A 41,820-nucleotide genomic window follows, 5' to 3' on the forward strand; every position below is an offset into this window, starting at 1 on the left:
AACTCCTAAATAATTTTCCGGATTCTAACACAGCCCGATCCGGCGCTTAACTACCCTGGCCCAAAGCCCTTACGCCTTCCCGCGCCACAACTGCTTAGTGTTTCTTGGTGCCGTCACCGTCCTTCTTCAGCGCCTGCAGCGCTGCGAACGGATTCGGCCGTTTGCCTTCGTCCCCGGCTTCGTCGGACTCCTCGTCCGCTTCTTCCACGGGACCGCTCGCGCCCGACACGAGGCTTTCGTGAACTGCCGGGCAAACCTCGTGCTTGGGCACGAGCGGCAACGAAAGCAGCAACTCCTCTTCGATCAAGTCGACGAGATCGAACTGGCGTGAGCCCACGATCACATCGGCTTCATCGTCGTCGAGCGGAAATTCTTCAGCTTCTTCTTCGGTCGCGACGACCCGGTACGTCATGTCGACGTCGAACGTCTGGTCGTACGGCGTCACGCAGCGCTGGCACGTGAGCCACGCATGGCCGTGCACCGCGAGGCGCAGATACGGCTGCTGCCCGTCGGCGCCGTCGTCCTGCAATTCCTTCTGCGTGAACCCTTCCGCCTGCCACGTGAAGACCGTGTCGCGATCTGGCGCGTCCGTCGGCACTTCGTTTAACATGCGCGGCAGTTGCGAAAGGCGCACCGCCCCGGCTGCCTGCCGCCCGCTGCGGGCGAACTCGAACAGGTCGACCGCGTGCGGATCGAGCGCCGCCGCAGGTTTGCCAGAAGAAGTGTTCATGTGCGCTCCTGCCTACAGGCTGACTTGCGGATCCGGCTTGGCACCGCTCGCGTACGGCTCATCGAAGGATGACGTACTTTACTTCCGAAGACCCGGCAGGCGCCACCAACGAAAGCCTGCCGACGAAAAGCGGGAAAGCATACCTGTTTTACCTTTTGCGGTCAATCACTTAAGCTTGCGTCCGCGCAACGCCGCGCCCCACCTCACGACTCACCGATCCAACCGACCATGCCGGATACCGTTTGCCGCCCGCCGCGGCTGATTCTTGCCTCCAGTTCCCGCTACCGCCGCGCGCTCCTCGAGCGCCTGGGCGTGCCGTTCGACGTCGTGTCGCCCGACCTCGACGAAACCCCGCTCGCCGGCGAAACGCCGGCCGCGACCGCGCTGCGCCTCGCCGGCGCGAAGGCGCGGGCCGTGGCCGCGACGATCGACGCGCCGGACGGCGTGCTCGTGATCGGGTCGGACCAGGTCGCGACCTTCGACGGGCACCAGATCGGCAAGCCCGGCACGCACGAGCGCGCACTCGCGCAACTCGTGTCGATGCAAGGCCGCGACGTCGAATTCCACAGCGCGCTCTGCCTGTACGACAGCCGCACCGACGAAGCGCAGGTCGAGGACGTCGTCACGCACGTGCGCTTCCGTTCGCTGCCCGAGGCCGAACTCGACGCCTACCTGCGCGCGGAAACGCCGTACGACGTGGCCGGCAGCGCGAAGTCCGAAGGGCTCGGCATCGCGCTGCTCGACGCGATCGACTCGGACGACCCGACCGCCCTCGTCGGCCTGCCGCTGATCGCCCTCACGCGGATGCTGCGCGCCGCCGACTACCCGCTGTTCGCCATCCCCCGAGGAGACCGCGCATGACCGCCGGCACGCTTTATCTCGTCCCGAACACGCTCGGCGAAGGCGACGAATCGATGCTCGCCGCCGTGCTGCCCGCCGCCGTGCAGGCGCGCGCCGGCACGCTCGGCTATTACATCGGCGAGAACGCGAAAACGACGCGTGCGTTTCTGAAGAAGATCGGTACGACGCGACCGATCCAGGAAATCGAGATCAGCGAGCTGAACGTCAATACGCCGGCCGGCGCCATCGACCGGCTGCTCGCGCCCGTGCTCGCCGGTGCGGACGCGGGCCTCGTGTCGGAAGCCGGCTGCCCGGCCGTCGCGGACCCCGGCGCGCTGCTGGTGCGCCGCGCGCACGAGCGCGGCGTGAAGGTCGTGCCGCTCGTCGGGCCGAGTTCGATCCTGCTCGCGCTGATGGCGTCGGGCCTGAACGGCCAGAGCTTCGCGTTCAACGGCTATCTGCCGGTCGATGCGGCCGCGCGCGCGAAACGGCTGCGCGAACTCGAGCAACTGTCGCGCAAGGCGCGCCAGACGCAGATCTTCATCGAAACGCCTTACCGGAATCACGCGATGCTCGACACGCTGGTCGCGACCTGCGCGCCGTCGACGCAGATCTGCGTCGCGGCCGACCTGACCCTCGCGACCGAGACGATCGCGAGCCGCACGGCGGCCGACTGGAAAAAAGCGCCTGTGCCGAATCTGCACAAGCGCCCTGCGATCTTCCTGCTGCTCGCCAATTGATGCCGAGAACGGCGACCAGCTGACTCGCCGAAAGGCGGGCCGTCGCGGCCCGCCGGTTGCCGTCAGCGCAGGCTGACCGACGCGCCGCCGGCCGTCAGCGCCTTCATCGCGGCGCCCCCGACGGCCGCGCCGAACTTGCGCGCGACGCGATTCGTCAGGCTTTCCTTCACCGTGTAGTCGACCAGATCCGGCGCCTTCAGCACGTCGCGCGCGACCGTATCGGTCGTGCCGTAGCCGTCGGCGAGACCGAGCTCGACGCTCTTTTCACCCGTCCAGAACAGGCCGGAGAACATGTCGGGCGTCTCGTGCAGCCGCTTGCCGCGGCCATCCTTCACCGCCTTGATGAACTGCGCATGCACCTGGTCGAGCAGTTCCTGCGCATGTGCGTCCATCTTCGGCGTTTCGGGCGAGAACGGATCGTAGAAGCCCTTGTTTTCGCCCGACGTATGCAGCCGCCGCTCGACGCCGAGCTTGCCCATCAGCCCGGTGAAGCCGAACCCGTCCATCAGCACGCCGATCGACCCGACGATACTCGCCTTGTCGACGAAGATCTTGTCGGCCGCGGACGCGATGTAATAGCCGCCCGATGCGCACATGTCGGTCACGACGACGTACAGCGGCTTGTCCGGATACTTGCCGCGCAACCGCCGGATCTCGTCGTAGACCATCCCGGCCTGCACCGGGCTGCCGCCCGGGCTGTTGATCCGCAGCACGACGCCGACCGTGCCGTCGTCGTCGAACGCGGCGTCGAGCGCCGTGTTGATGTCGTCGGCGTTCGCATTGACGCCGGCCGCGATCTCGCCGTCGATCGTCACGAGCGCCGTATGCCGCCCGCTCGACGAGAACTTCGAGTCGCTCGAGAAATCGATCAGCGCGAACGCGAACAGCACGAACACGCCGAGAAACGCGAAGCGGAAGAAGATCTTCCAGCGCCGTGCCGCACGCTGCTCCTTGACGGCCGCGAGCGCGATCCGCTCGAGCGCCGCGCGCTCCCAGCTCGGTTCACGGCTGTCGGGACGGGAGGAGGAATCGGGGGAATTCGGTTGGTCGGCCATGCAGTGGTGTCGTCAGTCGGTCGTGGCGGAAGTGGCAGGATGCAGATCGGCATCGGGCACCCAGAATACCGCACGGCCGTCGGGCGTGTCGCGCTCGTCGACCTCGACCGGCCGCAGGCGGCCGCCGCGGCATGGGCCGCCGACGCACTTGCCGGTATCCGGCGCGTAGATCGCGCCGTGTGTCGCGCACATCAGATAGAGGCCCGACGATTCGAAGAACTGCCCTTCGGCCCAGTCGAGCTCCATCGGCACGTGCGCGCAGCGGTTCAGGTAGCCGTAGGCGCGGCCGTCGTAGCGCACGAAAAACACGACGGCCTGCTCGCCGCGCAGCGTCGCGTCGACCCGCACGCCGGCCCCGCCGTCGGTCAGCGCGCTCGATGCGCACACGCGCACGGCGTCGGGCGCCGCGCTCATGCGTGCTCCCGCAGCCAGGCAGCCAGCGCGCCGACGTCCGGCGCGACGAAGCGCGGCGTGAGCGCCGCCAGCGCATCGGCCGTGTGCGCGCCGTACGCCACGCCGACGCCGGCCGCGCCGGCGCTGGCGGCCATCTGCAGGTCGTGCGTGGTGTCGCCGATCATCACGGTGCGCGACAGGTCCTGCCCCAATTCCCGCGACAACTCGTGCAGCATGGCCGGATGCGGTTTCGAGAACGTCTCGTCCGCGCAGCGCGTCGCGTCGAACCAGCTCGTCAGCTTCGACTGGTCGAGCACGCGGTTCAGCCCGACCCGGCCCTTGCCGGTCGCGACGGCGAGTAGATAGCCCGTGTCGCGCAGCTCGGCGAGCAGCTCGCGCACGCCGGCGAACAGGGCGATGCGCTGGTCGTCGAGCAGATAGTGATAGCGGTAGCGCTCGGCCAGCCGCGCGTAGTCGGACGGATCGAGGGTCGGAGCCGCGATCTGCAGCGCGTCGCGCAGCCCGAGGCCGATCACGTAGCGGGAAGCTTCGTCGGACGGCGTGGGCAGGCCGAGATCGCGGCATGCCGCCTGGATGCTGTGCGCGATGTGCGCGGTCGAATCCATCAGCGTGCCGTCCCAGTCGAAGACGATCAGGTCAAATTGCTGTCGGGCCATGCGGTTCAGGCGGTATCGCGCAATGCGCTGAGTTGATCGAGGAAGCGCCGGCAGTCGGCCGGCAGCGGCGCATCGAACTGCAGCGCCTCGCCGGTCAGCGGGTGCGCGAGCTTGAGGCGGTGCGCATGCAGGAACATCCGTTTCAGCGACGGCTGCGCGTTCGCGCGCGCCAGCGCCTTGTTCAGTGCGAAATCGCCATACTTGGCGTCGCCGGCGATCGGCAGGCCGAGATGCGCGAGGTGCACCCGAATCTGATGGGTCCGACCCGTTTTGAGTTCCGCTTCGACGAGCACGTAGTCCGGCCAGCGGTCGACGAGGTTGAACACCGTATGCGAGGCCAGCCCGTCGTCCTGCACGCGCACGCGGCGCTCGCCTTCCGGGGTCGAATACTTGAACAGCGGCGCCTTCACCGCGCGGCGGCGGCCCCAGTCGGGCTGCCATTCGCCGTGCGCGCACGCGAAGTAGCGCTTGTCCATCCGGTTCTCGCGGATCTGCTCGTGCAGGCCGACGAGCGCCGTGCGCTTCTTCGCGAGCATCAGGATCCCGGACGTCTCGCGGTCGAGCCGGTGCACCAGTTCGAGGAATTTCGCGCGCGGGCGCGCCTGGCGCATCTGCTCGATCACGCCGAACGCGACGCCGCTGCCGCCGTGGACCGCGACGCCGGCCGGCTTGTCGATGACGAGCATCGCGTCGTCCTCGTACAGCACGTCGAAATTCGCGGGCGGCACGACGGGCGTGTCGGCGCGCGCGAGGTCGGCCGCCGCCACGCGCACCGGCGGCACGCGGACGAGGTCGCCCAGTTCGAGGCGGTACTGCGCATCGATCCGGCCCTTGTTGACGCGCACTTCGCCGCTGCGGAGGATCCGGTAAATATGGCTTTTCGGCACGCCTTTACAGACGCGCAACAGGAAGTTGTCGATGCGCTGACCGGCCGAGTTTTCGTCGATCTCGATCATCGATACCTGGCCGCTTGCGACCGAATTCTGGGATATTTTGCCTAACTCATTCATACTGAATATAATTTTGCCCAGCCTGACGTTGTGGGTGGCCTGACCGGCCGGCCCCGGCTGAATCGGGCAAGGCGCAAGCGCAAACCGCTATTTTACTTGCGCCGGGGGTCCGCTGCTCGCCCCTAATCAAAGAGATGCAGCAAGTTGCACGCACGGCGCCGCCCGTCGGCAAGGATCGCGCCCACAGGCGGATTCGGTCGGCAAGGCGCCGCGGTAACGGAAAGTTGGTTGAAAAGAATTTGATCGGCAGCCCGACGGCGCGCAGTGCGTCCGCAGGCTGCCGGTTGCGAAAATTACGGCGTTGCGCCCGATTTGGCCCCGCGAAGCGTGCGGGGCTTGGCGACGTCAAACCAGGGAAGTACACCCCAAGCGGGAAAGTCGGGCTGGATTCGATACTCCCCGCTGCGGCCCAAGCCGCAGCATCTGCCGCCCGTCGGCGCGCGCGACGTATTGCGCGCGCCCGTGGCGATGCCCGGACAGGCTTAGCGCGCTTTTGCAGCGTGCGGTGTGTGAACGCCGTGCTTTGAAGCCGTATTCGCAGGTGCCCTATGGCCGCCGGCCCCGTCTTTCGGGCCCAAGCGCCTCTTCAGGCAATTCTCCCCGCCAGCATTCCCGCTCCAGCGTGCTCGTGACAACACAACAAGGTGCGGCCTGCCGTCGTTCCCGCCCTCGCGCCTGACAACCGCGAGGCGCCGGCAGCGGAGCCGCCTGGAGCCGTTCATGAAACGCATGCTGTTCAATGCGACGCAGCAGGAGGAGCTGCGCGTCGCCATCGTCGATGGGCAAAAGCTCATCGACATCGACATCGAAACCGCCGGGCGCGAACAGCGCAAAGGCAATATCTACAAAGGTGTCATCACCCGCATCGAGCCGTCGCTCGAAGCGTGCTTCGTCAACTACGGTGAAGACCGCCACGGCTTCCTGCCGTTCAAGGAAGTCGCCCGCCAGTACTTCAAGGACGGCATCGACATGCGCTCCGCGCGCATTCAGGATGCACTGCGCGAAGGCCAGGAGCTGATCGTCCAGGTCGAGAAGGAAGAGCGCGGCAACAAGGGCGCGGCCCTGACCACCTTCATCTCGCTCGCCGGCCGCTACCTCGTGCTAATGCCGAACAATCCACGCGGCGGCGGCGTGTCGCGCCGGATCGAAGGCGACGAGCGCCAGGAACTGCGCGAAACGATGGCGCAACTGCAGATTCCGGACGGCATGAGCATGATCGCCCGTACCGCGGGCATCGGCCGCAGCGCCGAGGAACTGCAGTGGGACCTGAACTACCTGCTGCAGCTGTGGCGCGCGATCGAAGCGGCGTCGCAAAGCGGCAACGCCGGCCAGCCGATGCTGATCTATCTGGAATCGAGCCTCGTGATCCGCGCGATCCGGGACTATTTCCAGCCCGATATCGGCGAAATCCTGATCGACACGAACGAAATTCACGATCAGGCCCGTGCGTTCATGGACATCGTGATGCCGGACAACGTCGCGAAGGTGAAGCGCTACCACGACGACGTGCCGCTGTTCTCGCGTTTCCAGATCGAGCACCAGATCGAAACCGCGTACTCGCGCACGGTGCCGCTGCCGTCCGGCGGCGCGATCGTGATCGACCACACCGAAGCGCTCGTCGCGATCGACGTGAACTCGGCCCGCGCGACCAAGGGCGCGGACATCGAGGAAACGGCCACCCGCACGAACCTCGAAGCGGCCGACGAAGTCGCCCGCCAGCTGCGCCTGCGCGACCTCGGCGGCCTGATCGTGATCGATTTCATCGACATGGAATCGGCGAAGAGCCAGCGTGAAGTCGAGCAACGCCTGAAGGATGCGCTCAAGCACGACCGTGCGCGCGTGCAGATGGGCAAGATTTCCCGCTTCGGCCTGATGGAGCTGTCGCGCCAGCGCCTGCGTCCGGCGCTGTCGGAAGGCAGCCACGTGACGTGCCCACGCTGCAACGGCACCGGCCACATCCGCGATACCGAATCGTCCGCGCTGCAGGTCCTGCGGATCATTCAGGAAGAAGCGATGAAGGAAAACACCGCGGCGATCCACTGCCAGGTGCCGGTCGAGGTGACCGCCTTCCTGCTCAACGAAAAGCGTCAGGAAATCAACAAGATCGAGTCGCGCTTCAAGGTCGGCATCGTGCTGATCCCGAACAAGCACCTCGATACGCCGCACTATAAGCTCGAGCGCCTGCGTCACGACGACGCGCGCCTCGACGATCCGCGCGCCTCCTGGAAGATGGCCGAGGAAGCGGCCCGCGAACTCGAGTCGGAAACCGGCTACAGCAAGCGTGCGGCCGAAGTGAAACCGAAGCAGGAAGCCGCCGTCAAGGGCATCACGCCCGAGCGTCCGGCCCCGAGCCCGGCGCCGCAGCGTCCGGTCGAACCGGTTGCGGCCCCCGCCCCGGCGCCCGTCGTCGCCGCAAGCGGCGGCTTCATCGGCTGGCTGAAGGGCCTGTTCGGCGTGTCGCCGGCACCGGCGCCCGCGCCGGTCGCGCCGGCACCGGTGAAGGAGCAGGCAGCCCGTCCGGCTCGTGACCGCACCGAAAAGACCGAGCAGCGCGGCGGCGATCGCAACCGCAACCGCCGCGGCGGCGCCCAGCAGGCGCAAGGCGGCCGCGATCAGGCAGCCGCGGGCCGTGGCCAGCCGCAACGCCAGGAACGCGAAGGCAAGGAAGTGCGCGAACCGCGTGAAGGCCGTGAGCCGCGCGAGGGTCGTGAGCTGCGTGAAGGTCGTGAGGGCCGCGAAGGTCGTGACAACCGTGAGGGTCGCGAAGGCCGCGAGGGCCGTGGCCCGCGCGAAGGTCGCGAGCCGCGTGAAGGCCGTGAGCCGCGCGAACCGCGCGAAAACCGCGAACCGCGCGAGCGCGTCGAACAGCCGGAAGGTGTCGAAGCCGCCGGCCGTGGCGAGCGCCAGGAACGCGGCGAGCGTCGCGAGCGCGGCGAACGCCGCAAGCCGACCCAGCATGCGGCCACGCTCGAAACCGTCACCCGCGGCGAAAACCATCCGGAGACGGAAACCGACAAGGCTGCGGCGGAAGCCCTGCCCGGCGCGGAACTGGCAGCCGATGCGGAAGCCGGCGCACGTGACGGCGAAGAACGCCGCCGTCGCCGTCGCGGCCGCCGCGGCGGTCGTCGCGAGCGCGAAGAAGACGGCTCGGTCGACCAGGCCGAGCAAGGCGCGGAAGGCGAAGTCGCGGCGCAAGCCGTGACGCCGGCCGCACCGGTCGCGGCCGAACCGGCCCACACGGCCGCACCGGCAGTCGTCGCAACCGTGGCGAGCGTGGTCGCCGTGGAAGCCGTCGTCGAGCAGCATGCCGCACCGGCCGCTGTCGAAGCGCAGCCGGCACCGGCACACGTCGAAGCGGCTCCGGCCGCCCCGGCCGAGCCCGTCGTCGCCGCCCAGGCAGCAGAACCTGCACCGGTCGCACCGGCGGTCGCGGAAGCGGGCCCGGCGCCGGTCGCGGTGTCGCCGACCGATGCGTTCGAAGTGCCGGTAGCGGCTCCGGCCGTTGTCGAAGCGCCGCAAGCCGCACCGGTCGAGCAGGCCGCACCGGCCGTCGCGATCGAAGCCGCTCCGGTGGCTGCCGAACCGGCACCGGTCGAAGCAGCGCCTGTCGAGGCAGCACCGGCCCAGGCCGTCGCCGCACCGGCACCCGCTCCCGCACAACCGGCAGCCGCGCCCGCTTCGGCGAGCCTGGATGTCGTGCTGGAGCAGGCCGGCCTCGTCTGGGTGAACACGGACGCCGACAAGTTCGCGGCCGCGCAGGAAGCCGCATCGCGACTCCCGCGCCCGGCCCGCGTGCCGCGCGAACGCAAGGTGCTGCCGCCGGCCGATACGGCCCCGATGCAGCAGGTCGAAACGACGCACCACTGAACGGCGCATCGCCCGACCAGGAAGCCCGCCTCCGGCGGGCTTTTTCACGTCCGCGCTGCGGGTTTCCGCCCACCGGCCCCGCCGGCCGGTTGCAGCTAAAATAGTAGTCTGGTTCGCACTTCTTCCAACATGTCCCGACGCATCATTCCCCTCGCCGACGTCAGCGGGATGCCGGACGTCTCCGGCGTCGCGCATGCCCCCGACGGCACGCTGGCCGACACGTTCGCCCGGCCGCTGCGCGATCTGCGCATTTCGGTGACGGATCGCTGCAACTTCCGTTGCGTGTACTGCATGCCGCGCGCGGTCTTCGACAAGGACTATCCGTTCCTGCCGCACAGCGCGCTGCTCACGCACGAGGAAATCGAGCGCGTGGCGCGGCTCTTCGTCGCGCACGGCGTCGAGAAGATCCGCATCACGGGCGGCGAGCCGCTGCTGCGCAAGAACCTCGAATTCCTGATCGAGCGCCTCGCGCGCCTGACGACGCACGCCGGCCGCCCGCTCGACCTGACGCTGACGACCAACGGCTCGCTGCTCGCGCGCAAGGCGCGCGCGCTGAAGGATGCCGGACTCACGCGCGTCACGGTCAGCCTCGATGCGCTCGACGATACGCTGTTCAAGCGCATGAACGATGCCGAATTCGCGAGCGCCGACGTGCTCGACGGCATCTTCGCCGCGCAGGCCTCGGGCCTCGCGCCGGTCAAGGTCAACATGGTCGTGAAGCGCGGCACCAACGACAGCGAGATCCTGCCGATGGCCGAGCGTTTTCGCGGCACCGGCGTGATCCTGCGCTTCATCGAATACATGGACGTCGGCACGTCGAACGGCTGGAACATGACCGAGGTGCTGCCGTCGGCGGACGTCGTCGCGCGCATCGCCGAACATTTCCCGCTCGTGCCGCTCGAGCCGCACACGGCAGCCGAGACCGCCCAGCGCTGGGGCTACGCAGACGGCAGCGGCGAGATCGGCGTGATCTCGAGCGTCACGCAGGCCTTCTGTGGCGACTGCACGCGCGCGCGGCTGTCGACCGAAGGCAAGCTGTACCTGTGCCTGTTCGCGTCGACGGGGCACGACCTGCGTGCGCTCGTGCGCGGCGGCGCGACCGATGCCGAGATCGCGACCGCGATCGCCCGCATCTGGCACGCGCGCACCGACCGCTATTCGCAACTGCGCGGCAGCGCGCCGGCCGACGCAGCGCCCGATGGCGCAGGCAAGCGCGTCGAAATGTCGTATATCGGCGGCTGACGCCCGCCGCTCTTCCCCCTTCGCGCGATGCCCGCTCCCGCCTCCCCGTCGATCGCCGGCCTGCTGCTCGCGGGCGGGCGCGCCACCCGCATGGACGGCGTCGACAAGGGCCTGCAACTGCTCGACGGTACGCCGCTCGCGCTGCACGTCCTACGCCGGCTGTCGCCGCAGGTCGACGAGACGCTGATCAGCGCGAATCGCCATGCCGATCGCTATGCCGAACTCGGCGCGCCGTTCGACGCGCGCATCGTCGCGGACGAAACGCCCGACTTCCCCGGGCCGCTCGCGGGCCTGCTCGCCGGCATGCGCGCGGCGCGCGCGCCGCTGGTCGTGTGCTCGCCGTGCGATACGCCCTATCTGCCCGCCGACCTCGTCGCGCGGCTGCATGCGGCGCTCGACGCACAACAGGCCGCCATCGCGATGGCGGTCACCGTCGACGCGCAGCAGATGCGCTCGCCGCAGCCGACGTTCGCGCTGCTGCGCACGTCGCTGGCGGACGACCTGGCCGCCCGGCTCGCGGCCGGCGACCGCAAGGTGCGTGCGTGGTACGCACGCCACACGACGGTCGAAGTCGAGTTTCGCGACGAGCGTGCGTTTTACAATGCCAACTCCTGGCAGGAACTCGCCGCGCTGGCCCGCCGCTGACGGCACCGCGCCGTTCCCGCCCGGTGTCCGCCACACGCGAAACCCGCGCCCCGGCACCCTCCTCGCGCCACCGGCCACGAACCCGATACGCCTTGCGGCGCAGTCCGACTGATGATCACGCAATCCTCGCCCGCCTCCCGAACCGCACCCGATCCCGATGCGCCGTTGTCGCTCGCCGACGCACAGGCGCTCGCGTGCCGCTTCGCGGTGCCCGTCGACGCGTGCGACACGGTGACGCTGCGCGATGCGCTCGACCGCGTGCTCGCGGCCGACGTGAATGCGCCGTTCGATATTCCCGCGTACGACAACTCGGCGATGGACGGCTATGCGTTCGACGGCGGCAGCGCCGCCCTTGCGTCGTCGCAGGGTGAGGTCGCGATGACGGTCGCGGGCACCGCGTTCGCCGGCCATCCGTTCGACGGTGCGGTGCCGACCGGCGCATGCGTGCGCATCATGACGGGCGCGCCGATGCCGGCTGGATGCGACACGGTGATTCCGCAGGAACGCGTGCGTGTAGAAGGCGACACGATCCGCTTCGCCGCGCACGACGTCGCGCGCGGCGCGAACTGCCGCAAGGCCGGCGAGGATCTCGCCGAGGGCGCCTGTGCGCTCGCCGCCGGCCGCATCCTGCGGCCGTCCGATCTCGGCCTGCTCGCGTCGTTCGGCATCGCCGACGTCACGGTGCGCCGGCGCGTGCGTGTCGCCGTGTTCTCGACCGGCGACGAGCTGCGCGAGCCCGGCGAACCGCTCGGCCACGGCGCGCTGTACGACAGCAATCGCGGCATGCTGATCGCGATGCTCGAACGGCTGCACGTGGACGCGATGGATCTCGGCATCGTCCGCGACGACCCGGCCGCGCTCGAAGCCGCATTGCGCGACGCCCTCGCCGCGCAGGCCGATGCAATCATCACGTCGGGCGGCGTGTCGGTCGGCGAAGCCGATTTCACGCGCGACGTGATGGCGCGGCTCGGCGACGTGACGTTCGCGAGTCTCGCGCTGCGGCCCGGCCGCCCGCTCGCGTGCGGCACGCTCGCCCGCGCGGCCGACGGCGCCGGTCGCGCGCTGTTCTTCGGCTTGCCCGGCAATCCGGTCGCGTCCGTCGTGACGTTCCATGCGATCGTGCGCCCCGCGCTGCTGACGCTGGCCGGCGCGCTGACGCCGGCGCCGGCCATGTACACGGCGCTCAGCACACAAGCGTTGAAGAAACGCCCCGGCCGCACCGACTATCTGCGCGGCGTCGCGACGCGCGCCGCCGACGGCCAATGGCACGTCGCGCCGGCCGGGTCGCAAAGCTCCGCGTCGCTGAGCGGTCTGGCGGCCGCCAACTGTTTCATCGTCCTGGGCCACGATGCCGCGGCAGTCGACGCGGGCGCCCCGGTCGACATCCTGCCGCTCGACGGCCTGATCTGAATTCCAATCGGTATATCTCTACGGGGGCAATCCGCACATGAAGAAGCAAATCTCGTCGATCGCCGCGGGGCAGACCGCAAAGGCGCTGATCCTCGTCTACCTGACGTTCAGCGTGCCGATCGTGCTGCTCGGCATCCTCGTCGCGTATATCCGTTACGGGATGGTCGAGTTGAGTACGATCCTGAGCGCGCTGCTGCTGAATGCGATCCTCGGTTTCGTGCTGCTGTGGATTGCATGCCTCGCGTACAACTGGGTCGCGTCGCGCTTCGGCGGCATCGAGATCGTGCTGTCCGATCCGCCGGAAGAAGCATGAGCGGCACGCCGCTGATCCGCGCGGCCGACCCGCGCGACGTCGGCGCGATCCTCGCGCTGATGCGCGAGCTGGCCGCGTTCGAAAAGCTCACGGCGCTGTTCGTCGCGACCGAAGCGGATCTCGCCGATGCACTGTTCGGCGAGCACCCGGCTGCCGAAGCGCTGGTGGCCGAGCGCGACGGCGCGATCGTCGCGTACGCGCTGTTCTTCCACAACTATTCGACGTTCCTCGGCCGCCGCGGGCTCTATCTCGAGGATCTGTACGTGCAGCCGTCGCAGCGCGGCACGGGCCTCGGCACCGCGATACTGCGCCAGCTCGCGGCACTCGCCGTCGAGCGCCGTTGCGCGCGCTTCGAATGGTCGGTGCTCGACTGGAACCAGCCGGCGATCGACTTCTACGAGAAGATGGGCGCGACCGTGCTGCCGGAGTGGCGCATCGTGCGCGTGACGGGCGACGCGCTGGACACGCTCGCCGCGCATTGAGCGCGAGCCGGCCGCGCCGGCGATCGCCGCAAAAGAAAACGGGCGCCGCGGCGCCCGTTTTTTCCGTCCGGCGGCGGCCGACAACGTGCGTCACGCGTCGTCCGCGTCGGCGCCTTCGGCCCCGTCCGCGCCGAGCAGCCCGGCCGCCGTGTCGCCCGGCAGCGCCTCGACCTGCTTCAGCTTGCGGCTCATCACACGCGTGCGCTGCTCGGCGGACTCGATCGAGCGCGTGACCGTTTCGAGCTGCGCCTTCGTGCGCGCGAGCACGTCGCCGAACTTGCCGAACTCGGTCTTGACCGCGCCGAGCACCTGCCAGACCTCGCTCGAGCGCTGCTCGATCGCGAGCGTGCGGAACCCCATCTGCAGGCTGTTCAACAGCGCGGTGAGCGTGGTCGGCCCCGCAACCGTCACGCGGTAGTCGCGCTGCAGCAGGTCGGTCAGCCCCGGGCGGCGCAGGATTTCCGCATAGAGCCCCTCGGTCGGCAGGAACAGCAGCGCGAAATCGGTCGTGTGCGGCGGCGCGACGTACTTCTCGGCGATCGTGCGCGCCTCCATCCGCACCCGCGCCTCGAGCGCACGCGCCGCCTCCTCGACGGCCACCGCATCGGCGCGCTCCTGCGCGTCGATCAACCGCTCGTAGTCTTCGCGCGGAAATTTCGCGTCGATCGGCAGCCACACCGGCGACGCGTCGCGCGTGCCGGCGTCGCGCCCCGGCAACCGGATCGCGAATTCGACGCGCTCGGTGCTCTTCGGCACCGTCGCGACGTTCTTCGCGTACTGGTCGGGCGTCAGCATCTGTTCGAGCAGCGCCTCGAGCTGCACTTCGCCCCAGGTGCCGCGCGTCTTCACGTTGGTCAGCACCTTCTTCAGGTCGCCGACGCCGGCCGCGAGCGTCTGCATCTCGCCGAGCCCGCGATGCACCTGTTCGAGCCGGTCCGACACGAGCTTGAACGATTCGCCGAGCCGCTGCTCGAGCGTCGCGTGCAGTTTCTCGTCGACGGTGCGGCGCATCTCCTCGAGCTTCGCCGCGTTGTTCGTCTCGATTTCCTTCAGCCGCTGTTCGAGCGTCGCACGCACTTCGCCGATCCGGCGGTCGTTCGCCTCGGTCAATTGCGTGAGCTGCCGGTTCAGCGTGTCGCCGAACACGCGCAGCGCGCCCGCCTGTTCCTCGCGCGCCTGCTGGGCCTGGCGCTGCACGCTCTCGCGCATCGCGTCGAACTGCTGCGCATTGCCGGCGACGAGCTTGCCGAGCTGCTGCGCGAACCTCTCGATCTGGTTGTTCTGCACGGTCGCCACGCTCGTCAGTTGCGCGGCGAGCGTCTGCTGCAACTGGGCGAAGCTGCCGACCAGCTCGGTGCGCGAGCCGCGTGCGTTCTCGACGATCTCGCCGCGCAATTCGCGTTCGAGCCGCTCGACCGCGCGCGCCTGCGCATGCGCGGCGTCCTCGATCTGGTCGCCGAGCACGGCCGCATCGTCGTGGCGGCCGCCGCCGCGCACGAGCGCGACGATCGCCACCGCGAGCGCGACGGCCAGCACGACGACCGCCGCCAACAACAACGTCATCGTCATGCGCGCGGCTTCCCGATCACGTCGGGGTTGATCGGATTCGGCGGCTGCCCCGCACGCGGCCCCTCGCCGAGCGCGGCGATCAGGTTGTCGGCGGCGAGGTTCGCCATCGCACGGCGGGTCTTTTCGGTCGCGCTCGCGATATGCGGCGTCAGCACGACGTTCGGCACCTCGAGCAGCGCCGGATGCACGCTCGGCTCGCCCTCGTACACGTCGAGGCCGGCCGCGGCGATCGTCCCGTCGCGCAGCGCGGCGGCCAGCGCCGCGTCGTCGACGATCCCGCCGCGCGCGATGTTGGTCAGCGTCGCCGTGGGTTTCATCTTCGCGAGTTCGGCCGCGCCGATCGTGTGATGGTTCTCCTTCGTGTACGGCAGCACGAGCACGACATGATCGGCGCGCGCGAGCAGCACATCCTTCGACACGTATTCGGCATTCAGCTCGGCCTCGATCTCGGGCGCGACGCGCGACCGGTTGTGATAGATCACCTGCATCCCGAAGCCGCGCGCGCGGCGCGCGAGCGCCTGGCCGATACGCCCCATCCCGATCACGCCGAGCGTCGAGCCGTGGATGTCGGTGCCGAGGAAGCCGTCGTACGCCCACTTCCGCCAATGACCGGCGCGCAACCAGTGTTCGGATTCGGCGATCCGGCGCGCGGCGGCCATCATCAGCGCCCAGCCGAAATCGGCGGTCGACTCGTTCAGCACGTCGGGCGTGTTGGTGCCGAGCACGTTCGCCGCGTTGAATGCGGCCATGTCGAAGTTGTTGTAACCGACCGCCATGTTCGCCACGACGCGCAGGCGCGGCGCCGCCGCGAGCGTCGCCGCGCCGACCGGATCGCCGGCCGTCAGCGCGCCGTCCTTGTCGGCCAGGCGCGCGGCGAGCGCGTCGGGCGCGAGCGCGTCGCCGTCGTTCCAGTCGACGTCGAAATACTGCTTGAGCCGTTCGATCACGTCCGGAAAGATCGGACGCGCGACCAGGATCTTCTGCATCGCCATCTCCGCATGCCGCGAACGGATCGCGGCGCGCCATGCGCCGCCGGAGCCGCCCGCTCGGGGTTGAAAAACGTCAGCTTACGCCGTGAAGAAAAGCCACGACGTCAGCAGGAATACCGGTATCAGCACGACGAGCGCCCAGCCGAGGTACGCGAAGAAGCTCGGCATCTTCACGCCGCGCGATTCGGCGATCGCCTTCACCATGAAGTTCGGTGCGTTGCCGATATAGCTGTTCGCGCCCATGAACACCGCGCCGGCGGAAATCGCGGCGAGCGTCGACGCGCCGGCCGTCATCAGCGTCTGCGCATCGCCGCCGGCGAGGTTGAAGAACACGAGGTAGGTCGGCGCGTTGTCGAGGAACGACGACAGGATGCCCGTCGCCCAGAAGTACATCGCGTCGACCGGCTTGCCGTCGGGCCCGGTGACGAGATGGACGATCTGCGCGAACGCGCCGTCGGCGCCCGCGCGCAGGATCACGATCACCGGCGCGATCGTCACGAAGATCCCCGCGAACAGCTTCGCGACTTCCTCGATCGGCGCCCAGTTGAACGCGTTGCCCTCGCGCGCGGAACGCGGCGTCAGCGCGAGCGACGCGAGCGTCACGACCACGAGCGCGACGTCGCGCACGAGATTCTGCAGCGCGACGTGCGTGCCCCACACGTCGAACGAGATGCCCGGCTTCCACACGCCGCTCATCAGCACGAGCGCGATCACGGCCGCGAGCAGCACGAAGTTGATCTTGCCGTCGATCGACAGCGCCGCGCCGTCGGGCGTCGGATCGAGCGCGGCCGGCCGCTCCTCGCCGCCCTTCCGGTAGAAGTACGTATCGAGCGCGAAGAACAGCGTCAGCAGCACCACGCAGATGAACAGCATCGGCAGTGCGAGATGGGTGGTCGTCCAGAAGAAGCTCACGCCGTTCAGGAAGCCGAGGAACAGCGGCGGATCGCCGAGCGGCGACAGCGAGCCGCCCGCGTTCGCGACGAGGAAGATGAAGAAGATCACGACGTGCACGACATGCTTGCGGTTGTCGTTGGCGCGCAGCAGCGGCCGGATCAGCAGCATCGCGGCGCCCGTCGTGCCCATCACGCTCGCGAGCAGCGTGCCGAGCGCGAGGATCGCGGTATTCAGCTTCGGCGAACCGTGCAGGTTGCCGTTCACGCAGATGCCGCCCGCGACCGTATAGAGCGCGGTGAGCAGCACGATGAACGGAATGTATTCCTCGAGCAGCGCATGCACGAGCGTGCCGAACGCGGCGCCCGCGCCGAACGCGACCGCGAACGGCGCGAGGAACACGATCGCCCAGCCTGCCGCGATCTTGCCGAAGTGGTGATGCCAGAACACGGGGGCGACGAGCGGGAACAGCGCGATGGACAGCAGGATCCCGGCGAACGGGATGCCCCAGAGCGCGGATAACGTGGCACCGTCGAGCGTGGCGGCCGATGCGAGCGCGGGAGCGGCGCCAAGCGCGATTCCCGACACCATGCCTGCCCAGGCGGCATGTCGTTTCATGCGGAACTTCCTTGTTCGAAACTGTGAATGGGGCGGGCGCGTCATGCGCCCCGTACGACGATCGCGTGCACGCGGTACGGGCCGTGCGCGCCCAGAATGATCGTTTGCTCGATGTCGCCCGTGCGCGACGGGCCCGACACGAAATTGACCGCGCGCGGCAGCTCGCCGCACTCCGCGCGAATCAGCGCGAACGCGTCTTCATGACCGGCGACGATACGCGACGCCGGCACGATCGCGAGGTGGGTTTCCGGCAGCAGGCCGGCCGATGCGTAAGTGTCGGGGCCGGACAGCAGCACCAGCGACCCCGTTTCGGCGGTTGCGCAGAAGCAGCCGGTCAGGCCGACGAGATCGCCGTCGCGCGGCTTGCGGCACTCGACCGACAGGCCGGCGCCGGCCCAGTCGAGATCGGCCAGCGTGCGCCATGCGACGGCCTGCGTCGGCAGACCATGAGCGGCAAGATAGCGGGCGGCGGCGGCAGGCACGTCGGCCAGCGTCGCGACTTCGTCGACCGTGGTCGACAGGCGCCCCGCTTCGTCGACGAACGCGGCGACGAGGTCGGCCGGCGCCGGCGGGCGCGGACCCTGCGGATGACGGGCGAGATAGTCGGCGACGCCGTCGCGCTCCGCTGCATCGGGTTCGGCCGCGCGCCCCTGCGCCGCGCGAATGCGCGCGAGGATCTGGCGACGGGCAGCGGAAGTGTCCATGAACGGTCCTCGTGACGTTGGCGTGCAATACGTCGGATTATACCGGCCACCCCTGCCGCGACACACCTTCGGCCGAACGGCCAACGCCTACTTCGACGTGTCTTCCTCGACCGGCTGCGCGATGCCGAACACCTGGCGCAGGTACGCGAGATAGGCCTTGTCGTCGCACATGCTCTTGCCCGGCGAATCCGACAGCTTCGCGACCGGCTGGCCGTTGCAGCGAACCATCTTGATCACGATCTGCAGCGGCACGTAGCCGAGATCGTTGGTGAGGTTGGTGCCGACGCCGAACGCAAGCTTGCAGCGGCCGCGGAACCGTTCGTACAGCTGCATGACCTTCGGGATGTCGAGCGCGTCCGAGAACACGAGCACCTTGGTGCGCGGGTCGCAGCGGTTCGCCTCGTAGTGGCGCAGCATCCGCTCGCCCCAGTCGAACGGGTCGCCCGAATCGTGACGCGCGCCGTCGAACAGCTTGCAGAAATACATGTCGAAGTCGTTCAGGAACGCGTCCATGCCGTAGACGTCCGACAGCGCGATCCCGAGGTCGCCGCGATATTCCTTCGCCCACATCTCGAAGCCGTAGATCTGCGAATCGCGCAGCCGCGGCCCGAGCGCCTGGCACGCCTGCAGGTATTCGTGCGCCATCGTGCCGAGCGGCGTGATGTCGTGCTTCATCGCGTACAGCACGTTGCTCGTGCCCGCGAACTGCGGGCCGAGCCCGTCGCGCAGCGTGAGCGCGACTTCCTCGTGCCAGACCTTCGAGAAGCGCCGGCGCGTGCCGTAGTCGGCGATCTTGCAGTCGGCGAACTCGGGCTTCGCGCCGAGCAGCTTGATCTTCTCGCGCAGCCGCTCGCGCCCCTCGCGATAGTCCGGCTCGCGTTGCGTGTTGCGGAAATAGACTTCGTTGACGATCGCGAGCACCGGAATCTCGAACAGGATCGTATGCAGCCACGGCCCCTCGATCACGACGTCGATCTCGCCGTTGCCCTTCGGCGACGGCGTGATCGAAATGTACTTCTCGTTCAGGTGGAACAGCGCGAGGAAGTCGACGAAGTCGCTCTTGATGAAGCGCATCCGCCGCAGGTAGTCGAGTTCGACGTCGGCAAAGCGCAGCGAGCACAGGCCGCGCACCTCGTCGCGAATCTCGTCGATGTACGGCACGAGATCGACGCCGGGCGTGCGGCAGCGGAACCGGTATTCGACGTTTGCAGCGGGAAAGTGATGCAGGACGACCTGCATCATCGTGAACTTGTAGAGATCCGTGTCCAGCAGCGAAGTGATGATCATGATGACGGCAGCGCCAATATCGTGACAGGGCACCGGCGCACCGCGCGCCGCCCGGTCTGCCGGCCATGTTACCCGAATGCGGGCCGGACCATCGTGAAACCGCGCCGCCGCGTCGCGCCCGTGCGTGGCGTGCGGGTACGCGTGTCGCGCATCCCATAAACTAATCACGAAACGATATAAGCCGGATAGCCGAGCTCGTCATGCGGTTTTGGCGCTTCAGTTACAATGCCGCTTTTGGCGCAAACGCCACCCCATATATACCGCCAAGCAGGAGCGTTTTGATGACTCACGTTGTGACCGAAGGCTGCATCAAGTGCAAATACACGGATTGCGTGGATGTGTGCCCGGTGGATTGCTTCCGTGAAGGTCCCAACTTTCTCGCCATCGATCCGGACGAGTGCATCGACTGCGCCGTGTGCGTCGCCGAATGCCCGACCAATGCGATCTATGCCGAAGAAGACGTTCCGGGCGACCAGCAGCAGTTCACCGAGCTGAACGCGGAGCTGGCGAAGAACTGGCCGTCGATCACGAAGACCAAGCCGGCGCCGGCCGACGCGGACGAGTGGAAGGACGTGCAGGACAAGCTGCACCTGCTCGAGCGCTGATCACACGGCGGCGACTGCAAAAAATTTCGTGCGGCGCGGCTTTGAAGTGTTGACAGGTTAGCGAACACTCCATACAATCTCGTTTCTCTGCTGTTGTTGTTTGTTCCCCGATAGCTCAGTCGGTAGAGCGCCGGACTGTTAATCCGTAGGTCCCTGGTTCGAGCCCAGGTCGGGGAGCCAAAAACACAAAGGCCCGTTGAAAGTGGACGGGTTTTTTGTTGGACGACACAACACGCAGATGTACCGATTTATTCCCCGATAGCTCAGTCGGTAGAGCGCCGGACTGTTAATCCGTAGGTCCCTGGTTCGAGCCCAGGTCGGGGAGCCAAACAGCGAAAGGCCCGTCATTCGACGGGCCTTTTGTTTTTCCGGCCGCCGTTCCATCTTCCGGCTTCTCGTGGCCCGGTCATGCGCATGCTAGAGTCTCTGTCCCGCATCCGCACTCGGTTCCGTCGATGAAGCATCGCCTCCTGCGTTTCGCCCCCGCCGCCCTCCTGCTCTCCGCCGCCGCCGCACCGCTCGCGCACGCGGAGGAAGTCGGCAGCGTCAACACCCATTTCCGCGTCACGGGTTCCGATCGCGTGGTCGTCGAGGCCTATGACGATCCGGTCGTGAACGGCGTGACCTGCTACGTGTCGCGCGCGCGCACCGGCGGGATCAAGGGCACGCTCGGCGTCGCCGAGGATCCGAGCGAAGCGTCGATCGCCTGCCGGCAGGTCGGCCCGATCAGCTTCAAGGAACCGCTCAAGCAGCAGGCCGACGTATTCAGCGAACGCATGTCGTTCATCTTCAAGACGCTGCACGTCGTGCGCGTGGTCGACAAGAAACGCAATACGATCGTCTACCTGACCTACAGCGACCGTATCGTCAGCGGCAGCCCGAAGAACGCCGTCACCGCGGTGCCGATGCCGGCCGGCACGACGATTCCGGTCAAGTAAGCCCGCATCCGACGGGCGCGCGAGCGATACACTGTCGGTTCGACCGCTCCCGCGCCCGATCATGTCCGCCACCCGCCTTCCCGATTCCGCACGCTACTGGCGCACGCCGCTCGTGCCGGACGCGGATCTGCTCACGGCCACCTATCGCGATCACGCGTTCGCGCCCCACTGGCACGATGCGTACACGATCCCCGTGATTCTCGAAGGCGCGGAACGCTTCACCTATCGCGGCACCGGCCATGTCGCCGAAACGGGCACCGTGCCCGTGATCAATCCGGGCGAAGTGCATACGGGGTCGCGTGCCGCCGACGAGGGCTGGTGCTATCGCGTCAGCTACATGCCGGTCGAATTCATCCGCGAACTTGCGAGCGCCATCGCGGGCCGTCCGCAGGCTGCGCCTTGGTTTGCCCCCGACGTGATCCGCGACGCCGATCTCGCGGCCCGGCTCACGCGCGCGCACCGGATGCTGGAAGCCGGCAGCGAGCGCGCGCTGTCGTCGCATGCGGCCGGCGATCCGGCGGCCGGCGCTCCAGCTACCGACGCGCCGCGCCTCTACGATCCGCTCGCCGCCGAAACCGCGATGCTCGATGCGCTGTCGACGCTGATCGCGCGCCATGCCGACGTGCGGCCGCAGCCGGCGCGGCTCGCGGCCGACGAACCGCGCGTCGACGCGATGCGCGAGCGGCTCGCCGCCGATCTGACGTCCACGGTGACGCTCGACGACGTCGCGCAGGCGGTCGGCCTGTCGCCGTTTCATGCCGCACGCCTGTTCACGCGCACGACCGGCATGCCGCCGCATGCGTGGCGCAACCAGTTGCGGCTGCAGCGCGCGCTGGCGCCGTTGCGCGCGGGCGTGCCGGTCGCCGATGTCGCGGCGGCCAGCGGTTTCGTCGACCAGAGCCACTTCACGCGGCATTTCAAACGGATGTTCGGCGTGCCGCCCGGGCGCTGGCAGGCAAGCTGACGCACGGCTTCCCGCCGTCGTCGGCCGCGCCGCACGGCGATCCGCGCCGGCCGGCACTCGGGCACCGGCAGCGGCCTCGCGCCGGCGAGCGCAAGAACATACAAGCCGGCCGGCCACCGGCCCGCTATCCTCCAGCGCATGGAGGAGCGTTTCTTGAACAAGACACCCGCATCGTCCCCGCGCCGCCCGCTCAACGAATGGCTCGACGGCGCGCGCGACACGATTCCGATGATGATCGGCGCGGCGCCGTTCGGCGTGATTTTCGGTACGCTCGTCGGCAGCGGCCCGCTCGCCGCCTGGCACGGCGCGCTGATGTCGCTCGCCGTATTCGCAGGCTCCGCGCAGTTCATCGCGCTCGGCCTGATCGCCGGCAGCGCGGGTTTCGCCGTCGTGCTCGCCACGACGCTGATCGTGAACCTGCGCCATCTGCTGTACAGCGCGACGCTCGCGCCCTATGTCGCGCACCTGCCGCTGCGCTGGCGCGCGACGCTCGGCGCGTTGACGACCGACGAGGTGTTCGCGGTCGCCTACGGGCACTACCGGCACCATCCGCCCGGCACGATCGGCCCCCACTACTTTTTCGGCTCCGGGCTCGCGATGTACCTGAACTGGCAGGTCTGGACGCTCGCGGGCATCGGCTTCGGCACGGCGTTCCCCGGCCTGCAGTCGCTGGGCCTCGATTTCGCGATGGCGGCGACCTTCATCGCGATCGTCGTCCCGCAGCTCGGCACGCTGCGCTACTTCGCGGCGGCGGCCACGGCCGGCACGCTCGCGTACTTCTGGCAGGGCTGGCCGTACAAGCTCGGGCTGCTCGGCGCCGTCGCCGCCGGCGTCGCGATCGGCGTCGTGCTCACGCTGCGGCACGATCGCACGCGCGCCCGCTCCCGCCCGGAGGCCGCCTCGTGAGCTACGCGCTGTTGATCCTCGGCATGGCCGTCATCACGTACGCGATCCGCTCGACGCTGTTCCTGTTCGGCGAGCGGCTGACGTTCCCGCCGCTCGTGCGGACCGCGCTCGGCTTCGTACCGGTCACCGTGCTGACCGCGATCATCGTGCCGATGACCGTCTCGCCGCACGGCGGCACGGCCGAGCTGACCTGGCGCAATCCGCAGCTCGTCGGCGCGCTCGCGGCCGTGCTCGTGTCGGCCGCGACCCGCCGCCCGCTCGTGACGATCGCGGCCGGCCTCGCGGTGTTCTTCCTGTGGCAAGGGGTCGTCCTGCCGCATTGGCCGCCCGCCTGAGCGCCCGCTCCATTACGCGCGCTCAAGTTTCCTTCCGGTGCGCCGATATAGAAGAGGAAGACCGCCACCGGCCCCGGCGCGCATCGGTCAGTCGACGCTGCGCCCGTTCCGGTGCGCCGTGCCGGCGCCGGCTTGCGCGGGGCGCCATCGAGACGATTCATGGGCCAGATCACCCTTTCCCTCAAGGACGACACGCTCGAGTCCCTGCGCAAGGACTACGACGCGTTCGTGCGCGTGTCGCTGAAACTCGACCCGCAATTCGCGACGCCGTCGTTCGAGGATTTCCTGCGCGCCAAGCTGCTCGACAACATGGTGCCGCTCACCGAGCACGCCGTGCAGCGAATGCTGCAGGGCGGCCAGTATGCGTGGGCCAAGCGCACGCTCGACAAGGAATTTCCGGACGTCGTCGCGATCCTGATGCGGCAGGCCGGCGAATTCGGCTTCGGCTTCGCGTCGCGCTCCGAATGGACGCCCGACGAACTCGCGAAGGCATGCCGCGACTGGGCGAAGGCGATCGTCGCCGAAGCGCAGGGCGACGCGTCGCTGATCGACCCGCTCGCCGCGCAGATCAAGGGCGCGGCGCAGGACATCCAGACGCTCGAGGAACTGATGCAGACGCCTGCGTGGCGGCTCGCGGAATCGCTGCGGCAGCGGATCTACGAGGCCAAGCTCGCGTGCGAGATGAGCGTCGGCAGCACCGCGCGCGACAAGCTCGGCGAACTGCGCGGGCTGCTGCGCCTCGGGCTCGCGCACGGCTCGTTCCAGAAGCAGGAAGCGCAGCAGATCATGGAATACCTGCGGCTGTTGAAGCCGGAAATCTTCGTCGAGGAACCATACGACGTCTTCGCGCGCCTCGCCGCGTGGCTGCGCAGCGTATTCACGCCGGCTGCGGTGCGGCCGGCCCAGGGGCAGGGGCAAGGCCAGCGCCGGCCGTAAGCGCGCGTCCGGCCGCACGTATCGCCTCATGAAAACGGCCCGATTCGCGCGAAGCGAACCGGGCCGCCAGAGGTTCGCCCGTCGCGACACGCCGTCCGAACACGCGCGTCGCGACGAGCGCCGGGCACCGCTTACTGCGTGGCGCCCTGCGCCGATGCACCGCCCTGCGCGCCGACCGAGGCGCCGCCTTCGGTCGCGTCGTCGGCCTTCTTCTTGGCCGAGCCCGCATGGCTCTTGGCCGACTTCGCCGCATGCTTCGTGTGCTTCTTGGTCGAATGAACGGCCGACGACGTCGTATCCTTCGCGCCATCGGCTGCCGCGCCGACCGCATCGGTCGCCCCGCCCGCCGCATTGCCCGACGCGTTCGCGCCGGCACCACCCTGCACGCCCGCACCGACGCCTGCCGCCGGCGTCTGCGCCTGCATGCCGGCACCGGCCGCGCCTTGCGCCGTCGTGCCCGTCTGGGCGAATGCGGCCGACGTGGCGAACGCCGTCAGCGCGGCACCGATCAGCATCGTACGAATCTTGGACATGGCAATTCTCCTCGAGAAGTTGTGAGCGCCGACCGCGGCGATGCGGTCCGTCGCTTCCCCGCCGCAACACGCGACAGGCACGACAGAAGACCCGCGGCCCGCGCGGCCGGTTCGCGAATCTCTCAGACTGTTACCCACCGTTTCATTTGCTGACGAATCGCTCACAGTCCTTTACAACGTGCGGCGGCGGCCCGCGCTCGCGTGCCGGCCCGCGGTGCCGTATGATGCGGAGCGTTTCCTCCCGCGCGTCGCGCCCCTTCCTCGTCATGCCCAATCTGGATTTCACGCTGACCGGCGAATACGTCGAGCTGCACAACCTTCTCAAGATCACCGGCCTCGCGGACAGCGGCGGCACCGCGAAGCTGATCGTCGCGTCCGGCGCCGTGAAAGTCGACGGCGCGGTCGAGCTGCGCAAGACCTGCAAGATCCGCGCGGGCCAGGTCGTGCTGCTCGGCGACACGCGCATCGCGGTACGCGAGGCCTAAGGCGCGTTCACGCCGATAACGGGCTTGCGCCGGCCCCTGGGCCGTTCCCCTGCCCGCGACATGGCCATCGGCGCACGCGTTCGACACGGTACGAATAAAGCCGTAAGCTAGCCGTCTCTCAAAATAACGACAAAAGCGCGGGCCCGCACCCGCGCGAGCGCTCATTCCATGTCGCATTCCGGTCTCACGCGGACGGCCGCCGCGCCGCCGTCCCTGTCCAGTCACGCCGCCGATACCGCGCGCCTTGCCGCCCCGCTCGCGATCGCGCAACTGTCCCAGATGGCGATGAGCGTCACCGACACGGTGCTGCTCGGTTCGCTCGGCCCCGATTCGCTCGCGGCGGGCGGGCTCGGCGCGAACTTCTTCTTCGTGATCGTGACGATCCTGCAAGGCGTGCTGTCGTCGGTCAGCGTGAGCGTCGCGCACGCGCGCGGCGCGCAGGCCGAGGATCGCGTGCCGCACATCTACTGGACGGGCTTCGCGCTGTCCGTGCTGCTCGCGATTCCGGCGATCGTCGCGCTGTCGCTGGCCGAACCGATCCTGCTGATGTTCCACGAGCCGCCGCTGCTTGCGCATCACGTCGGCGAATACACGGGCATCCTGCGCTTCGCGGCGCTCGGCAGCCTGATCGGCGTCGGGCTGATGCGCGCGTTCCTGCCGGCGATCGGCGCCGCACGGCGGCTGTTGTGGGTGTCGATCGGCGGCGTGGGCGTCAACGGCGTGCTGAACTACGGGCTGATCCATGGCGCATTCGGGCTGCCGCGCTTGGGCTTTCTCGGCTCGGCCGTCGCGACGACGATCACGATCTGGCTCACCGCGCTCGCGCTGATCTGGCTGCTGCACGGCCGGCAGCGCTTCCGCCATTTCGTGACCGCCGCGCGCCCGAGGCTGCCCGTGATGGGCGAACTGATCGGCATCGGCTGGCCGGTCGCGATCACGTACGGAGTCGAATCGACGCTGTTTCTCGCCACCGGCCTCACGGTCGGCGTGCTGGGCGCAACGTCGCTCGCCGCGCACCAGATCGCGCTGAACGTCGCGTCGGTGTCGTTCATGGTGCCGCTCGCGATCGGTCAGGCGGCCAACGTGCGCGTCGGCTACTGGATCGGCGCGGGCTCGCCCGTCGCCGCGCGGCACGCGGGCTTCGTCGCGCTCGCGCTTGGCGTCGGCTTCATGTCGCTGTCGGGCCTCGTGATGATCGTCGCGCCGCATACGATCGTCGGCCTGTACCTGCACCTCGACGACCCGGCCAACGCGGGCACGGTGTCGCTCGCCGCGTCGCTGCTCGGCATCGCCGCGGTGTTCCAGATCGTCGACGGGATGCAGACCGTCGGGTCCGGTGCGCTGCGCGGCCTGAAGGACACGCGCATCCCGATGCTCGCCGCGACCCTCGGCTACTGGGGCATCGGCTTCCCGACCGGCTACTGGTTCGCGTTCCACGCGGGCATGGGCGCACGCGGCCTGTGGTGGGGGCTCGCGGCGGGCCTCGCGAGCGTCGCCGTGCTGATGGCATGGCGCTTTCACCGCAAGACCGCGTCGCTCATCGCGGCGGCGCGCTAGCGTCGGCTTGCGCGCGTCACGCGCCGTCGGCGCGACACGACACGAAATCGCGGCCGGCGCTATGCTTGTCGGCTGAACCCGCCGAGACGCCGCACGAGCGGCGCGGCTGCCTCACGATACGTCCGATTACGTCTGACGCCGCGCGACGACGCGCGGCCTTTCCCCTTTCCAGGAGGAGTGCATCATGAATGAAGCAGTTCGGATGGAACGCGACACGTTCGGCGAGATCGCCGTGCCGGCCGACCGGCTCTGGGGCGCGCAGACCGAGCGCTCGCTGCAGAATTTCCGGATCTCGACGGAGAAGCAGTCGCCCGAGCTGATCCATGCGCTCGCGATCGTCAAGCGCGCCGCGGCGGCCGTGAACCAGTCGCTCGGCGTGCTCGCCGACGACAAGGCGCACGCGATCATCGAAGCCGCCGACGAGATCATCGCCGGCAAGCATCCGCGCGAATTCCCGCTCGCGGTGTGGCAGACGGGCTCCGGCACGCAGACCAACATGAACCTCAACGAGGTGATCGCGAACCGCGCGAGCGAGTTGCTGGGCGGCGAGCGCGGCGAGGCGCGCAAGGTTCATCCGAACGACGACGTGAATCGCGGCCAGTCGTCGAACGACGTGTTCCCGACCGCGATGCACGTCGCGGCCGCGTATGCGATCGTCAATCACCTGCTGCCGGCGCTGCGCACGCTGCGCGCGACGCTCGACGCGAAGTCGAAGGCGTTCGCCGACATCGTGAAGATCGGCCGCACGCACTTGCAGGACGCCACACCGCTCACGCTCGGCCAGGAGTTCTCCGGCTATGTCGCGCAGCTCGACCAGGGCATCCGTCACGTCGAATCGGCGCTGCCGCACCTGTACGAGCTCGCGCTCGGCGGCACCGCGGTCGGCACGGGGCTGAATGCGCATCCGGAATTCGCGGTGCGCGTGGCCGACGAGATCGGCCGGCTCGCGAAGCTGCCGTTCGTGACGGCGCCGAGCAAGTTCGAGGTGATGGCGGCGGCCGACGCGCTGGTCTTCGCGCACGGCGCGCTGAAGACGGTCGCGGCGAGCCTGATGAAGATCGCGAACGACGTGCGCTGGCTCGCGAGCGGGCCGCGCTGCGGGCTCGGCGAGCTGTCGATCCCGGAAAACGAGCCGGGCAGCTCGATCATGCCGGGCAAGGTGAACCCGACGCAGTCGGAAGCCGTGACGATGCTGTGCTGCCAGGTGTTCGGCAACGACGTCGCGGTCAACGTCGGCGGCGCGAGCGGCAATTTCGAGCTGAACGTGTTCCGGCCGATGATCGCGCACAACGTGCTGCAGTCGGTGCGGCTGCTTGCCGACGGCGCACAGAGCTTCAACGATCACTGCGCGGTGGGCATCGAGCCGAACCGCTCGCGCATCGACCTGTTGCTGAACGAATCACTGATGCTCGTGACGGCGCTCAATCCGCACATCGGCTACGACAAGTCCGCGCAGATCGCGAAGAAGGCGCACAAGGAAGGCACGACGCTGAAGGCGGCCGCGCTCGCGCTTGGCTACCTGACCGAGGCGGAATTCGATGCATGGGTGCGTCCCGAGCAGATGATCGGGACGCGATAAAGGCAGGACGGGGGCGCGACGAGCGCGGCGCCCGCGGCACTCAGACGGTGCCCTTCGCGACCTCTTCCGGCTTCATCTCGACGATCTTGTCGAGCGCGGCCCGCACGTCGGCCGCATATTTCGCGAGCACCTTCTGCTCGTCGGTCTCCGGCACGAACGGCGGCACCGGCACCGGGTTGCCGTTCTCGTCGACCGCGACGAACACGACGAGGCAATCGGTCGTCTGGCGCAGCACGCCGCCTTTCGGATCGCCGGCGTGCACCGACACGTGGATGTGCATGCTGGTGCGGCCCGTCGCGACGACGCGCGCCTTCAGCTCGACCAGATTGCCGACCAGGATCGGACGCTGGAAACGGATGTTGCCGACGCTGACCGTCACGCAATAGCGGCTCGACCAGACGGCCGCGCACGCATACGCGACCTCGTCGATCCACTTCATCAGCGCGCCGCCATGCACCTTGCCGCCGAAGTTCACGGACGAAGGCTCGGCAAGGAAGCGGAATACGGTTTCGGTGCGGTCGAGAGCGGCCGGCACGGGGGACGGTTGGGGCATCGTTATGGCTCCAGGCGGCAGGGGCGCTGTAATCGGGCCATTATACGTTGCACTGCGGCAATGCGTCGCGGCAAGCCCCGCGTGGCGGGGCGCCGGCGCCCATGCCGGCTCGCACGCGGAACGGCGGTCAGCGGCGCACCGTGATGCCCTGGTCGATCGTCCCGTACATCTCGATACTGCCGCTGCGCTCGCCGGTCGCGCCCGTACCCGCGCCGCCCGACGCACAGGCCGCACACACGAGCGCGGCCGCCAACACACAGAAAATCGTCTTCATCGTTGCATCGCGTCACGTGCGGCGGCCCGCTGCCGCCGCGTCCGGTCATTCTACGCGTGCCCTGCAACGGGCCGCAGTCCGGTCCGCGCAGGCGCCCCGCTGCCGTATCCGACATTTCATCCGGAAGCGAAACATCGAATGCGCGCCCGGACTACACTGCCTGTCATCCCGCTCGACGAGACACGACGATGACCGATCAAGACGACCACCATTTTCCGGGCCTGAGCCGCATCGGCGCACTGATCGCCGATCCCGGCCGCGCCGCGATGCTGTGGGTGCTGATGGACGGCAGCGCGCGACCGGCCGGCGAACTGACGATGATCGCGGGGCTGTCGCCGTCGGCGGCGAGCGCGCACCTCGCGCGCCTGACCGAGGGCGGGCTGCTGGCCCTCGAGGTGCGCGGCCGGCATCGCTACTACCGCATTGCGTCGGCCGACATCGCCGCCTCGCTCGAAGCGCTCGCGAACGTCGCCCGCGCGGCCGCGCCGCATCGGCCGGTTCCGCCTCCGTCGCGCACGGTCCCGGCCGAACTGCGCTATGCACGCACTTGCTACGACCACATGGCCGGCGAGCTCGCGGTGCGCATCTTCGACGGCCTCACCGCACGCGGCTGGCTGCTCGCCCACGGCGACGCGATCGAGACCACCGAACTCGGCACGCAGGCGCTCGCGCAATGGGGCATCGACGTCGCGCAGCAGCGCGCGCGCCGGCGCCGCTTCGCGTGCGGCTGCCTCGACTGGAGCGAGCGGCGCGCGCACCTCGGCGGCGCACTCGGCGCCGCGCTGCTGGACAGCTTCTGTGCACACGGCTGGATCGAGCGCGCCGCCCGACCGCGCGTGCTGCGCGTCACGGTGCCGGGCCAACAGGTTTTCGACGCATGGCTTACGTCCGCTTGACGCCGGGATTGCAGCTGCACGACAACGGCGCGCGATGGACAGGTTTTGTTACATCGCGTGCCACTCGACTTACAAAACACCGTGCCTTGAAACAGGCCAAGCGGATATCGTGAACTGCACGGCACGAATCGACGCGCCGCGATCACAACGATGACGCTCACCATGGCCTCCCTGTTCGCGCTCAAGCGCACCGCCCGCTCCACACTGCTCGCATTCGCCGCGCTGGCGGCGCTGCCGCCCGCCTTCGCGCAATCGACGGATGCGCCGCCGGCTGCGGCCGCGGCACGGCAACCGGGCGGCGATCCGCCTGGCCGCGTCGCGCGGCTCAATTACCTGTCGGGCGCCGTGACGACCGAACCGGCCGGCACCGATACCTGGTCGTATGCGGCGGTGAACCGGCCGCTGACGACCGGCGACCAGCTGTGGAACGATGCCGGCGCACGCTCGGAACTGCACATCGGCTCGACGGCGGTGCGGCTCGGCGAATCGACGAGCCTGTCGGTGCTGAACCTCGACGACACGACGACGCAGTTGAAGGTGGGCCTCGGCACCGTGTCGACGCACGTGCGCGGTCTGCCGCCCGGCGGCTCGTACGAAATCGACACGCCGAACCTCGCGCTCGGCATCACGGGCCCCGGCGACTATCGCGTCGACGTCGCGCCGAACGGCGCGAGCACGACGGTGACGATGCGCAGCGGCAGCGCGACCGTCTATGGCAGCAACGGGCAGTATCCGCTGTCGCCCGGGCAGCAGGTCGTGTTTACCGGCACCGACCTCCAGGTCGCGCAACAATCGGCCGCACCGGCCCCCGACGCGCTCGACCAGTGGGCCGCCAGCCGCGACGCGGCCGAAGCGCGCTCGGTGTCGGCCCGCTACGTGTCCCGCGACGTTCCCGGCTACCAGGATCTCGACGCGAACGGCACGTGGCGCGAAACTCCGAATTACGGCGCGGTATGGGTGCCGAACGACACGCCGGCCGACTGGGCGCCGTATCACGACGGCCACTGGATCTGGCAGGCGCCGTGGGGCTGGACCTGGGTCGACGACGCGCCGTGGGGCTTCGCACCGTATCACTACGGCCGCTGGGCGTACGTGGACGACAGCTGGGCATGGGTGCCGGGCCCGATGGTCGTCAGCCAGCCGCCCGTCTACGCGCCGGCGCTCGTCGCGTTCGTGGGCGGCGGGGGCGGCGGCGGTTCCGACTGGAGCGTCGCGCTCACGGTCGGCGGCGTCGCCGCGGCTGGCTGCGCCTGGTTCGCGCTCGGTCCGGGCGAACCGTGGCATCCGGGCTGGGGCGGCTGGAGCCCGCACTACTACGACCGCGTCAACCGCAACATCGTGGTGAACAACGTCAACGTGAACAAGACCGTGAACGTGACGAACATCACCAATATCACCAACATCAACAAGACGTACGTGAACTTCCGCGCGCCGCACGCGATCACGGCCGTGCCGGCCGCCGCATTCGTGCACGGGCAGCCGGTCGCGCACTTCTCGCAGCACGTCGATCCGCGGCAATGGCGCAACGCGCACGTCACGCCGGGCACGCCCGGCATCGCGCCGGTGCGCCAGAGCTTCACCGGCGGGCTGCGCACCGCCAGCTATCGTCCGCCGGCGGCGATCGCGCAACACCCGTACGTCGCGACGCGCAATCCGGCCGTGCCGCCTGCGTATCGCGACCAGGCCGCCGCCCATCTCGCGCAGCAAGGCGGGCGCGTCCCGGGCGCCGGCGCGCCCGTCGTGAAGACGAACGTGCCGGCCGACTATACGGCGCGCCCGGTCCGTGTTCCGGGCACGCCGGGCGGCGGCGCCTGGGCGATGCACAACGTGCGGCTCGTGAATCCGCACGGCCCCGTCGTGCAGCCGGGCCGCGCGCCGCACGAAGGCAGGCCGGCCGGCGAGCAGGCGGGCCGGCCGGGCGTACCGACGCCGGGCATGCCGAACGTCGGCCGGCCGGCGAACGGCGAAAGCTCCACCGCGCCCCGCTTCGCCAACGGCGGCGCGCCGCAGGCGTCCGGCAGCCCGATCCCGCATCAGGCATTCGCGCCCGGCAACGGCGTTCCGCATCCGCCGGGCGCGAACAACGCTCCGACGGGCATCGGCAATGCACATGCAGCCGCGCCGTCGTCACCCGCGTGGATGCAGCCGCACACGCCGATGGAGCGTCAGCGCGCCGCGCCACCCACCGCGCTGCATGCGGCAGGACAGAATGCGCTGCCGCCCGTGCGCAGCGCCGCGCCGCCGCACCCGGACGGCGTGCCGACCCCGCAGGGCATCCAGCCCGGCGGCCGGAACGAAACGCCGCGCGCGCAGCCGCAGTCGGGCCCTATCGCGCAGATTCCGCAACCGCGGCCGCGCGCCGAACTCCCGACGCCGGCCCGCCAAGCGCAGCCGCAGCCCGAACGGGCCGCCCCCGCGCCGCACCCGCGCCAGGACTTCGCGCAACCGGCGCCCCATCGCGAAATCGCGCCGCCGCGCGTGAACGAGTACCGCCCGCCGGCACCCGCCGTGCATGACATGCCGCGCCCGCAGCCGCAAGCGCCGCGCATGGAGCCGCGGCCGCAACCCCAGCCGGCGCCGCGGATGGAGCCACGCCCGTCGATGCCCGCCCCCCGGATGGAGCCACGGCCGCAGCCGGCGCCGCACGTCGAGGCGCCGCGTCCGGGCAATCCGCCGCCGCAGGGCGGCCACGAGGAGCGGCATCGCCAGTAAGTGCGGCAAACCTGAAACAAAAAGGCTCGACCGGTATCAGCCGGTCGAGCCTTTTTTGCAGGGAACGGAGCAATGAAACCGCGCGGCCCCGGCCGCGCGATCAGACCGCCATCGGCGCGGTCAGCGGCTCATGGTGCCGGTAGCCGACGAGCGAGAAATCGGACGGCTCGACCTGCTCCAGCCATTCGGGCGCATAGACGCCCGTCTTCGCGTACTCGGGCACGCGCTCGGCGATCTCGAGCCGCAGACTTTCGTACGGCTCGCGCGTGAGCTGCTGCTGCAGCATGTCGAGCTGGTTCTCGTAGATGTGTTTCTGGAACCAAATCTTTTGTACCAATCCAGTGCATCCTCCTTGAAAACTGGACCAACTAGCCATCTCAGGCGGGAAATTTTAAAGAACCATTTTTTTCACCACTTCATCAAACTGCGGGTATTATTCCGCCGGCGCTCCTGACAACCGCCCATCCAACTCAGGGGCGTTCGTCCTACGGAGCGACATTCCTTTTAGGAGATTCTCAGTGCCGCTCGCCAACCGCCTTGAACCTCAATTTGTGAAAGTGGTCGGCGGCGCTTCCTCCGAAGTCGTCGTGCAGTCCAGTGGCGACGTTCTTCAGTTGTCGGTCAATGCGAGCGCCTACCCGCTTTACAGCGTGCTGGACAGCTACGGGGTCATCGTAAAAAGCGTCCATCTCTGGCTGCGCAAACTAAGAGCCGAAGCTGGTTTGAGCATCGCCATGAGCACCGTCGAGCAGTACGCCCGCACCCTTTCTTATCTCTGTCGTTGGATTGAGCGGGATGGGCCGTATCCGAATCTGAGCGTCGACGAAAATCTCGTGCTGCTCAGTCGCCAAGACATTCAAGCGTGGACTCGCGACATGAAAACGCGAGGAGCCGAAAGTCATTACACGTTGCACTCACGAGAGGCCTGCGTGAAGCAATTCTTGGATTGGATGGCAACGAAAGAAGCCGGCAACCTGCGAGACCCAGAGAATTCCCCCTATGGCCGTGCCGGCACGCTTCGCTACGTGGTTGCATCACCGAATGCCCGTAGTCCAAGGTATGTCTCTTCAGAAATCGTCGTACAGCTCCTGAATGGCATGCACAATGAGTGCGAGCGGTGCATGTTTCACGCACAATACGACATGGGACTCAGAATCTCCGAGTTGGTGAATCTCGTGGCTAGCGACATTCCCGATGACTCGATGTACAACCCAGCGTTCCAATTCATTCCAATCTGCGCCCGGCGCGTCAAGGGGCGCGGAGGTCAGAAACCCGAAAAAGTCACCTTGATTTCGCGGGCTGTCCTCAAGCGCATCAAGCGCTATCACAGTAGTCGCGAGTACAAGCTTGCTTCGGACTGGGAAATCAACGACCCAAACAAGCCGGTGTTCCTGACCGCAAATCAATTGCGGTGGAGCGTCAGAAACGCGTCGAAGCAATTCAAGAACGCTGTTAGGAGAGTTCGCCTCATTGACGCAATGGCGACCCATTGGATGCGTCACGGTACTGCCTTTTCAGTATTGTGCTCGGACATCGGGAAGACCTACCAAGACAGGATGTTGTTGGTTCAGCAGATGCTTGGGCATGCTCATTTGAAGACGACCGAGATTTACACGCAAATTCCACCCGACCTGCTGCAGAGGCTAACCAAGGCCGGCAAAGAAATGAATCGTCTCGACGAGGCTGAATCTATCCGCGAGCAAACCTACCTCGGACCGCTACAGCACAATGAAAAGCGGGGGCACCATGCGTAACGAACCAGTGCGCCTCTACAAGCCACCCAAGCCAACTCTCGCAGACCCATACGCCCAAATCAAGTGGATGTTTTTCCAAGTGGAGGCCGAGTACGAGGGCAGGAGTGCTGAACGTTTCCGCTATGCGCGCAACAAATACTTGCAGTACGTCGCGGAGACGAGCTCCTACTACCCCGAACTCGAGACCGACAAGCGCTTCTACTTGGCGCTACACTGGGAAGCCGACGCACTGATTCGCTTCAACAAATGGCTAGTCGGTCAAGACTTGAAGAGCAAATCTCGATATGCCGTGTACAAATCGGTTCGTCAGGTCATGGACATGGCCTACGCTCTTCGCATTATAGATAATGTGGTCTATCACCCGCCGGTATTCAAGGGCGTCTCCGAAACCAAGGAGCGGTCTGCGTACTCGGAAAGCGAACAAGAAGTCATTAACGCGGCCATCGCACGTTGGATTGACCTGGCCAATAGCGTCCTTAATGGCTACACCCCAACTGGGGAGGGCATCCCGCCTCGTCGCCAGAACGTTCTTCCTCCGATTTCGATAGACGGCCAACTATGCACCGTTCCTGAGGCGGCGAAACAGTATGGCGTTAAGCAGGGGATAATTTACGAGCGAATTCGAACGGGTTGGACAGCCGAACAGGCAGTAGGCCTCGCGCCTCCGCCTCCGCCTCCGCCTCCGCCTTCGGGATTTACTCCAGTCCAAGTTTCGGTCGAGGGTATTAGCTATTCGAGCATCGGTGCAGCCGCCAGAGCGTATGCTGTTGACCAATCGTTGGTTGCCCAAAGGTTGCGGAAGGGCCACACCCCCGAGCAAAGCGTCGGCATTACCCCAATTCATGTGCTGAAACGCGACGAGCGCGCATTACTGTGGATGTTCGAGAATCAGTTCGCAAGTGACGCTCTCGCAATGTATGAGGACTTCTATCACCGGCGGCAAAATCTTGTCGCCGTGTGTACGATGCAGCGCCTGTCCAAGCTATTCATCCGCTGGGGGGTCTGGCCGCATGTCGATGACCGCCTAATCATGCCGTTGGCGGCCGAATTCAGTATGCTCGCTGGCCTGAACGTCGAGGCGCTCAAAGAGCTTGAAATCGACTCCTACCAGCCCGAACACCGGCTCACCGGACAGCCTGTCATTAGGTATCGGAAACGACGTGCCGGCAGTTCGACCCGTTCAGAGGACAGAGAACTTCATCTTCCGTTACTTGACATGGAAGAGCTGTATCTTGACGAGTCCGTAGTTCAAAAGGTTGAGAAGCTGGTTGGCTTGGTTTTAGGGCTGACGTCGCGTATCAGGAAAGACGCGCCCCCCGGAGATTGCTCGCCGCCTTTTCATATTCGAAGACGTCGAATGCTCGCAAAGAGAGGGCAAACGTGTCATCGTCGCCATACACCCCAAAACGAAAGCCGGAAAATGGTACCGTCGGTTTTGCACCGACGAAGGGCTATATAGCCTCTTCGGGAAGAACTTTAACTTCAGTCTCGCTCGCTGCCGTCCAACGCTCGCCACCAATATGGTGCTGGCCGGTGCCACATTGTTCGACGTACAAATCGCGCTTGGGCATGAGAGCATTCAGACTACCGCCACGTACCTCGATGAGCAAGGTTTGAAGCCGACCTTCAATCGCACCGTCTCCGAGGCGCTGGAGCGCATTGCGCAACGCTCTAGAGAATTTCAAGAAACGGAACAAGCGCAGGTATCTCGTGCACTGACAACCCCGACTCCTGAACTCGATTGCTTTCACGAAACACTGTCGGGATGCGGATGCAGGAACCCGTACAACCCCAGCGAGAACGTCCGGGCTGTCACGAAGCATGTGGATGGGACCCCGTGTCGATTCTGGAACATGTGCATACGATGTGACCGTTCTATCGTCACCGAACGCACCCTTCCAAAGCTCATCGTCTACCGCAGGCGCGTGAATGTGGCGCTTGAATCAGACTCACCAGCCATCCGAGGTCGCAAGCCGCTTTTCGAAGACGCAGTAAAGCTCATTGACGGTATTCTCGCAGAAGACGTGGTGTTTCCGGCAACGGTGATTCGAACCGCCGAACACATTGCAGCGACGATGGACGATTTGCTCGTTGACCACTTGATTTATCAAGGTTTCTGAAACGTGAAGACCTACGCTCGACTTCCCGCCCTGTCCGACATCACCGTCGGGCAAGCAGTCTTCCGAAACGACATGCCGGTCTGGCTTGGACGCTTTGGCGACGATATCTGGCCCTTCATCGAAATAACTTCGCCCCTCTATACAGGCCCCGCCAGTTCAAGCTTTATTTGGCGCGACTACGTCGAAGGCAAGGGCGCTACTCTGCGGCATCCCAGCTCCTTTTCGAAGGCCACGTATGAGTATTGTCTAACCGATGCAATAGTCGCAGACCTGAAGATTTCCGCAGTAATTCACGGGTATTTTCCACAGCTCATCAAGCACGCACGAGCGCGGAAAGAGCAACTCGACCCGAAGACAGTGAGAGGGCGTACTGAAGAACTGGCTAAGTTTCTCTCCATAGTCATCAACGAAGGGAAGCGTAGACTACACCTTCAAATCACCCGTCTGAGTGATATTCCGTTCGCCCTTCTTAAAGAGACTATTCCGCAGTATCCGGGCCGCCCCGAGCATCTTCGCCGTGCGCTGAAGCTGATTTCCGACCCCATGGTTCAGAGAAATCTCAGTGCCCCGCTCCAGTGGGGCTTGCTCGACATCGAAAAATCGTCAATTGCATGGGGCGAGTCTAAGTATGAGGGTGGAATCCCAACGTTATCGGATTCCCAGTTCCTGTTCATGCTTGACTACTGCAAGCGCGCTATATCACGCTTCAAAACAGCAGCCGCCCTCACCATTCATGACAAGGAATGTCAATCTTTGGCTAGCTCGACTAGCCTGCCAGCCAGCGAAACGTTAGCGTCCGCGATGCTTGAATCTTTTTCTTCGGCAGACGAACACAAAAGCCAGGCCTTCCGAAGGAAACACCACATTACCCGGAGTGCGGTAACAGACATCGTCATAGAGGGGCATCTCGCATCCCTGCTTGTTATCCTGTTGTTTACGGCGATGCGCGTCTCCGAGACTCGTTTCCTCATGCGCGACTGTCTCAAGTTTGAACACGGCTACTGGTTCCTTGTTTCCAAAGAGGTCAAGCATCGTCCGAAAGATGTTCCAATCTGTGAAGGTTGGCTGGCCGTCGACCTGACGAGAGACGCGTACGACGTCCTCATGTTCATTACGGACCGTACCGGAAATCCGTATCTCTTCTCGTCACCAGTCCCTGGAAAGGCCAAGACTGGATTCGGGTACAGGGGCGGTGCGCTCGCTACAAAGTTTGAACGATGGCTAGCACGAATTGACGTAGATGGACTCTTCACCAATTGGAAATTTTCGGTTCATCAATGTCGCGAAACACTCGTGGCACAGCTTGCGAACCAAGAGGTCGGCTTACCGTTCATCAGCATGCAGCTCAAGCATTTTCATAGTCAGTTCAATGCCATGCCCAACGCAGTAACGGCTAATTACGGGAACTACCGGCAGCAGTTGATGACGAGCGTTACGAACCGCCTTGCCGAAGCTCGGGAGACTGCTCTCCTAGACCTATTCGGCGAAGACGCCAAGTTCGCCGGAGGTGGCGGCGCTGCTCACAAGGCACGTATCGACACGTTCTTCGCCGGTCTAGGCCTGTTCGGGAATGAGCGTGAGCAATACATCAAGGATATGGCCAAGCGTGGCGTCAAGCTGATGCCGACAAGCATCGGAGCTTGTGGCAGAAACTTTGCTATTCCAAACGCAGATGTGCCGCCCTGCTACGGCGACTATCAGTGCGACCCCGAATGCCCGAGTCACGTTATTACACAGCGGGCAGCGCAGGTGCTCGCTATGCGCAAGGAACACGCTCAGGGTGAGGCGGAGCGCGAGACCAATCCGGGCTACAAGACTATCTGGCTGGGCCTTGTTCAAACATTGGACAAGCACATCGCCACTTTGGATTTGGAGACCGTCGATGTCTGACGGTCGCCCGGAAGAGCTCATCGAGCATCAGGTAGGCGCCTCGACGAAAAATGATACACTCATCCTCAATGCCCTTGGGTTGCTTGAGGACCCTACCAAGCGCGGGAAGCGCAAGGCGACGGTCGCGGTCATATGCCAGTTGACGGGGCTGTCCCGGAATACTGTGCGCAACCGGCAGTGGGCTCTCGACAGGCTCAATGCCTTAAAGAAGAGGCTCAAAACCGGTGCGATAACGCCGGCTGCGGGCCCGTCCACTTCCGAGCAGACTGCTGAACCCACCCTCGATGACCTGAGGAAGCGAATCAGACGTATCCTCGAGCAAAACGCGCTGCTATACGAGGAAATCCTGTGCCTGCAAAGCACAATCGCCAAGAAAGACAGCGAGATTGCAGCGCTCAAGGCTCGGTACAATTTTTCAATCGTCCCGCCCGTCGGCCGGAAAATCGAATAATCGGATGTCGACATGAAGCAATATTTGGAACTTCTTCAAGATATTTTGGAGAACGGTGTCGCCAAAGGTGACCGTACAGGCACAGGTACCAAGTCGGTGTTCGGGAGGCAGATTAGACACAACCTGTCAAAAGGTTTTCCTCTGCTCACGACGAAGAAGTTGCACTTCAAGAGCATTGCCAACGAGCTAATCTGGTTCCTTAGCGGGAGCACAAATGTCGGTTGGCTGAAGGAAAACGGGGTCTCAATCTGGAACGAGTGGGCTACCGAAGACAATGAGCTAGGTCCCGTCTACGGCAAGCAATGGACAGCATGGCCGACCAAAGACGGTCGTACCATCAACCAGATTGACTACGTAGTCAACACGCTTCGCAATAACCCGAACAGTCGGCGCATCCTGTTCCACGGCTGGAATCCGGAATACTTGCCCGACGAGTCAATCAGCCCACAGGAAAACGCTCGACAAGGTCGGATGGCTCTGCCGCCTTGCCATCTGCTGTACCAGTTCTACGTGGCGGAAGGCAAACTGTCCTCGTTGTTGTACATCAGAAGTTCGGATAGCTTCCTCGGGCTGCCATACAACATCGCCTCCTTGGCATTGCTCACGCACATGCTCGCTCAGCAATGTGATTTGACGCCACACGAAATCATCGTCAGCATCGGTGACCTGCATGCTTACTCGAACCACATGGACCAGATTCATACGCAACTGGAGCGCGAAGTTCGTGAGTTACCTCGGTTGAACATCAAACGACGTCCGGACTCAATTTACGACTACAAGTTCGAAGATTTCGAAATCGTCGGCTACAACCCGCATCCGAGCATTTCCGCTCCAATCGCCATCTGAACCATCGGTCAAGCGCGCGGTGGGCACAGGCAGTCTCGTCCGCGTACGAAACAACGAGACCGCGGTGAGCCCACCCTACGCTGCGACGTCGTCTCACCCTCCCGGCAGCGAGCATCGCGCGGTCTCTGTCAATGTCAATCTCAGATGTTCAAGGGCTCCACGTAGTCAGCATCTATCCCATCATCGCCGATGCCCACGCGACTCAGCTCGATGTCTTTCCTTTCACATACGATTTGCAAAGCCTTGAACAGCGCGGGCTCCATTCGATGGCCAGCAATGACCCGTTTCACGGGGCTCGGCAGATAGAAGTACGCGTCTCGCTGTAATACGCGAACCTCCTGTTCGTATTCCCACTCGCGGTACTTCGACGACAACACCTGCTCCGCGGCCTGCTCAGGCGAGAAGTCGTCCCCAAACGTTAGCGACGCGAAGACGCCACGATAGCTGACTTCTTTGATTTCAGGGGCATCGTCCGGCAACTCGACTTCGATTGCCAGACCCTCGAAGCCAGAGGCGTAGTGAGCCCAAAGCAGGTGACAGTCGAAAGTCTTCGCCAGCGAGCAAACCTTGAGCCCCTTCTTCTCCTCTACGACTCGGGCGACCTGTTCCTTAATGTCGTCTTCGCGCGAACTCTTATAAGAGTAGGCGAACATGCCCTCCATCGGGTCGTTCAGCTGCCGCCAGTCCGCACAAAACAAACGGTTGTTGAGCATGATGTCAAACGCATACTGAATTTGACTTGCTGGCCTGAATTTATATGCCTTCAATTTTTCTTCTCCCTAGTCATTTTTAGTTGATTTCTTGCGAGCGTCTCGCTTTTTCTTCGCGCGCTTCTCCTTCGAACTTCTTTCACGCTCCAGCTTTCCAAGATAGGCCTTACGCTCGTGCCCCCACCGCCGCTGCTCATCAACACGCACGTCATGAGCAACACTATCGAGGCCGGGATATATGAACGACTTGGTAAATCCAAAATGTCGAAGCTGCTGCCAGATAATGGAAGTCTTTTCCTGCGGAATCAAAATCTTAGTAATAAGTGGCCTAACTGCGGAGAACCAATCGAGCGGGTTCACGTCTCTGCCGTGGATTGTAAACAGCCCGGACTGAGCCCGAATTCGCGGCGATAGCTGAGGCGCTGTAATACAGAGCGGCGCGTAGTTATCGAAGTGCTCGGACGACAACATAGTAGGTCGCGTGTACGCCTCCCAATAGCCGTAGTCTGCGGCTACATCTACGACCTCATCGATGTCCGCGTGCATCGCGTGATTCACCTTGTGCGGATTCATCGCGAAGACTGCCGCTGCATTTTCGGCGAATTCGTCAATCTCTTCTTCGCGGTCTTCATCGGAAGCTACTCCCGAAGACTGCGAGTCTTCAATCGCGAAATACAAAGCGACCAGCGCGTTTGTGGTCCAGTCAAGAAGCCTTGTTGGCACACCATGGTGCTGCATCAAGAACAACCATTCGAAATCATTGCGTGGAACGAAATCCAAAAACGGTAGCGAACGACGCTTGAAATCACTTAGCATTCGCTCCGGGCTGACACCGGTGAGTTCATATCCGCTCGCCCTTAGTGCCTCAGTACCATCTAACGGCCGTCCATATGCATCGCGAAACGCAACCAAGTCTCGAAGCGCCCCCGGCTGTTGATTTCCACCGAATCTTGACCCACCGTTTTCATCTAAATCTGACCCACCCCGAGACAGCGTAGTACATCTACTCCGGTGTGGATAACTCCTCACTGCCTGCTGCTTTTGCTGCTCTCTTTCTGGTTGCCTTCGCCTTGGCAGAGCTGGACTTGAAGCGCCAGGATTCATTGCCCGTTTCGACGATGTGGCAGTGATGGGTGACGCGGTCCAGCAGCGCCGTCGTCATCTTTGCGTCCCCGAACACGGTCGCCCACTCGCCGAAGCTGAGGTTGGTGGTGATCACGACACTCGTGTGTTCATACAGCTTCGAGAGCAAGTGGAACAGCAATGCGCCACCGGTCTGGCTGAACGGCAGGTAGCCCAGTTCGTCGAGGATTA

41 protein-coding genes, 2 tRNA genes and 1 pseudogene are annotated in these 41,820 nt (G+C 65.9%); 27 read left to right on the top strand and 17 right to left on the bottom strand.

From position 1 onward, the window contains the following. Nucleotides 1-94: 94 nt before the first annotated feature. The gene (locus AC3IFE_RS17865; protein WP_027783927.1) at nucleotides 95-730 is read right to left on the bottom strand and encodes a DUF177 domain-containing protein; all 636 of its coding nucleotides are present in this window, start codon (nucleotides 728-730) and stop codon (nucleotides 95-97) included. 228 nt (nucleotides 731-958) lie between these two features. On the opposite strand from AC3IFE_RS17865, the gene AC3IFE_RS17870 reads away from it, so the two are divergent. Continuing rightward, entirely contained in the window at nucleotides 959-1,591 is a 633-nt protein-coding gene (locus AC3IFE_RS17870) for a Maf-like protein (RefSeq protein ID WP_489191380.1), read from the top strand. Beyond that, on the top strand, nucleotides 1,588-2,310 hold the full coding sequence (locus AC3IFE_RS17875) for an SAM-dependent methyltransferase (protein ID WP_089466980.1): 723 nt from the start codon (nucleotides 1,588-1,590) through the stop codon (nucleotides 2,308-2,310). The genes AC3IFE_RS17870 and AC3IFE_RS17875 overlap by 4 nt, the downstream gene beginning before the upstream one ends. Nucleotides 2,311-2,372: 62 nt before the next feature. Here AC3IFE_RS17875 and AC3IFE_RS17880 read toward each other — a convergent pair whose 3' ends face one another. Genes AC3IFE_RS17880 through AC3IFE_RS17895 form a run of 4 tightly spaced genes read right to left on the bottom strand, consistent with a single transcriptional unit; the run spans nucleotide 2,373 to nucleotide 5,445 of the window. Next, nucleotides 2,373-3,365: a S49 family peptidase gene (locus tag AC3IFE_RS17880; protein WP_489191381.1), complete on the bottom strand. Its 993-nt coding sequence runs from the start codon at nucleotides 3,363-3,365 to the stop codon at nucleotides 2,373-2,375. A 12-nt stretch (nucleotides 3,366-3,377) separates the two neighbouring features. Further along, on the bottom strand, nucleotides 3,378-3,779 hold the full coding sequence (locus AC3IFE_RS17885; RefSeq protein WP_059574322.1) for a Rieske (2Fe-2S) protein: 402 nt from the start codon (nucleotides 3,777-3,779) through the stop codon (nucleotides 3,378-3,380). Further along, the gene (locus AC3IFE_RS17890; RefSeq protein WP_089466978.1) at nucleotides 3,776-4,435 is read right to left on the bottom strand and encodes an HAD-IA family hydrolase; all 660 of its coding nucleotides are present in this window, start codon (nucleotides 4,433-4,435) and stop codon (nucleotides 3,776-3,778) included. Before AC3IFE_RS17890 ends, AC3IFE_RS17885 begins: the two co-directional genes overlap by 4 nt. 5 nt (nucleotides 4,436-4,440) lie before the next feature. Next, nucleotides 4,441-5,445 (bottom strand): RluA family pseudouridine synthase, encoded by a 1,005-nt coding sequence (locus AC3IFE_RS17895; RefSeq protein WP_089466977.1) that lies wholly within the window; start codon nucleotides 5,443-5,445, stop codon nucleotides 4,441-4,443. Nucleotides 5,446-6,165: 720 nt separating this feature from the next. Between AC3IFE_RS17895 and AC3IFE_RS17900 the strand changes: the two genes are divergently transcribed. The 6 genes from AC3IFE_RS17900 (at nucleotide 6,166) to AC3IFE_RS17925 (ending at nucleotide 13,404) form a co-directional block, all read left to right on the top strand. Continuing rightward, on the top strand, nucleotides 6,166-9,312 hold the full coding sequence (locus AC3IFE_RS17900; RefSeq protein WP_489191383.1) for an Rne/Rng family ribonuclease: 3,147 nt from the start codon (nucleotides 6,166-6,168) through the stop codon (nucleotides 9,310-9,312). Nucleotides 9,313-9,441: 129 nt separating this feature from the next. Beyond that, complete coding sequence (moaA, locus tag AC3IFE_RS17905; protein WP_089466975.1) at nucleotides 9,442-10,554, top strand: GTP 3',8-cyclase MoaA; 1,113 nt, start codon at nucleotides 9,442-9,444, stop codon at nucleotides 10,552-10,554. Nucleotides 10,555-10,581: 27 nt separating this feature from the next. Further along, nucleotides 10,582-11,199 (top strand): molybdenum cofactor guanylyltransferase MobA, encoded by a 618-nt coding sequence (gene mobA, locus AC3IFE_RS17910; RefSeq protein ID WP_089466974.1) that lies wholly within the window; start codon nucleotides 10,582-10,584, stop codon nucleotides 11,197-11,199. Nucleotides 11,200-11,310: 111 nt separating this feature from the next. Beyond that, the gene (gene moeA / locus AC3IFE_RS17915) at nucleotides 11,311-12,609 is read left to right on the top strand and encodes a molybdopterin molybdotransferase MoeA (RefSeq protein WP_089466973.1); all 1,299 of its coding nucleotides are present in this window, start codon (nucleotides 11,311-11,313) and stop codon (nucleotides 12,607-12,609) included. A gap of 37 nt (nucleotides 12,610-12,646) precedes the next feature. After that, nucleotides 12,647-12,922 carry a hypothetical protein gene (locus AC3IFE_RS17920; protein WP_489191384.1) on the top strand — a complete coding sequence of 92 codons (276 nt, stop codon included), beginning with the start codon at nucleotides 12,647-12,649 and terminating at the stop codon, nucleotides 12,920-12,922. After that, the gene (locus AC3IFE_RS17925) at nucleotides 12,919-13,404 is read left to right on the top strand and encodes a GNAT family N-acetyltransferase (protein WP_089466972.1); all 486 of its coding nucleotides are present in this window, start codon (nucleotides 12,919-12,921) and stop codon (nucleotides 13,402-13,404) included. Before AC3IFE_RS17920 ends, AC3IFE_RS17925 begins: the two co-directional genes overlap by 4 nt. Before the next feature lie 90 nt (nucleotides 13,405-13,494). On the opposite strand, the gene AC3IFE_RS17930 is transcribed toward AC3IFE_RS17925, so the two are convergent. The 5 genes from AC3IFE_RS17930 to pncB form a co-directional block, all read right to left on the bottom strand. Beyond that, nucleotides 13,495-14,973, bottom strand: a complete 1,479-nt coding sequence (locus AC3IFE_RS17930) for a DNA recombination protein RmuC (protein ID WP_489191385.1) — start codon at nucleotides 14,971-14,973, stop codon at nucleotides 13,495-13,497. Then, nucleotides 14,970-15,959: a 2-hydroxyacid dehydrogenase gene (locus AC3IFE_RS17935; RefSeq protein WP_089467912.1), complete on the bottom strand. Its 990-nt coding sequence runs from the start codon at nucleotides 15,957-15,959 to the stop codon at nucleotides 14,970-14,972. The genes AC3IFE_RS17930 and AC3IFE_RS17935 overlap by 4 nt, the downstream gene beginning before the upstream one ends. A gap of 81 nt (nucleotides 15,960-16,040) precedes the next feature. Further along, nucleotides 16,041-17,471, bottom strand: coding sequence for a sodium:proton antiporter (locus AC3IFE_RS17940; RefSeq protein ID WP_489191387.1), 1,431 nt, complete (start codon nucleotides 17,469-17,471; stop codon nucleotides 16,041-16,043). 41 nt (nucleotides 17,472-17,512) lie between these two features. After that, complete coding sequence (locus tag AC3IFE_RS17945; protein WP_489191388.1) at nucleotides 17,513-18,175, bottom strand: LutC/YkgG family protein; 663 nt, start codon at nucleotides 18,173-18,175, stop codon at nucleotides 17,513-17,515. Between the two features lie 87 nt (nucleotides 18,176-18,262). Next, complete coding sequence (gene pncB, locus AC3IFE_RS17950) at nucleotides 18,263-19,462, bottom strand: nicotinate phosphoribosyltransferase (protein WP_089466968.1); 1,200 nt, start codon at nucleotides 19,460-19,462, stop codon at nucleotides 18,263-18,265. Between the two features lie 281 nt (nucleotides 19,463-19,743). On the opposite strand from pncB, the gene fdxA reads away from it, so the two are divergent. The 8 genes from fdxA (at nucleotide 19,744) to AC3IFE_RS17990 (ending at nucleotide 24,146) form a co-directional block, all read left to right on the top strand. Then, nucleotides 19,744-20,067, top strand: a complete 324-nt coding sequence (fdxA, locus tag AC3IFE_RS17955) for a ferredoxin FdxA (RefSeq protein ID WP_011544919.1) — start codon at nucleotides 19,744-19,746, stop codon at nucleotides 20,065-20,067. Between the two features lie 104 nt (nucleotides 20,068-20,171). Continuing rightward, nucleotides 20,172-20,247 (top strand) — tRNA-Asn (locus tag AC3IFE_RS17960). Nucleotides 20,248-20,319: 72 nt separating this feature from the next. Further along, nucleotides 20,320-20,395 (top strand) — tRNA-Asn (locus tag AC3IFE_RS17965). Between the two features lie 127 nt (nucleotides 20,396-20,522). Next, a complete protein-coding gene (locus tag AC3IFE_RS17970) occupies nucleotides 20,523-21,005 on the top strand; it encodes a CreA family protein (RefSeq protein ID WP_489191389.1) in 483 nt (160 codons plus the stop codon). Between the two features lie 61 nt (nucleotides 21,006-21,066). Beyond that, the gene (locus tag AC3IFE_RS17975; RefSeq protein ID WP_489191390.1) at nucleotides 21,067-21,969 is read left to right on the top strand and encodes an AraC family ligand binding domain-containing protein; all 903 of its coding nucleotides are present in this window, start codon (nucleotides 21,067-21,069) and stop codon (nucleotides 21,967-21,969) included. A 138-nt stretch (nucleotides 21,970-22,107) separates the two neighbouring features. Beyond that, complete coding sequence (locus AC3IFE_RS17980) at nucleotides 22,108-22,875, top strand: AzlC family ABC transporter permease (protein WP_089466966.1); 768 nt, start codon at nucleotides 22,108-22,110, stop codon at nucleotides 22,873-22,875. After that, nucleotides 22,872-23,210 (top strand): AzlD domain-containing protein, encoded by a 339-nt coding sequence (locus AC3IFE_RS17985; protein ID WP_059824226.1) that lies wholly within the window; start codon nucleotides 22,872-22,874, stop codon nucleotides 23,208-23,210. The genes AC3IFE_RS17980 and AC3IFE_RS17985 overlap by 4 nt, the downstream gene beginning before the upstream one ends. A gap of 159 nt (nucleotides 23,211-23,369) precedes the next feature. Then, nucleotides 23,370-24,146 (top strand): DUF4088 family protein, encoded by a 777-nt coding sequence (locus AC3IFE_RS17990; RefSeq protein ID WP_089466964.1) that lies wholly within the window; start codon nucleotides 23,370-23,372, stop codon nucleotides 24,144-24,146. 131 nt (nucleotides 24,147-24,277) lie between these two features. Here AC3IFE_RS17990 and AC3IFE_RS17995 read toward each other — a convergent pair whose 3' ends face one another. Next, on the bottom strand, nucleotides 24,278-24,679 hold the full coding sequence (locus tag AC3IFE_RS17995) for a hypothetical protein (protein WP_301739533.1): 402 nt from the start codon (nucleotides 24,677-24,679) through the stop codon (nucleotides 24,278-24,280). A gap of 266 nt (nucleotides 24,680-24,945) precedes the next feature. Between AC3IFE_RS17995 and AC3IFE_RS18000 the strand changes: the two genes are divergently transcribed. The 3 genes from AC3IFE_RS18000 to fumC all read left to right on the top strand — a co-directional run bounded on the left by AC3IFE_RS18000 (nucleotide 24,946) and on the right by fumC (nucleotide 28,300). Beyond that, nucleotides 24,946-25,164 carry an RNA-binding S4 domain-containing protein gene (locus tag AC3IFE_RS18000; protein ID WP_006486208.1) on the top strand — a complete coding sequence of 73 codons (219 nt, stop codon included), beginning with the start codon at nucleotides 24,946-24,948 and terminating at the stop codon, nucleotides 25,162-25,164. Nucleotides 25,165-25,332: 168 nt separating this feature from the next. Further along, nucleotides 25,333-26,721, top strand: a complete 1,389-nt coding sequence (norM, locus tag AC3IFE_RS18005) for a multidrug efflux MATE transporter NorM (RefSeq protein WP_089466961.1) — start codon at nucleotides 25,333-25,335, stop codon at nucleotides 26,719-26,721. A 184-nt stretch (nucleotides 26,722-26,905) separates the two neighbouring features. Next, nucleotides 26,906-28,300: a class II fumarate hydratase gene (gene fumC / locus AC3IFE_RS18010; protein WP_089466960.1), complete on the top strand. Its 1,395-nt coding sequence runs from the start codon at nucleotides 26,906-26,908 to the stop codon at nucleotides 28,298-28,300. A gap of 40 nt (nucleotides 28,301-28,340) precedes the next feature. On the opposite strand, the gene AC3IFE_RS18015 is transcribed toward fumC, so the two are convergent. Together AC3IFE_RS18015 and AC3IFE_RS18020 are read right to left on the bottom strand one after the other, a co-directional pair. Then, nucleotides 28,341-28,853 (bottom strand): acyl-CoA thioesterase, encoded by a 513-nt coding sequence (locus AC3IFE_RS18015; RefSeq protein WP_027811985.1) that lies wholly within the window; start codon nucleotides 28,851-28,853, stop codon nucleotides 28,341-28,343. A 127-nt stretch (nucleotides 28,854-28,980) separates the two neighbouring features. Further along, nucleotides 28,981-29,127, bottom strand: coding sequence for a hypothetical protein (locus AC3IFE_RS18020; RefSeq protein ID WP_179233376.1), 147 nt, complete (start codon nucleotides 29,125-29,127; stop codon nucleotides 28,981-28,983). A 188-nt stretch (nucleotides 29,128-29,315) separates the two neighbouring features. Between AC3IFE_RS18020 and AC3IFE_RS18025 the strand changes: the two genes are divergently transcribed. Beyond that, nucleotides 29,316-30,023 (top strand): ArsR/SmtB family transcription factor, encoded by a 708-nt coding sequence (locus tag AC3IFE_RS18025; RefSeq protein WP_089466959.1) that lies wholly within the window; start codon nucleotides 29,316-29,318, stop codon nucleotides 30,021-30,023. 150 nt (nucleotides 30,024-30,173) lie between these two features. Beyond that, nucleotides 30,174-32,735: a DUF6600 domain-containing protein gene (locus tag AC3IFE_RS18030; RefSeq protein WP_256979580.1), complete on the top strand. Its 2,562-nt coding sequence runs from the start codon at nucleotides 30,174-30,176 to the stop codon at nucleotides 32,733-32,735. 100 nt (nucleotides 32,736-32,835) lie between these two features. On the opposite strand, the pseudogene AC3IFE_RS18035 reads toward AC3IFE_RS18030, so the two are convergent. Next, nucleotides 32,836-33,114: pseudogene (locus AC3IFE_RS18035) on the bottom strand (thymidylate synthase); the annotation flags it as partial. 139 nt (nucleotides 33,115-33,253) lie between these two features. Here AC3IFE_RS18035 and AC3IFE_RS18040 point away from each other — a divergent pair. The 6 genes from AC3IFE_RS18040 (at nucleotide 33,254) to AC3IFE_RS18065 (ending at nucleotide 39,796) form a co-directional block, all read left to right on the top strand. Beyond that, nucleotides 33,254-34,489: a tyrosine-type recombinase/integrase gene (locus tag AC3IFE_RS18040; protein ID WP_489191392.1), complete on the top strand. Its 1,236-nt coding sequence runs from the start codon at nucleotides 33,254-33,256 to the stop codon at nucleotides 34,487-34,489. A 67-nt stretch (nucleotides 34,490-34,556) separates the two neighbouring features. Continuing rightward, nucleotides 34,557-35,948 (top strand): hypothetical protein, encoded by a 1,392-nt coding sequence (locus tag AC3IFE_RS18045; RefSeq protein ID WP_489191393.1) that lies wholly within the window; start codon nucleotides 34,557-34,559, stop codon nucleotides 35,946-35,948. A gap of 61 nt (nucleotides 35,949-36,009) precedes the next feature. Beyond that, on the top strand, nucleotides 36,010-36,609 hold the full coding sequence (locus AC3IFE_RS18050; RefSeq protein WP_489191394.1) for a hypothetical protein: 600 nt from the start codon (nucleotides 36,010-36,012) through the stop codon (nucleotides 36,607-36,609). Between the two features lie 3 nt (nucleotides 36,610-36,612). Continuing rightward, entirely contained in the window at nucleotides 36,613-38,499 is a 1,887-nt protein-coding gene (locus AC3IFE_RS18055) for a site-specific integrase (protein WP_489191396.1), read from the top strand. Then, on the top strand, nucleotides 38,492-38,950 hold the full coding sequence (locus AC3IFE_RS18060; protein ID WP_489191397.1) for a hypothetical protein: 459 nt from the start codon (nucleotides 38,492-38,494) through the stop codon (nucleotides 38,948-38,950). Before AC3IFE_RS18055 ends, AC3IFE_RS18060 begins: the two co-directional genes overlap by 8 nt. Before the next feature lie 12 nt (nucleotides 38,951-38,962). Then, the gene (locus AC3IFE_RS18065) at nucleotides 38,963-39,796 is read left to right on the top strand and encodes a thymidylate synthase (RefSeq protein WP_489191398.1); all 834 of its coding nucleotides are present in this window, start codon (nucleotides 38,963-38,965) and stop codon (nucleotides 39,794-39,796) included. 140 nt (nucleotides 39,797-39,936) lie between these two features. On the opposite strand, the gene AC3IFE_RS18070 is transcribed toward AC3IFE_RS18065, so the two are convergent. The 3 genes from AC3IFE_RS18070 to AC3IFE_RS18080 form a co-directional block, all read right to left on the bottom strand. Next, the gene (locus AC3IFE_RS18070) at nucleotides 39,937-40,563 is read right to left on the bottom strand and encodes a hypothetical protein (protein ID WP_489191400.1); all 627 of its coding nucleotides are present in this window, start codon (nucleotides 40,561-40,563) and stop codon (nucleotides 39,937-39,939) included. A gap of 12 nt (nucleotides 40,564-40,575) precedes the next feature. Further along, complete coding sequence (locus tag AC3IFE_RS18075) at nucleotides 40,576-41,610, bottom strand: FRG domain-containing protein (protein WP_489191402.1); 1,035 nt, start codon at nucleotides 41,608-41,610, stop codon at nucleotides 40,576-40,578. Continuing rightward, on the bottom strand, nucleotides 41,510-41,820 hold a 311-nt coding region (locus tag AC3IFE_RS18080), incomplete at its 5' end, for an ATP-binding protein (RefSeq protein ID WP_489191403.1). The genes AC3IFE_RS18075 and AC3IFE_RS18080, both read right to left, overlap by 101 nt.

The organism is Burkholderia sp. APQ4-4ca (assembly GCF_057837105.1).

What these genes read in the sequence shown, in the direction of transcription:
- AC3IFE_RS17925 (WP_089466972.1), top strand. Translation starts at nt 12,919, where the DNA reads ATGAGCGGCACGCCGCTGATCCGCGCGGCCGACCCGCGCGACGTCGGC.
- norM (WP_089466961.1), top strand. Translation starts at nt 25,333, where the DNA reads ATGTCGCATTCCGGTCTCACGCGGACGGCCGCCGCGCCGCCGTCCCTG.
- AC3IFE_RS17970 (WP_489191389.1), top strand. Translation starts at nt 20,523, where the DNA reads ATGAAGCATCGCCTCCTGCGTTTCGCCCCCGCCGCCCTCCTGCTCTCC.
- AC3IFE_RS17870 (WP_489191380.1), top strand. Translation starts at nt 959, where the DNA reads ATGCCGGATACCGTTTGCCGCCCGCCGCGGCTGATTCTTGCCTCCAGT.
- AC3IFE_RS17975 (WP_489191390.1), top strand. Translation starts at nt 21,067, where the DNA reads ATGTCCGCCACCCGCCTTCCCGATTCCGCACGCTACTGGCGCACGCCG.
- AC3IFE_RS17885 (WP_059574322.1), bottom strand. Translation starts at nt 3,779, where the DNA reads ATGAGCGCGGCGCCCGACGCCGTGCGCGTGTGCGCATCGAGCGCGCTG.
- AC3IFE_RS18045 (WP_489191393.1), top strand. Translation starts at nt 34,557, where the DNA reads ATGTTTTTCCAAGTGGAGGCCGAGTACGAGGGCAGGAGTGCTGAACGT.
- AC3IFE_RS18060 (WP_489191397.1), top strand. Translation starts at nt 38,492, where the DNA reads ATGTCTGACGGTCGCCCGGAAGAGCTCATCGAGCATCAGGTAGGCGCC.
- AC3IFE_RS18030 (WP_256979580.1), top strand. Translation starts at nt 30,174, where the DNA reads ATGACGCTCACCATGGCCTCCCTGTTCGCGCTCAAGCGCACCGCCCGC.
- AC3IFE_RS18020 (WP_179233376.1), bottom strand. Translation starts at nt 29,127, where the DNA reads ATGAAGACGATTTTCTGTGTGTTGGCGGCCGCGCTCGTGTGTGCGGCC.
- AC3IFE_RS17890 (WP_089466978.1), bottom strand. Translation starts at nt 4,435, where the DNA reads ATGGCCCGACAGCAATTTGACCTGATCGTCTTCGACTGGGACGGCACG.
- AC3IFE_RS17865 (WP_027783927.1), bottom strand. Translation starts at nt 730, where the DNA reads ATGAACACTTCTTCTGGCAAACCTGCGGCGGCGCTCGATCCGCACGCG.
- AC3IFE_RS17990 (WP_089466964.1), top strand. Translation starts at nt 23,370, where the DNA reads ATGGGCCAGATCACCCTTTCCCTCAAGGACGACACGCTCGAGTCCCTG.
- moaA (WP_089466975.1), top strand. Translation starts at nt 9,442, where the DNA reads ATGTCCCGACGCATCATTCCCCTCGCCGACGTCAGCGGGATGCCGGAC.
- pncB (WP_089466968.1), bottom strand. Translation starts at nt 19,462, where the DNA reads ATGATCATCACTTCGCTGCTGGACACGGATCTCTACAAGTTCACGATG.
- AC3IFE_RS17995 (WP_301739533.1), bottom strand. Translation starts at nt 24,679, where the DNA reads ATGTCCAAGATTCGTACGATGCTGATCGGTGCCGCGCTGACGGCGTTC.
- AC3IFE_RS17935 (WP_089467912.1), bottom strand. Translation starts at nt 15,959, where the DNA reads ATGCAGAAGATCCTGGTCGCGCGTCCGATCTTTCCGGACGTGATCGAA.
- AC3IFE_RS18065 (WP_489191398.1), top strand. Translation starts at nt 38,963, where the DNA reads ATGAAGCAATATTTGGAACTTCTTCAAGATATTTTGGAGAACGGTGTC.
- AC3IFE_RS17920 (WP_489191384.1), top strand. Translation starts at nt 12,647, where the DNA reads ATGAAGAAGCAAATCTCGTCGATCGCCGCGGGGCAGACCGCAAAGGCG.
- AC3IFE_RS17945 (WP_489191388.1), bottom strand. Translation starts at nt 18,175, where the DNA reads ATGGACACTTCCGCTGCCCGTCGCCAGATCCTCGCGCGCATTCGCGCG.
- AC3IFE_RS17930 (WP_489191385.1), bottom strand. Translation starts at nt 14,973, where the DNA reads ATGACGATGACGTTGTTGTTGGCGGCGGTCGTCGTGCTGGCCGTCGCG.
- AC3IFE_RS17940 (WP_489191387.1), bottom strand. Translation starts at nt 17,471, where the DNA reads ATGAAACGACATGCCGCCTGGGCAGGCATGGTGTCGGGAATCGCGCTT.
- AC3IFE_RS17895 (WP_089466977.1), bottom strand. Translation starts at nt 5,445, where the DNA reads ATGAATGAGTTAGGCAAAATATCCCAGAATTCGGTCGCAAGCGGCCAG.
- AC3IFE_RS17900 (WP_489191383.1), top strand. Translation starts at nt 6,166, where the DNA reads ATGAAACGCATGCTGTTCAATGCGACGCAGCAGGAGGAGCTGCGCGTC.
- moeA (WP_089466973.1), top strand. Translation starts at nt 11,311, where the DNA reads ATGATCACGCAATCCTCGCCCGCCTCCCGAACCGCACCCGATCCCGAT.
- mobA (WP_089466974.1), top strand. Translation starts at nt 10,582, where the DNA reads ATGCCCGCTCCCGCCTCCCCGTCGATCGCCGGCCTGCTGCTCGCGGGC.
- AC3IFE_RS18015 (WP_027811985.1), bottom strand. Translation starts at nt 28,853, where the DNA reads ATGCCCCAACCGTCCCCCGTGCCGGCCGCTCTCGACCGCACCGAAACC.
- AC3IFE_RS18075 (WP_489191402.1), bottom strand. Translation starts at nt 41,610, where the DNA reads ATGAATCCTGGCGCTTCAAGTCCAGCTCTGCCAAGGCGAAGGCAACCA.
- AC3IFE_RS17880 (WP_489191381.1), bottom strand. Translation starts at nt 3,365, where the DNA reads ATGGCCGACCAACCGAATTCCCCCGATTCCTCCTCCCGTCCCGACAGC.
- AC3IFE_RS18050 (WP_489191394.1), top strand. Translation starts at nt 36,010, where the DNA reads ATGGTGCTGGCCGGTGCCACATTGTTCGACGTACAAATCGCGCTTGGG.
- AC3IFE_RS18025 (WP_089466959.1), top strand. Translation starts at nt 29,316, where the DNA reads ATGACCGATCAAGACGACCACCATTTTCCGGGCCTGAGCCGCATCGGC.
- fumC (WP_089466960.1), top strand. Translation starts at nt 26,906, where the DNA reads ATGAATGAAGCAGTTCGGATGGAACGCGACACGTTCGGCGAGATCGCC.
- AC3IFE_RS17980 (WP_089466966.1), top strand. Translation starts at nt 22,108, where the DNA reads ATGGAGGAGCGTTTCTTGAACAAGACACCCGCATCGTCCCCGCGCCGC.
- AC3IFE_RS17875 (WP_089466980.1), top strand. Translation starts at nt 1,588, where the DNA reads ATGACCGCCGGCACGCTTTATCTCGTCCCGAACACGCTCGGCGAAGGC.
- fdxA (WP_011544919.1), top strand. Translation starts at nt 19,744, where the DNA reads ATGACTCACGTTGTGACCGAAGGCTGCATCAAGTGCAAATACACGGAT.
- AC3IFE_RS18000 (WP_006486208.1), top strand. Translation starts at nt 24,946, where the DNA reads ATGCCCAATCTGGATTTCACGCTGACCGGCGAATACGTCGAGCTGCAC.